The following is a 56637-nucleotide window of genomic DNA, read 5'->3' on the forward strand; positions in this document are numbered from 1 at the left end:
TACGGCTCGCGAGCCGCCGATTGCAATAAGGGCTTCAAATCGTCTCGCAGTTCTGGTACAAAGTGCGCCTGAAAGCGGGTGTCGTATAATGGCATTACTCCAGCTTCCCAAGCTGATAACGAGGGTTCGATTCCCTTCACCCGCTCCAGTCACTTCCCCCTCCCCGTTACAAGCCCCCTCAGCACTCGAACCATCCAACTGAATATGCTCGCAGCCTCACATGACAGTGGCTTGCTTACAGGCAGTTCTGGATAATGCCCTTAATCGATACCCCGCATCCAAGACGGATAGCAAGAGGGTGAAAATTTCAGTTGGGTAAATCCATGGGGGATGAGTTGTCCAAGCAAAAGGATCTTAGCCAGTTGCAGATCGACGGAGTTTTCTGCATCAGCCTGCGGGAGCGGACTGACCGTCGAGACCTTTTGACCCGGGAGTTCGAAGGCAGCGGGTTGAACATCGAATTTCTCATCGTGGACCGCGATAGCGAGAATCCCGAGCGGGGCTGCTTCGACTCCCACGTGACCTGCGCAAAAATGGCTCTGGAGCGTAAATATCGGCGGGTACTGGTGCTCGAGGATGACGCCACCCTGCTGACCTTCGACCCACGCCAGGTGCACCAGATCAACACCTTCCTGAACGGGAAGGAACCCGAACTGTTTTATCTTGGAGCGAATCTGGGGAGGGTATGGCTCACCTGGCACAGGGGAATAGCCCGTGTACGGGCCAAAGGTACCCATGCTTACATTCTGTCCAGCAAAGGCTGCGAGCGCCTGGTCAGCCATTCACCCTATACGGGTACGGCGATCGACAAGGTCTATTCAAAGCGATTCCGGGCGTACATGGCCTTCCCCATGCTGAGCCAGCAACAACCCGAGGAGGTCGTTGCAAGCGACGTGCTGGCCGCTCGCTCCACGGACGGCACCTTCCCTGACGCCGCGTACTGGCGCGCAAACTGGCGCAGGCAATATGCAGAGGCGCTCAGAAACATCGGTAAGACGATGCTGTGCAGAGACCTCTGACAGCCGGTCCTGCGCCTCACCCTAAACCCGCCATATGGCGGGTTTTTTGTGGTCACGCCAGCCCCGGCAAGCAATTTGCTGCCCATGCACTCGGTAGGCGGGCAACGCAGGGCACGGTATTCTGCGATAAATCTGCGCCCGCCTGATTCAGATCAACACCGCCCCCAAAGACCTTGGTAAAACCCACCGCTGCTCCGAAACATCACAAGGATCGGTCCATGTTTCTCTCCCGCTGGCTCCCCGGCCTCGCCAACCTGCTGCGTTACCGTGCCGAATGGTTTCGCCCTGACCTCCAGGCCGGCCTGTCGGTTGCCGCCATCCAGATCCCCATCGCCATCGCTTACGCGCAGATCGTCGGCCTGCCGCCGCAGGTCGGGCTGTACGCGTGCATCCTGCCCATGATGGTGTACGCCCTGGTGGGCAGCTCGCGCCAGTTGATGGTCGGGCCCGACGCTGCCACCTGCGCCATGGTCGCCGGTGCCGTGGCGCCGCTGGCCATGGGCGACCCGGCGCGCGTGGCACAGTTGTCGGTGATCGTCACGGTGCTGGTGGGGCTGATGCTGATCGCCGCAGGCCTGGCACGGGCCGGCTTCATTGCCAGTTTCTTCTCCCGACCGATTCTGATCGGCTACCTCAACGGTATCGGCCTGAGCCTGCTGGCCGGCCAGCTGGGCAAGGTGCTGGGGTTCAAGATCGAGGGCAACGGCTTCGTGCTCAGCCTGATCAACCTGCTCGAGCGCCTGAACGAAATCCATTGGCTGACGCTGTTCATTGGCCTGGCCGGCCTGGCTCTGCTGATCTGGCTGCCCCGGCGCTACCCCAAGCTGCCGGCAGCGCTGGTGACCGTGGCCATCGCCACCCTGGTGGCCGGCCTGTTCGGCCTGGACCGCTTCGGCGTGGCAGTCCTCGGTCATGTGCCCTCGGGCATGCCCACCCTCGCCTGGCCGCAGACCAACCTCGAAGAGATGAAAAGCCTGCTGCGTGACGCCCTGGGTATCGCTACGGTCAGTTTCTGCAGCGCCATGCTGACCGCACGCAGCTTCGCCGCACGCCATGGCTATGCGATCAACGCCAACCATGAATTCCTCGCCCTGGGCGTGTCGAACCTGGCCGCCGGCGCCTCGCAGGGGTTTGCCATCAGCGGCGCCGACTCGCGTACCGCAGTCAACGACATGGTGGGCGGCAAGAGCCAGCTGGTGGGCATCATCGCGGCGCTGGTGATCGCGCTGTGCCTGCTGCTGTTCACCGTACCCATGGCGTGGATCCCGCAGGCAGCCCTGGGCGCCGTGCTGCTGATGGCCGGCTGGGGGCTGATCGACGTCAAGTCGCTGAGCAAGATCTACACCCTCAGCCGCTTCGAGTTCTGGCTGTGCATCCTGACCACGGTCGGCGTGCTGGGCGTGGGCGTGCTGCCGGGCATCATCATCGCGGTGACCCTGGCGATCCTGCGCCTGCTCTACACCATCTACCAGCCCACCGATGCAGTGCTGGGCTGGGCGCCCGGCATCGAGGGCCAGGTGGACATCCGCCGCCACAAGGACGCGCGCACGGTGCCAGGGTTGGTGGTGTACCGCTTCGACGACGCGATCCTGTTCTTCAACGCCGACTACTTCAAGATGCGCCTGCTCGACGCGGTGCAGAAGGAGGTGGAAGCCCGCGCCGTGCTGTTCGACGCCGAGGCGGTCAGCTCGATCGACGTGAGCGGCATCGCGGCGCTGCGCGAAGTGCGTGAAACCCTGATGGCCCAGGGCATCGTGATGGGCATCGCCCGGGCCCGCGGCAGCTTCCTGCGGATGCTGGTGCGCTCGGGGCTGGCGCGGGAGATGGGCAGCGAGCTGCTGTACGGCTCGGTGCGGGCAGGCATTCGCGCCTACCGACTGTGGCGCAACAAGGTCAGGCGCGAGGCGGCTGTCGCACAGTAAACCTTTCGCCGGCAAGGCCGCTCCTGGCGATATTGCAGGAGCCCGCCTTGCCGGCGAAGCGGCAGGGTCAGCGCGGCTCACAGGCCTGCGGCGTCCCCTGCCCGCTACCGATCAGGGCGATCAACCCACACGGCAATGACCCACGCCATTGCAGGTAGTCATGCCCGGCCGGGTATTCCACCTGCACCACCGGATACCCCTTGGCCTGCAGCACGTCGCGCAACTGGCGATTGGTGTCGAGAATCTTCGGCCCCTCGAACAACCCCGACTGCAGGTAGAAGCGCAGCGGCGCACGCGGTGCACGCACGTACTCGCGGGTCAGCCAACCAGGCTCCATTCCTTCCGGCGCCCACCAGTACGACCCCGACAGGCTCAGCACATTGCCGAACAGCTCCGGATGCTGCAGCCCCAGGTAGGCCGAGGCCAGCCCGCCGTAGCTGGAACCTGCCACCACCGTGCGGTCGGCTGGGGCCGACAGCCCGCGCGCCTTCGCCCAGGGCATCAGTTCCTCGGCCATGAACCGCGCAAACTGCGGGTTGGGTGGCAGCTCGACCTGGCGCGACAGGTCGGTCGGGTTGGCGATGATCAGCGCAGCAGTGGGGCCGATCAGGCCATCGGCGAACAGGTTGTCGAGCAGCGTCGGGGTGGGCACCTGCCGGGTGTAGGCATGCGCATCGAACAGCACCAGCAGCCCCTGCCCCGCCGCCCCCGGCGTCCAGCCCGGCGGCCGGTACAGGTACACGTCACGCTGGTTGCCCAGCACCTTGCTGGTCAGCACCTGGCGCTCCAGCGTGCCCCGGGCTACCCCGGGGCGCTGCGCCACCCAGGGCTGCGCCGGCGCGTCGGCAAGCTCCAGGCGCGAGCGCGACAGCCAGCGATCGCCACTGCCATCGGCAAAGCCGTTGGGGTTGAGCGGGTCTTGCCGGGAGCTGGCCAGAATCACCCGGCGGTCAGTGGAGGGCGGTACGTCCGGTGCCATCTGGTAGCTCATCCGGGTGCTGGAAGGCACCACATAGCTGCGAAACCACACATCGCTGTCGCCCAGGCGCTGCAGCTCATCATGGTTGCCCGACGGCGCGCCGAACACCCGAACGTTGTGCCGGGCACCTCGCCACAGGAAGGTCACCAGCGATTGCCCGGGCTGCTCCGCCAGCGCTTCGACCAGTGGCGTACCCTGCTGCTCGCGGGCCTTCCAGAAGGCCTGGGTATCGCCCCCCTTGGCCACATGCGCCGCCAGCTCGCGCATCACCGGGCTTTGCAGGCGCGTCTGCTGGGCCTGCTGCTCGGCCACGCTGGTGACACCGGTCAGCTTGAGCGAATAGGCAGCCTGCGGGCGGGTGGCGATGGCTTCTGCGCGCACGCCATACAGGCCGTCGTGGGGGGCGATGAACATGAAGTCGCGCACCATGTCCAGCCCGTCCACCAGCAACCGCACCGGCTGGCCGTCGGCATCGAGCAGGCGCACGCTGACGTCGCCCTCCACGCGCCCCTGCACGAAGTCACCGGCCTTGAGCGGCACGGTCCATACCGGCTGCCGGCCCTGGCCGATGGCGCCGCTGACGCTGTGCCCGGGCACCAGCGAGGCCGCCATTGCGGCGCCTCCGGTCAGGCTGGCCAGCGCAAGGCCGGCGCAAAATGTCTTGAGTCGTTGCATGTACACCTCAGAAGTCGATGCTGGCCGAAAGTTTCAGCGTGCGCGGCTCGCTGACCGTGGCGTAGCCGTCGTTGAACACACCGGCCCAGTAGGCACGGTTCTCGACGTTCTCCAGGCTGGCGCGCAGCACCACGTCCTTGCTCAGGATGCGCGTGCTGTAGCGACCGCCCAGGTCATAGCGGGTCCACTGCGGAATCTTCAGCTCGTTGGCCGAATCCAGGTACTGCGAGCTGCTGTGGATGGCCAGCGCGGTCAGGGTCAGGCCCTCGACCCAGGGCGTGTCCCACTCGCCGCCCAGGTTGGCCGACCACTGCGGCACCCCGCGCGCGGCGTTGCCATCGAGCTTGCCGCCAGCGGTCTTGGTCAGCTCGGCACGGGTATAGGTCACCCCGCCCAGCAGGCGTACGCTCGGCGTCAGCGAACCGAACAGGTTCCACTCCACCCCGCGATTGCGCTGCTGACCATCGTCGGTGTAACGGTTGCTGGCGGTGTCGAGCATCATGCTCGGCTTCTCGATCTGGAACACGCTGACGGTGTGGGTGAAGTCGCCCAGGTCCCACTTGACCCCGGCTTCCACCTGCTTGGACTTGTACGGGGCGAACTGCTCGCCATAGTTGGCAGCCGACAGGTCGCTGACCATGCCGCCCTGGGTCAGGCCCTCGATGTAGTTGGCGTACAGCGAGACATCCGCCTCCCACGGCCTGAGCACCACGCCCAGTGCCGGGGTCAGCGCATGCTCGTCATACGAAGGCGAACTCATCTTCTGGCGCACCCGCTGCGAGCGCACGCCCAGGGTCAGCAACAGCTTGTCGTCGACGAAGCCCAGGGTATCGGCCACGGCAAAGCTCGACAGGGTGTTGTCGCCGGTCTTGTCGCTGGAGCCGATGTTGCCGGCAATGATCGGCTTGCCGGGGTGATAGATGTTGGTCGTGTACTTTGCCCCGGTGACGGTGGCGGCGCGACCGATGTCCTGGTGCAGCAGGGTGGTGCTGAGCACCAGCTGGTGGGTCACCGGACCGGTACTGAAGTTGCCGCGCACACCCGCTTCGGTGGACAGGCTATGGGTATAGCCGCCCTGGTTGTAGGTTTCGGCGGTGGCGTCGCCGTTGCCGGAGGTGATGATCGAGCGCGTGCCGTTGAGGAAGCCCTTGTAGCGGGTACGCGCACCGCCGACGCTGGCGTAGGCCGTCCAGTCGTCCGACAGCTCGTATTCGCCGCGCAGGATCACCGCCTTGCTGATCTGCTTGGCCGAAATACCGTCGAGGATGTTGGAATCCGGCTTGGGCGCCTTGGTCACGTAGCCCAGTTTGCTGAAGCCGGCCATCATCGGGCTGCCGTTCTGCATCTTTTCGTGGCTTTCGTAGGCATCGAGTTCCAGCTTCCAGCCATCGCCACGGTAGTCCATGCCCAGGGACGCCAGGGTGCGGTCCTTGGACTGGTCGTCGACCCCGGTGTCACCGCTGCCGTACACGCCGTTGAAGCGGATGCCCAGGCGGTTCTCCTCGCCCAGGCGCCGGCTCAGGTCCAGGTGCTCGGCCCAGTAGCCGTCGGATACGTAGCTGGTGGTCAGGCGTGTCAGTGGCGCATCCCCGGCCCGCTTGGGCACCAGGTTGATCACCCCGCCCACACCGCCGTTGGGGGCCATGCCGGTGAGCAGTGCGCCAGGACCCTTGAGCACCTCGACGCGCTCCAGGAACTCGGTGGGCACATGCCCATCGGGCGCCAGGCCATACAGACCGTTGACCGCAAGCTCGGTGGAGTCGATGGAGTAGCCGCGGATCATGAAGTTTTCGTAGGTGTGGCCTTCACCGGTGCTGAAGCGCACCGACGGGTCGTTGCGCAGCACCGCGCCCACCGTGCCGCTCTGCTGGTTTTCCATGTGCTGGGCGGTGTAGGCGGTGATGTTGAAAGGGGTTTCCATGATGTCGCGATTGCCCAGCATGCCCACCTTCGCACCGCGTGCCACCTGGCCACCGCTGTAGAGCTCGGGCGGGTTGCTGCTGTTGCCCACCTGCGCATTGACCGTGGTGGCACCCAGGGTCAGCGCGCCGTCGCTCTCGGGGCGACGCAGGATGATCACGCCGTTTTCTTCGCTGGCCACCAGGCCGCTGTTGTCCAGCAGGCGTTGCAGCGCCTGTTGCAGGGTGAAGCGGCCCTGCAGCGCCGGGGCATCGCGCCCGGCCAGCCACTGGCTGTCGGCGGCAATCGCCACCCCCGCCTCGCGGGACAGCGCCTGCACCGCGCTATCCAGCGGCTGGCTGGGCAGGTCGAGCGCCAGCACGCGGGTGCCTGCGCTCAGCTCGGCCGACACGGCCGACAGGCTGGCCGCGCCAAGAGCACAGGCCAGCACCAGGTGGCGAAGGGTGCTGGGGATAACCGAAGAAGGCGACGAACGCGTGGTCCGGGCGAGGAAAAACGACATGATCTGTCCTTTGAGCTAGGGAGTTGCCAGGAAGACGCGCTAGCTGGCCACTACCCCTCAAAAAAATTTCAACGTAGCTGCAGCCAGGTGTACTCACCCTTCTGCATCAGGCTCAGCGGCAGCACCCTGGGCAAGGCGTTCAGCAATATGTCGGGGCGGTCGCTGGGGAAGCTGCCGGTCAGGCGCAGCCCGGCCGCTCCCTCGCCAAGCCGCACCTGACGGTTGCTGTAGGCATTGAATTCGTCGATCACCTCGGCCAGCGGTGCATCGGTGAACGACCACCAGCCCTGGCGCCAGTGCTCGGCGTTCGGGGCCGCCTGCGGGTGATGCTCCACCGGCCCCGGCACACCGGGTTCGCCCAGGCGCACCCGGTCGCCGGCCAGCAGTTCGCGGGTCTCGCCATCCAGGCCGCGCACCTTCACATGACCGCGGGTCACCGCCACCTGGATATCGCCGCCACGGTCGCTGACGCTGAAGGCGGTGCCCAGCACCTGCACCTGCCCCAGCCGGGTGCTGACCAGGAAGCTGCGCAGGCGCTCGTGGGCCACGTCGAAAAACACATTGCCGTGGGCCAGCATGACCTCGCGCTGGCCGTTGCTGTACTTCACCTGCACGTTGCTTTCGGCCGCCAGCACCATCTGGCTGCCGTCGGGCAGCAGTACATTGCGTGCGGGCGCTGCATGTTCGGTCAGCAGTACCTGGTCGAACTGTGGCCGGCGCTGCCACAGCCAACCCAGCCATGCACTGCACCCGACCACCGCCAGCAGGCCGGCACCCTGGCGCAGCAGGCGACGCCGGCCGAGGTTGACCGGCTCGGGGGCCAGCGAGCCGCGCAACTGCGGGGTCAGTCGATGGATCATCTGCCAACGCTGCTCGGCCTCCAGCCAGGCACGCTCATGCTCGCTGCTTTTGTTGCGCCAGCGCTGCAACTGCCCGCTCACCTCGCGCACACGGGAGGGGTCGTCACTGTGCAGCCCCGCCAGGTAGCCCAGCGCCTGCTGTACCTTGCGGGGCGAAACCGGCCGCGCCTCAGACATGACGGCAGGCCTGGCTCAGTTCGGACAGGTCGAACACCGCGCGGCCGATGTGCAGCTCCACGGCCTTGGCCGACAGCTGCAACTCGTCACACACCTGGCGATGGCTCTGGCCATGCAGGCGCACGCGCACGAACACCTCGCGGCGCAGGCGCGGCATGCGCTCGATACGCGCAATCAGTTGCTGCAACTGCTCGCGGGCAATCAGGATCTCTTCCACGCTGGGGGTGAGCCCATCGGCCCGTGTCAGCCAGTCCTCCAGCGCCGCCAGCTCGCGACTGCGCCGGCGAAACTGGTCGATGCACAGGTTGCGCGCCGCCTGGAACAGCAGCGCACGGGCATTGATCACCGGGGCATTGAGGGCATGCGCGTAGGCCTGGGCAAAGCTCGACTGGGCAATATCGGCCGCATCATCGGGGTTGCGCAGTCGGCTGCCGAGGTAGCGACGCAGGTCGGTGTAGTGCGCGAGCAGCTCGTCGGCGACAGCCGCAAACGACGGCGCGCCGGCCGTCCAGGGGGTTGAAAGCGAGGTCATGGGCGTCCGGCGCGTGATAAGGCAGACAAAACATTAATGGGAATTCGTATCATTCTCACACACTCCCTCTGCCTTCGGCCAGCCCTCAGTACCCGGTGGCAGACACCGCAGGTTCCGGAGCGCTGATGACAACGCGCCGGCGTGCTACAGTCGCGCCCTGCCAACGTGCAACAAATCCCTACGAGATCCACATGCCCCTCGCCGACGTCGACGCAACCCTGGCGGCCTGGCCGCACCTCAATACCGCCCACCCGTGCACCAGCCTGCTGCTGGGCAACGGTGCCAGCCGCGCCATCTGGCGCCCGTTCGCCTACTTTTCGTTGTTCGAGCTGGCCCAGCGCGTGCGCCACAAGCCCCTCGGCCTCACCGACCAGGCACTGTTCAAATCGATGAACAGCGAGCTGTTCGCGCCGGTGCTCAGTGCCCTGAACACCACCGTGCAGGTCAATGCCGCGCTGGCGATCAGTTCGTCGGCACCGCTCAACCGCTACTACGCGATCAAGGAAGCGCTGATCCACGCGGTGCGCAGCGTGCACATTCCCTGGAAGCTGCTGCCCACTGCCCACCTGGCCGCGATCAACGCCGAGCTGCGCACCTACCAGCGCGTGTTTTCCAGCAACTACGACCTGCTCTGTCACTGGGCCGTGAACCAGGCGCCGCACGGCTTTGCCGAGCTGTTCGACGAGGAAGGCGATTTCGACGTCAGCCGGGCTCAGGGGCCGGGCACGCGGATGCACTACCTGCATGGCGGCCTGCACCTGCTGCGCACCCAGCACGGCACCACGCGCCAGCGGGCGGCCAGCGGCAGCCAGTTGCTCGACGGCTTTGCCATCAACACCCCGGGCGATGTGCCGCTGTTCGTCAATGAAGACAGCAGTGACAACAAGCTGCGGGCGATTCGCGGGTCCGATTACCTGACCTGGTGCTACGCCGCGCTGGCGACGCAGCGCGAGGGGCTGTGCGTGTTCGGGCATCACCTGGACCGTGCCGACCGGCACCTGGTGGAGGCGATCAGGCAGGCGCAGCCGACACACCTGGCCATTTCGATCCTGCCGGTGAACGAGGCGGCCATCGTGAGCCAGAAGCAGCATTACGCGCGGGTGTTCGAAGCGTGCCCGGGCATCGAACTGCATTTTTTCGATGCCACCACGCACCCGCTGGGCGCGCTGGCGAATGTGCCCGCGCCGCCGCCCAAGGCAGTGGGGCGGCGTCGGCGCTAGGCCGGCCCCCACAGGAGGGCGCGAAGCCTGTAGGAGCCGGCCTTGCCGGCGAAAAGGCCGGCGCGACGCCCAACTGTACGGACACCTTTGTTGCCAACTGTAACCAGATTCCCCACCCCACCTGTGGCTCAATGAGCGGCCCCTCCAGCCCTCAGGCGCGCTCATGTCTACCCGCGAAAACACCGGCCTGGCCCTCGGCCTGCTCGGCGTCATCATCTTCAGCCTGACCCTGCCCATGACCCGCATCGTGGTGCAGGAGATGCACCCGCTGCTCAACGGCCTGGGTCGGGCCCTGGTGGCCGCGATCCCGGCAGCGGCGCTGTTGCTGTGGCGCCGTGAAAAGTGGCCCACCTGGCAGCAGGTCAAGGGCCTGAGCCTGGTGGCGCTGGGGGTGATTCTCGGTTTCCCGGTGCTGTCGGCCTGGGCCATGCAGAGCGTGCCGGCCTCCCACGGCGCACTGGTCAACGGCCTGCAACCCTTGTGCGTGGTGGTGTATGCGGCGTGGCTGTCCCACGAGCGACCTTCCACGGCGTTCTGGGCATGGGCGGCGCTGGGCAGCGCACTGGTGGTGGCCTACGCGATGATCATGGGCGCCGGACACATCCAGGCCGGTGACCTGCTGATGCTGGCGGCGATTGCGGTGGGCGGGCTGGGCTATGCCGAAGGCGGCCGCCTGGCGCGGGAGATGGGCGGTTGGCAGGTGATCTGCTGGGCGCTGGTGCTGTCCAGCCCGCTGCTGCTGGGGCCGGTGGTGTACCTGGCGCTGCAGCATGAAGGCGCGATCAGCCCGCGGGCCTGGTGGGCGTTCGGCTATGTGTCGCTGTTTTCGCAGTTCATCGGCTTTTTTGCCTGGTACGCCGGGCTGGCGCTGGGCGGAATCTCACGGGTGAGCCAGGTGCAACTGCTGCAGATCTTCTTCACCATCGCGCTGTCGGCGCTGTTCTTTGGCGAACAGGTGGCGCCGATCACCTGGGTGTTTGCCGGTGGGGTGATTCTGACGGTGGTGCTGGGGCGCAAAGCGCGGGTGCATCCGGCGCCGGTCAAGGTCTGAGGTGCCGCCATCGCGGGTCAAGCCCGCTCCCACAGGTAAGGGTGATCCTTGTGGGAGCGGGCTTGACTCGCGATGACGGTGGTGAGGTTCAGACAGGAATCAAGCCATCGGCCCGCAGCAGCGTCTCCAGACAATGCTCCTTGACCCCATAGAACGCCTTGAGCGCCTGGATCTTCTCCAGCAACGCCTGCGCCGCCACCGGCTCGCGCCGCCGGGTGGCCAGGATCATCTTGTTCTTGTTGGTGTGCTCCAGCGAGATGAACTCGAACACCTTGGTCTCGTAGCCACAGGCCTCCAGGTACAACGCACGCAGGCTGTCGGTGAGCATCTCGGCCTGCTGCCCCAGGTGCAGGCCGTACTGCAGCATCGGCTTGAGCAACCCCGGGCTGTGCAGCTGCGGGCGAATCTGCTTGTGGCAGCACGGCGAGCACATGATGATCGCCGCGCCACAGCGAATACCGGTATGAATCGCGTAGTCGGTGGCAATGTCACAGGCATGCAGGGCGATCATCACCTCGATGGCGCTGGGCACCACGCTGCGCACATCGCCACACTCGAACTTCAGCCCCGGATGCTCCAGGCGCGCGGCGGCGGCATTGCACAGCTCGACCATGTCCGGGCGCAACTCCACGCCCGTCACCTGCGCCTCGCGCTGCAGGGTGTTGCGCAGGTAGTCATGGATCGCGAAGGTCAGGTAGCCCTTGCCCGAGCCGAAGTCCGCCACCCGCACCGGCTGATCTGCCGCCAGTGGCGCGCTGCTCAGCGCATGGGAGAACACCTCGATGAACTTGTTGATCTGCTTCCATTTGCGCGACATCGCCGGAATCAGCGCCTGCTGCTTGTCGGTCACGCCCAGATCGTGCAGAAACGGCCGGCTCAGCTCCAGGTAGCGCTTCTTCTCGCGATCATGCTCGCCGGTCACCACCTCGCGCGCCTGCTGCACGGCGTTGCGATGCAGCATCGGCTTACCCTTCTTGGTGAACTCCAGCTGCACCTCGTCGTTCAGGCTGAGCAGGTGCGCGTTGCGAAACGAAGCCGGCAACAGCTCACCGATCAACGTCAGCGCCTCGTCCAGCGCCAGGTTGCGGGTGATGTCGCGGGTCTTGTAGCGGTACACGAACGACAGGCTGGCCTGCCCCTTGATCGTCAGCGGCTTGGCCGTTACCCGCTGCAGGTCGACCTCGGCGCCGACATGGCGCGCCAGCACCAGTTTGATGAAGGTGTGCTGGTGCAGGCTGGTGGCGAGCAGCGCCAGAAACTGCGCACGCGCATCCGGCGCGGCCTGGACGGTGGGGGTTGCGGACATGGGGAGTGGGTGCCTCGGGTTGCGGGGGGCGCCCGCAGGCGCGCAATGGCGCGCATTTTACGTGGATGACCGCCCCAGGCACAGCACTTGTCGATCAGCGCGCATGCCTCAGCCCAGCAGCACCAGCCGGTTGGGCAGCTCGTTGCGCGCCTGGGTCACCGGCACATGGGCCGCCAGCAGCTCGCCACAGGCCTCGATGCAGGTGACAAAGCCCTGCAGGGTCTGGCCCTGCTGCACCTGGGCGGTGAAGGTGCGCACGATGGCGTCCCAGGCCTGGTTGTCGAGGCGACTGGAGATGCCCTCGTCCACCAGGATCTCCACATACCGCTCGGCCTCGCTGACGAAGATCAGCACCCCGGTGCGGCCCACGGTGTGATGCAGGTTCTGCTCCAGAAACTGGCGCCGCGCCAGGTTCGACGCACGCCAGTGGCGCACCCTGCGCGGCACCAGCCAACTGGTCAGGCGCGGCAGGCGAAACACCAGGCACAGCACGATGAAGGTCAGCCACTGCGCCAGCAGCAAGCCATGCACGCTCAGCCAGCCGCTCAGGTAATAGAGGACGCCCGGCACCACCAGCGCCAGCAGGCTGGCCCACAGCAACGGGATATAGGCATAGTCGTCGGCACGCGCCGCCAGCACCGTCACCAGCTCGGCATCGGTACGCTGTTCTACCTGGGCGATGGCCTGGGCCACCTGACGCTGTTCGTATTCACTGAGCAATGCCATGTACGTGTGTGTCTCTTGTCGTGTAGTTACCAGCCGCCGGAGGACCCGCCCCCGCCGAAACTGCCGCCGCCGCCACTGAAGCCACCGCCGCCACCGCCCAGGCCGCCCCCGAAACCGCCGCCAAGACCACCGCCAAAGCCCCCGCGCCCACCGCGGCCACCCCCGCCAAGGCCCTGCAGGGCGAACACGATGATGATCATCAGTATGAACAGGCCCACCGCCCAGACCGGCGCACCTTGCTGCTGCGCCTCGTCTGCCAGAGGTCGCGCCGGCTCGTCCAGCGGTGCGCCGCCCAGCACCTGCAGGATGGCCGCCGTGCCAAGCACGATGCCCTGGCTGAAGTCGCCACGGCGAAACGCCGGGGTGATCACGCTGTTGATGATGACCGAGGCCTGGGCATCGGTCAGGCGGCCCTCCAGGCCATAGCCGACTTCGATGCGCAGCTTGCGCTCCTGGGGGGCGACGATCAACAGCGCACCGTTGTCCTTGCCCTGCTGGCCGATGCCCCAGTGGCGCCCCAGCTGGTAGCCATAGTCCTCGATGGCCTGCCCGTGCAGGCTGGCCAGGGTCACCACCACGACCTGCTCGCCGGTGGCCTGCTCGTGGGCCTTGAGCATCTGCTCAAGCTGGCTGCGGGTGGCGCCGTCGAGCAGCTCGGCCTGGTCCACCACCCGTGCACTGAGCGCCGGGAACTGGGGCGCGGCCCACAGCCAGCCGCTCGCCGCCAGCAGCACCAGCAGCAGCGCCGCCTTGAGCGCACGCATCAGAATTTCACTTCAGGCGCTTTGTCGGCATCGGCGCTGGTGGCCTCGAAGTTCTCGCGCAGCGGCATGTCGCTGTACATCACGCTGTGCCACAGGCGCCCGGGGAAGGTACGGATCTCGGTGTTGTAGCGCTGCACGGCGGCGATGAAGTCCTTGCGCGCCACCGCGATACGGTTTTCCGTACCCTCGAGCTGGGACTGCAGGGCCAGGAAGTTCTGGTTCGACTTCAGGTCCGGGTAACGCTCCGAGACCACCATCAGGCGCCCCAGCGCACCGCCCAGCTGGGCCTGTGCGGCCTGGAACTGGCGCAGTTTTTCAGGATCGTCCAGGGTGCTGGCATCGACCTTGATCGAGGTGGCCTTGGCCCGCGCTTCGATGACCGCGGTCAAGGTGGCCTGCTCCTGCCTGGCGTAGCCTTTGACCGTTTCGACCAGGTTGGGAATCAGGTCGGCACGGCGCTGGTACTGGTTCTGCACCTGGGCCCAGGCCGCCTTGACCTGTTCGTCGTATTGGGGAATGTTGTTGATGCCGCAACCGGCCAGCAGGCTGGCCAGTGCCAGCACCAGCCACAACCGTGCTCTGTTCGATACCTGCATTGTCGCTACGCTCCGTGAGTGCTCGAAATGCGCCGGACTTGAGGCATAATCCGACGCCGCCGCTGGATCGTAATGGCCCAATCGGCTAAAAGATGCCCCAGCAAACTACAACAATAGCCGCTTCCCCAACTTCGGCTTGCCAGTCTGCACCGTGACGACTGCCGCAGCCTTGAGAACAGAATTCATGAACAAGCTGTGTTTGCTGGGCCTGCTCGTCAGCCTGGCCAGCCAGTCGGCCTTCGCTGACTCGCCTGCCGCCGCGCCATTGCAAGACAAACAGGCGTTCATCGCCAACCTGCTCAAGCAGATGAGCGTCGAGGAAAAGATCGGCCAGTTGCGCCTGATCAGCATCGGCCCGGAAATGCCGCGCGAGAAAATCCGCGAGGAAATCGCCGCCGGGCGCATCGGCGGTACCTTCAACTCGATCACCCGTGACGAGAACCGGCCCATGCAGGACGCCGCCATGCGCGGGCGCCTGAAGATCCCGATGTTCTTCGCCTATGACGTGATCCACGGCCACCGCACCATCTTCCCGATCAGCCTGGGCCTGGCCGCCAGCTGGGACATGCAGGCCATCGCCCAGGTCGGCCGTACCTCGGCCCTGGAAGCGGCCGCCGACGGCATCGACATGACCTTCGCGCCCATGGTCGACATTGCCCGCGACCCGCGCTGGGGCCGTACCAGCGAAGGCTTTGGCGAAGACACCTACCTGGTGTCGCGTATCTCCAGGGTGATGGTCGAATCGTTCCAGGGCCGCAGCCCGGCCAACGCCGACAGCATCATGGCCAGCGTCAAGCACTTTGCCCTGTACGGCGCGGTGGAAGGCGGGCGCGACTACAACACGGTCGATATGAGCCCCACGCGCATGTACAACGAGTACCTGCCGCCCTACCGCGCCGCCATCGATGCCGGTGCCGGCGGCGTGATGGTGGCGCTGAACTCGATCAACGGTGTGCCCGCCACCTCCAACACCTGGCTGATGAACGACCTGCTGCGCCGCGACTGGGGCTTCAAGGGCGTGACCGTCAGCGACCATGGGGCGATCACCGAGCTGGTGCGCCACGGCGTGGCCGCCGATGGCAAGCAGGCAGCGCAGCTGGCGATCAAGGCCGGCATCGACATGAGCATGAACGACACGCTGTATGGCCAGGAACTGCCGGGGCTGCTCAAGTCCGGCGCGGTCAGCCCGGCCGAGCTGGACAACGCGGTGCGCGAGATTCTCGGCGCCAAGTACGACATGGGCCTGTTCGCCGACCCGTACCGGCGCATCGGCCAGGCCAAGGACGACCCGGCCGACACCTATGCCGACAGCCGCCTGCACCGCGACATCGCACGGGACGTGGCGCGTCGCAGCCTGGTGCTGCTGGAGAACCGCCAGCAGACCCTGCCGCTGAAAAAGTCCGGCACCATTGCCCTGGTCGGCCCGCTGGCCGATGCCCCGATCGACATGATGGGCAGCTGGGCCGCCGCCGGTCGCCCGCACCAGTCGGTGACCGTGCGCGAGGGCCTGCGCCGTGCCCTGGGCGACAAGGCCAGGGTGCTCTACGCCAAAGGCTCGAACGTGACCGGCGACAAGGCCGTGCTCGACTACCTCAACTTCCTCAACTTCGACGCCCCGGAAATCGTCGATGACCCGCGCCCGGCTGCCGTGCTGATCGATGAAGCGGTCAAGGCCGCCAGGCAGTCGGACGTTGTGGTGGCCGTGGTCGGCGAATCGCGGGGCATGTCCCACGAATCGTCCAGCCGCACTACCCTGGAGATCCCGGCGGTGCAGCGCGAGCTGATCAAGGCCCTCAAGGCCACCGGCAAACCGCTGGTGCTGGTGCTGATGAACGGTCGCCCGCTGTCGCTGGCGTGGGAGCGCGAGCAGGCCGACGCCATTCTGGAAACCTGGTTCAGCGGCACCGAGGGCGGCAACGCCATCGCCGACGTGCTGCTGGGCGACTACAACCCCTCGGGCAAGCTGGCCATCACCTTCCCGCGCTCGGTGGGGCAGATCCCGATGTACTACAACCACCTGCGCATCGGCCGCCCGTTCACCCCCGGCAAGCCCGGCAACTACACCTCGCAGTACTTCGAGGAGCCCAACGGCCCGCTGTACCCCTTCGGCTACGGCCTGAGCTACAGCACCTTCAGTGTGTCGGCACCGAGCCTGTCGAGCACGACACTGAAACAGGGCCAGAGCCTGGAGGTCAGCGTGCGCGTGAAGAACACCGGCCAGCGTGACGGCGAAACCGTGGTGCAGCTGTACCTGCAGGATGTGGCCGCCTCGATGAGCCGCCCGGTCAAGGAACTGAAGAACTTCCAGAAGCTCATGCTCAAGGCCGGCGAGGAGCGCACCCTGCACTTCACCGTGCAGCCGGACGACCTGAAGTTCTACAACAGCCAGTTGCAGTGGGTTGCCGAACCTGGCGAGTTCAACGTCCAGGTCGGCCTGGACTCCGAAACCGTGCAACAGCAACGCTTCGAGCTGCTGTAAGTCGCTGTGACGTTCACGGGGAAGTGCCTGGCAGCCTTCCCCCCTGCCAGGGTACTGCTTGCCATGCCGTTCACTTACCGCGCCGTGCGACTGGGCCTGATTCTGCTGCTGATCACCGCCGGCACCCTGCTGGCCGCCGGCTGGGCGATGAATCAGGCCAAGCGTCAGGCCATGCTCGACGATACCCAGCGGGCCAGCCAGCAACTGGCGCTGTACGCCAACTCGCTGCACACCCTGATCGAACGCTACCGCGCCCTGCCCGCTGTGCTGGCGCTGGACTCCGAACTCATCGCAGCCCTCGGTGGCCCGGTGGGCGAAGCGACCCAGGACGCGTTGAACCGCAAGCTCGAACGCATCAACGGCGCCGCCAGGTCGTCCACCCTCGAACTGCTCGACCACACCGGCCTGGCCGTGGCGGCCAGCAACTGGCGCCTGCCTACCACCTACGTGGGGCAGAACTACGGCTTTCGACCGTACTTCAAGCAGACCCGCACCCAGGGCAGCGGGCGCTTCTATGCAGTGGGGGTGACCAGCGGCATTCCCGGCTACTTTCTGTCCAGCGCGGTGCTGGGCGACCAGGGGCGGTTTCTCGGGGCCATGGTGGTCAAGCTGGAGTTTCCCGAGCTTGAGCGCGAATGGCGCCAGGGCAGCGACGTGCTGCTGGTCAGCGACGCCCGAGGGATCATCTTCCTGGCCAACCAGGACGGCTGGCGCTACCGCGAGCTGAACCCGCTATCGGCGGCCGACTTCAATGAGCTGGACGCCACCCGCCAGTACGACAAGAAGTCGCTCTTGCCCCTGCAGCGCCAGGTGCTGACCCGCTTTGACGACAACAGCCACCTGGTGCGCGTTCAGCGCCCCGAAGGCGACACCGACTACCTGTGGGAAAGCCTGCCGCTGGAAGCCGAGGGCTGGACCCTGCACCTGCTGCGCACACCGCGCACCGGGGATGACGAGCGCAACGCCGGGCTGACGGCCGCCGCCGTCTGGCTGACCCTGGTGTTCGCGGTGCTGTTCATCAGCCAGCGCCTGCGCCTGGCCCGCCTGCGCCAGCGCAGCCGCGACGAGCTCAAGCGCCTGGTGGAGGAACGCACCCATGAACTGCGCATGGCTCAGGAGGGCCTGGTGCAGTCGACCAAGCTGGCGGCGCTGGGGCAGATGTCCGCCGCGCTGGCCCACGAGCTCAACCAGCCGCTGACCACCCAGCGCATGCAGCTGGCCACCCTGCGCCTGCTGCTCGACAGCGAGCGCCTGGACGAAGCACGCCAGGCCCTGCAGCCGCTGGACCAGATGCTCACGCGCATGGCGGCCCTTACCGGACACCTGAAAACCTTTGCCCGCAACAGCCCCAGCGGCCTGCGCGAACGTCTGGACCTGGCCACCGTGGTCGACCAGGCGCTACAGTTGCTCGACCCGCGCATCCGCGCCGAGGGCGTCAGCACCGCGCTGTACCTGGCGCGTCCGGCCTGGGTACGCGGCGACGCCATCCGCCTGGAACAGGTGCTGATCAACCTGTTGCGCAACGCCCTGGACGCCATGGCCGACAAAACCTGGAAACACCTGGAGATCCGTATCGAAAAGCAGCATGACCACTGGCACCTGAGCGTGCTCGACAGCGGCGGCGGCATCAAGCAGGAGCACCTGGGCTGCGTGTTCGACCCATTCTTCACCACCAAGCCGGTGGGCGAAGGGCTGGGCCTTGGGCTGGCGATTTCCTACGGCATCATCCATGAAGCCGGCGGACGCCTGCAGGTCGACAACCAGCCCGGCGGTGCGCGTTTCAGCCTGACCCTGCCCTGCGACCCGGAGCCTGCATGCTGAATGCGGTGATTGTCGTCGACGACGAGGCCAGCATCCGTACCGCGGTGCAGCAGTGGCTGAGCCTGGCCGGCTTCGAGGTGCAGCTGTTCGAACGTGCCGAGGCGTGTCTGGCACAGCTGCCCGAGCACTTTCCCGGGGTGATCCTGAGCGATGTGCGCATGCCCGGCATGGGCGGCCTGCAACTGCTGGAGCAACTGCAGGGGCGTGATGCCGACCTGCCGGTGATTCTGCTTACCGGGCATGGCGACGTGCCGATGGCGGTCGAAGCCATGCGCAATGGCGCCTACGATTTTCTGGAAAAGCCCTTCAGCCCCGACAGCCTGCTCGGCAGCCTGCGCCGCGCCCTGGAGAAACGCCAGCTGGTGCTGGAGAACCGCCGACTGCATGAACAGGCCGACCTCAAGGTGCGCCTGGAAAACACCCTGCTGGGCATGTCGCCTGGCCTGCAGCAACTTCGTCGCCAGGTGCTGGACCTGGCCGGGCTGCCGGTCAATGTGCTGATACGCGGCGAAACCGGTAGCGGCAAGGAGCGCGTCGCGCGGTGCCTGCATGATTTCGGCCCGCGGGCCGACAAGCCGTTCGTGGCGCTCAACTGTGCGGCGATCCCTGAGCAATTGTTCGAGGCCGAGCTGTTCGGACACGAGAGCGGCGCCTTCACCGGCGCCCAGGGCAAGCGCATCGGCAAGCTCGAATATGCCAACGGTGGCACGCTGTTCCTCGACGAGATCGAGAGCATGCCGCTGGCCCAGCAGGCCAAGCTGCTGCGGGTGATCCAGGAGCACAAGCTCGAGCGCCTGGGCGCCAACCAGAGCATCAGCGTGGACCTGCGCATCATTGCCGCCACCAAGCCCGACCTGCTGCTCGAAGCCCGCGCCGGGCGCTTTCGCGAAGACCTGGCGTACCGTCTGAACGTGGCCGAACTGCGCCTGGCGCCGTTGCGCGAGCGGCGCGAAGACATCCCCCTGCTGTTTGCCCATTTTGCCCGCGCCGCCGCCGAGCGCCTGGGCCGCAGCGCCGCCGACCCCAGTGGCGCACAACTGGGCCGGCTACTCAGCCACGACTGGCCGGGCAACGTGCGCGAACTGGCCAACGCCGCCGAGCGCCACGCCCTGGGCCTGGACGATGCGCAATCGGCGGCAGTGGCGCATACCGGGCAATCGCTGGCTGCCCAGCAGGAAGCCTTCGAGGCCCAGTGCCTGCGCGCCGCCCTGAGCCGTCATCAGGGCGACATCAAGGCGGTGCTCGAGGAGCTGCAACTGCCCCGACGCACCCTGAACGAGAAGATGCAACGCCACGCACTGGTGCGCGAAGACTTCCTCGAACGCCCCGGCTCATAGGCGGATTCTTGCCTATCGCTGCGCCGCCAATGAGCGGATTTCCGCTCATTCGACCTGCCAAACCCTTCTAAACCGGGCCTTCGCTGGCTGGCACGGGTCCTGCTATGGCCCTGTCAGGCCGCGTTTACACGCGCACCACAAAAACAACTAGAAGGTTGCTTCAATGGATAACTCCACCTCTCTGCCTGCTGGGGCAGCGGCCGCACCCGCTGAAAAAACCACCTCCAGCCGCCTCAAGTCGATTTTCTCCGGCTCCATCGGCAACATGGTCGAATGGTACGACTGGTACGTCTACGCGGCGTTCTCGCTGTACTTCGCCAAGGCCTTCTTCCCGGCCGGCAACACCACCACCCAACTGCTCAACACCGCCGCGATCTTCGCCGTGGGCTTCCTGATGCGCCCGATCGGTGGCTGGCTGATGGGTATCTATGCCGACCGCAAGGGCCGCAAGGCCGCGCTGATGGCCTCGGTACTGCTGATGTGCGCCGGCTCCCTGGTCATCGCCCTGACACCCAGCTACGAAACCATCGGCGTCGCCGCGCCGGTGCTGCTGGTGATCGCACGCCTGATGCAGGGCCTGTCGGTGGGGGGTGAATACGGCACCTCGGCCACCTACCTCAGCGAGATGGCAACCAAGGAGCGTCGCGGTTTCTTCTCCAGCTTCCAGTACGTCACGCTGATCTCCGGCCAGCTCATCGCGCTGGCGGTGCTGATCATCCTGCAGCAGACGCTGACCACCGAGCAGCTGTACTCGTGGGGCTGGCGCGTACCCTTCGTGATCGGCGCGCTGTGCGCGGTGGTGGCGTTGTACCTGCGTCGCGGCATGGAAGAGACGGCCTCGTTCACCAAGAAGGAAAAGGCCAAGGAAAGCTCGATGCGCACCCTGCTGCGCCACCCCAAGGAACTGGCGACCGTGGTCGGCCTGACCATGGGCGGCACCCTGGCGTTCTACACCTACACCACCTACATGCAGAAGTACCTGGTGAACACGGTGGGCATGAGCATCAGTGACTCGACCATGATCTCGGCGGCCACCCTGTTCCTGTTCATGTGCCTGCAGCCGGTGATCGGCGGCCTGTCGGACAAGATCGGCCGTCGCCCGATCCTGATCGCCTTCGGTGTGTTGGGCACCCTTTTCACCGTTCCGATCCTGACCACGCTGCACACCATCGAGACCTGGTGGGGTGCGTTCTTCCTGATCATGGCAGCACTGATCATCGTCAGCGGCTACACCTCGATCAACGCGGTGGTCAAGGCAGAGCTGTTCCCCACCGAAATCCGTGCGCTGGGCGTGGGCCTGCCGTATGCGCTGACCGTGTCGATCTTCGGTGGCACGGCCGAGTACGTGGCACTGTGGTTCAAGAGCATCAACATGGAGACCGGCTACTACTGGTACGTCACGGCGTGCATTGCCGTCTCGCTGCTGGTGTACGTGTTCATGAAGGACACCCGCAACAACTCGCGGATCGAGACCGACTGATCGGTTTACTGCGGTAGACAAGGGGCCTCCAGCGATGGAGGCCCCTTTTTTGTGGGCTTAATTCGGCATTAATGCGGGTGCGCGATGCTGGGCCCACTCAGAACCGAGTCGTCCTCCTGGCTGGCAAGCCAGCGCCCCTGGGTGCTTCGGCGCTCGCAAAACACTGCGGGCACTGGCTTGCCAGCAGAGGCCAGCCGCTTTCTGATGTATCGATTTAATAGATTCATATAGGCAATATTTTGCGCTTTTTAATCAAATTAACGGGCGTAAAATCAAACCCATAGCAACAGACAACCCCTCACCACCGGAGCAACCCCCATGAAAACCAAACTGATGCTGGCCCTCACCTTCTCTGTCCTGGCCGCCAACGCTTTCGCCGAAGACGGCTTCGACCGCACCAACGCGCACAACTTCGCCGTGGAACACGCCCAGCCCGCTACCGTGGCAGAAGACGGTTTCGATCACACCAACGCGCATCGCTTCGTCGAAGATGGCTTCGACCGCACCCAGGCCCACCGCATCAGCTGACAGCCGATGCAGCGCCCCAGCCCGGCTTCGGCCGGGCTTAGTCATTTTCAGGGCCGGCAACTGTTGGCACACTAGGCGCACCCTCCGCCCACAAGGCCCGATGATGTACTACTACGAACCCGCAAAAGGCCACGGCCTGCCCCACGACCCGTTCAACGCCATCGTCGGCCCGCGCCCGATCGGCTGGATCTCCTCCCAGGACCGCGACGGCCGCCTGAACCTTGCGCCCTACAGTTTTTTCAACGCCTTCAACTACATTCCGCCGATCATCGGGTTCTGCAGCGTCGGGCGCAAAGACAGCCTGAACAACATCGAACAGACCGGCGAGTTCGCCTGGAACCTGGCCACACGCCCGCTGGCCGACGCCATGAACCAGAGCTGCGCCGCCGTGGCGCCAGAGGTCGACGAGTTCGCCCTGAGCCAGCTGACCCCGGCAGCCTCCAGGGTGATTGCGGTGCCCCGGGTGCAGGAAAGCCCGGTGTCGTTCGAATGCAAGGTGACCCAGATCGTGCAACTGCAACGTGCCGACCAGGCGCTGGTGCCAAGCTGGCTGATTCTGGGCGAAGTGGTAGCGGTGCACATTGCCGAGCACCTGCTCAAGGAAGGGATCTACGACACCGCAGCCGCCGAGCCGATTCTGCGCGGCGGCGGCCCGGCGGATTACTTCGAGCTGGGCAACCTGTTCAAGATGGCCCGCCCGCAGGCCTGATCACCAGATCAGTTCGGCGTCGTCACTGACGCCGTTCAGGCGCTGCAGTTCGACCACTGCAGCGTCATCGGCCTCCAGTGCGGTCTTGAATACCTGCCCTGGCAGCACCTTGTGAAAACGCGGTGCGCCGCCAGCGCCCAGGGCCTTGACCGCGATCGCGGCGCTGTAGCCACCCTCGCCCGGCACCACCGCCGAAACAGCCTCGAATACGTCGAATTCTTTACGTGCCATTGCCTCTCACATCCACATCGGTTGCCGGAAAGGCGCCATTCTAACTCGCCGGCTGCTCGGTGAACGTCTGCAGGTCGAGGCTGTCCACCACCCGCGCCTGCACCAGTTCACCAAACAGCTGCAGGCTGGGCGAGGCAAAGTAGTCGTGCAACGCCGAAGTATCGGCCCACACCCCGTTGAGCAACCACAGGTCGGCATCGCAGGTGGAACGCTGCACGCTGAAATGCAGACACCCCGGGGTTTGCCGCGACGGTTCGAGCAGTTGCTGCAGGCGCACGCCCAGCTCGGCCGAACGGCCGACGCTGGCGCGCACGAAGGAAAGATGGCTGACCGGTTGTGATGACGTCATGTGCGGTGCTCCTTGAAGCGGCCAGGGAAGAAAACCCAGGCTGCCAAGGCTACGGCCCAGGCCACGCGCGGCGTTAGGCGATTCCTGTCGACGGCTTGCCTGATTCTGCACCCGTCGCAGGATCAGGCAAGAACCGCGCAGCATTCGGCTAGCGCCCCGGCGTGCGCGAACCTATGCTGCGCCCATCGGCAGAGGAACCCGCACATGTCAGCCCCAGACCCCACCCCACCGTTGCTGGACCCGGCCCTGGAGCTTCTGCGCCAGGAACTGGCTGGGCTGGTCGTTCGCCACTGCCCCAGCGGCACGGTGCCTTCGGCCATCGCCGACCTGCACCTGAGCCGCTACGAGCAGAGCACCCGCTCGATGCCGACCCTGGCGCAGCCGGCGCTGTGCATCCTGGCCCAGGGCCGCAAGGAGATCTGCCTGGGCGACGAGACCTATGTGTACGACCCGCTGCACTACATGGTGGTGTCGGTGGCGATGCCGATCAGCGGTGCACTGCTGGAGGCCAGCCCGCAGAACCCCAGCCTGGGCATTCGCCTGGACATCGACCCGGCCGAGATCAACAGCCTGATCGCCGAGGCCGGGCCGATGGGCGTGCCGTCGCAGCCGTCGTCGCGGGGGGTGTTCATCGAACGCCTGGACACCCAGATGCTCGATGCATTGCTGCGTCTGATCCGCCTGCTGGATACGCCCAAGGACATTGCCGTGCTGGCGCCGCTGATCCGTCGCGAGATTCTCTATCGGCTGCTGCGTGGGCAGCAGGGTGCGCGGCTGTACGAGATCGCCATGGCCAACACCCAGACCCACCGCGTGTGCCAGGCCATCCAGTGGCTCAATGATCATTTTCAGCGCCCGCTGCGCATCGACGACCTGGCACGGGAGGTAAACCTGAGTGCCTCGACCCTGCACCACCGGTTCAAGGCGGTGACCTCGATGAGCCCGTTGCAGTATCAGAAGCAACTGCGCTTGCAGGAAGCGCGGCGGCTGATGCTCAACGATGGGTTGGAGGCGTCGGTGGCGGGGTATCGGGTGGGCTATGAGAGCCCGTCGCAGTTCAGCCGCGAGTACAGCCGGCTGTATGGCGCGCCACCGCTGCGGGACATGGCAAGGTTGCGTAGCGCGCTCTAGATCGCTTTCGCCGGCAAGGCCGGCTCCTACAGGCAGTACGCGGTCGCCTGTAGGAGCCGGCCTTGCCGGCGAAGAACGCTACACCGCCCTCACCACATGCTTGACCTCCTGAAAAGCCGCCAGCCCCCAGGGCCCCAGCTCGCGCCCCAGGCTGCTCTGCTTGTAGCCACCCCACGCTGCCTGCGGGAAGATCACCTGCGGTGCGTTGATCCACACCAGCCCGGCCTGCAACTGGTCGGCCACCCGTTCGGCGGCCGCCGGGTCTGCACCTACCACGCTGGCCACCAGCCCGAACTCGCTGTCGTTGGCCAACGCCACCGCCTCGGCTTCGCTGGCCACCCGACGCACGCACAGCACCGGGCCGAAGATTTCCTCGCGCCACAGCGCACTGTCCAGCGGTACCTCGGCAAACACCGTGGGCTCGATGAAGTACCCAGCGGCGTGTTCGAGCGGCTTGCCACCGCACAGCAAGCGCGCGCCACTGTGCATGCCACGCTCGATGTGCCCCAGCACGCGCTGGTACTGGGCCTGGTTGACCAGCGGCCCCATGTCGCTGTCGCCGGCAAACGGGTCACCCACCCGGATCGCCGCAGCCCGTGCCTTCACCCCGTCGACAAAGGCGTCGTACAGCGCATCGGCCACCAGCACGCGGCTGGTGGCCGAGCACATCTGCCCGGCATTGAAGAAGCCGCCGGCGCAGGCCAGCTCGAGCGCAAGCTCCAGCTCGGCCGACTCCAGCACCAGCAATGACGACTTGCCGCCCAGCTCCAGGCTCACCCCCTTGACCGTCTCGGCCGCGCGCTGCATCACCTGCACGCCGACCGCATTGCTGCCGGTGAACGACACCTTGGCGATACGCGGGTCGCTCGTCAGCGGTGCCCCCACCGCCAGCCCGGTGCCGCACACCAGATTGAACACCCCATCCGGCAGGCCGCAGTCGGCGATGATCCGGGCCAGTTCCAGCTCGGCCAGGGGCGTGACCTCCGACGGCTTGAGCACCACGCAGCACCCTGCCGCCAACGCCGGGGCCAGCTTCCAGGCGGTGGTCACCATCGGGAAGTTCCACGGCACGATCAGGCCGACCACACCGCACGGCTCGCGACGCAGGCGGGCGCTGAAATCCTCGCTGGGCAAGGCCAGCGGCTGGTCCTGCTGCCTGTCCAGGGCCTGCGCCAGGCCCGCGTAGTACTCGAACGTTGCCACCACATCGTCGACGTCCATCGCCGACTCGGCCAGGGGCTTGCCGTTGTTGCGCGATTGCAGTTCGATCAGCCGCTCGCGGCGGGCCTCCACACCCCGCGCGATCCTGTGCAGCAGCTCGCCACGGTGCGCCCCGGTGGTACGCGACCAGCCGGCAAAAGCGGCCTGCGCCGCCGTGGCGGCACAAGCCACTGCATCGCCATCGCCCCCGGCCACCTCGGCCAGGGACTGCCCTGTGCTCGGGTTGATGACCGTGAGCGGCTGCGCGCCGTGATGCCACGCGCCCTCGATGTAGATACCGGGCAGGTTCAGCATGGTTGCACCGCCTGCATCCACGCTGCCTGGTCGACCTCGATCAGGCTCGGGCCACTGCGTTGGCGGGCACGCAACAACGCCTCGCGCAGTTGCGCCACCCCGCTCGCCGCTTCGGCGGCGCAACCGAGGGCCTTGGCCACGCCAATGAAATCGGGGGTGTGGATATCCACGCCCACCGGTTCGATGGCGCGGTTGACCATGTACTTCTTGATCTCCTCGTACCCCTGGTTGTTCCACAGCAACACGATCAGCGGCACCTGCGCCTCCACCGCACTGGCCAGCTCCGGCAGGGTGAACTGCAAGCCGCCGTCGCCGATCAGGCACACCGCAGGCAAGCGTCGATCCGCCTGCTCCGCACTGCCCAGCCACGCGCCCATGGCCGCCGGCAAGGCGTAGCCGAGGGTGCCGTAGCCGGTCGAGGCGTTGAACCAGCGGCGCGGCTGGTCGAGGTCCAGGGTCAGGTTGCCGGTGTACACCGGCTGGGTCGAATCACCGACCAGCACGGCATCGGGCAACGTCTGCAGCACGCTGTCGAGGAACAGCGTCTGCGCCCGCGTGGCCGCATCCCATTCGCTGGCCAGAGTATCGCGCAGGCGCGCTGCCCGCGCCGCGCCCCACTCGCCTTCGCGCGGTGGCGCCGGCTGCTCGGCCAGGGCCAGCAACAGGGCCTGCGCCGCCTGCTCTGCATCGGCTACCAGTGCCACCCTGGGCGGGTAGTTGCGCACGCACTGGTCCGGGTCGATGTCGATGCGCAGCAGGATGCCGGGGATCTCGAAGCCGCCCTTGAAGGTGACGTCATAGTCGGTTTCGGCCAGCTCGGTGCCGATCGCCAGCACCACGTCGGCCTCGCGCACCAGTGCACGGGTCGCCACCAGCGACTGGGTGGAGCCGATCAGCAGCGGGTGCCCGGAGGCCAGCACGCCCTTGGCATTGATGGTGAGTGCAACGGGCGCCTGCAGGTGCTCGGCCAACCGGGCGAGTGCGGCGCCTGCGTCGATGGCACCGCCACCGGCCAGGATCAACGGGCGGCGGGCAGCGGCCAGCAGCGCCGCCATGCTCGCCACCGGCCCTGGCGCGGCACCGGCGCGGGCGATGTGTACCGGCTCGCAGCCAAGCAGGTGATCGGCGTCTTCGACCAGCACGTCCAGCGGGATCTCGATATGCACCGGGCGCGGGCGCGCGCCTTCGAATACCGCAAAGGCGCGGGCCAGCACGGCCGGCAGGTCATCGGCGCTCATCAGTGTGTGCGAGAACGCCGCCACACCGCTGACCAGCGCGCCCTGGTTGGGCAGCTCGTGCAGCTTGCCGCGACCGCCGCCCAGGGCATTGCGCGACTGCACGCTGGAGATCACCAGCATCGGGATCGAGTCGGCATAGGCCTGGCCCATGGCGGTGGTGATGTTGGTCATGCCCGGGCCGGTGATGATGAAGCACACCCCAGGCTTGCCACGGGTACGGGCAAAGCCGTCAGCCATGAAGCCTGCGCCTTGCTCGTGGCGCGGGGTGATATGACGGATGGTCGAGCCGGCAAGGCCGCGGTACAGCTCGACCGTGTGCACGCCGGGAATGCCGAAAACATGGTCCACGCCATAGTTTTCGAGGAGTTTTACCAATACTTCGCCGCAAGTCGCCATGGTGGTCTGCCTGGAATCATTCTGGAACAAGGCCTGATTGGACCCGCCAGGCGCTACCGGCACAATGCAAAAATCCTCATACTAGCCATGTCTACAGCTCATGGCTTACCCCGATGAAACGCCTGCCTCCCTTGCCTGCCCTGCACACCTTCCTGATCACTGCGCAATGCTGCAACTTCACCCGTGCGGCGCAGCAACTGCACCTGACCCAGGGCGCGGTGAGCCGCCAGATCGCCGGCCTGGAAGCACACCTGGGCTACGCGCTGTTCGTGCGCCAGGCACGCGGCCTGAGCCTGACCCGCGAGGGCCAGGACTGGCTGCCGCGGGTGCAGCAGGTATTCGGGCTGATCGAGGAAGGCGTGCAGCAGGTGGGCGCGCAGCGCACCACCTTGCAACTGAAGGCGCCGACCTGCGTGATGCGCTGGTTGCTGCCGCGCCTGATGGAATGGCAGGCGCTGCACCCGGAAGTGCCGGTGGAGCTGACCACCACCGTGCAGCACGGGGTGGATTTTCGCCGGGAAGCGTTCGATGCGGCGGTGGTGTATGGCGCCGAGCCTGATCCGGCCCTGCAGGTGCTGAAGCTGTTCGATGAACAACTGACACCGGTGTGCGCGCCGCAGTTGCCGTTGCGCACGCTGGATGATCTGCAGCAGCACATGCTGCTGCATCCGGCGCGGGACGAGAAGGACTGGGCGACCTGGCTTGGCGCAGCCGGCGTGCCACTGCCCAGGCAAGGCCGGCGCCAGCATTTCGAAACGTTGGACATGGCCATGTCGATGGCGTCCCAGGGCACCGGGGTGGCGATAGGGGATTGGGCGTTGATCGGCGATGACCTGGCCAGCGGACGGCTGGTGATGCCGTTCGACCTGCGGGTCAAGACCGGCAAGGGCTATTACCTGGTGCGGCCTGCGCAGGCGGCGGCGCCGAGGTTGATGGCCTTGCTGGAGTGGTTGGGCGGACAGGCAGGGGCACCGCGTTGATGCATTCGCCGGCAAGGCCGGCTCCTACACCTGTAGGAGCCGGCCTTGCCGGCGAATGCTTTCTAGTACCCCACAGTAAAGCGCTGACGCGAATGCGCTGGCTTCTCTACCTCATCGAGCAACGCAATCGCATAGTCGGCAAAGGTGATCCAGCTCCTGCCCTTCGCGTCGACCAGCAGGTGATCCTTGCCCACCCTGTAGCTACCGGTGCGCTCGCCTTCGACGAACTCCGCCGACGGCGACAGGAAGGTCCAGTCCAGTTGCTGCTCCTGGCGCAAGGCCTGCAGAAAATCGCCACCTGCGCTCGCCTCGGCCTTGTAGGCCTCGGGGAAGTCCGGCGCGTCGATCACGCGCTCCCCTGACGGCAGCAGCAGGCTGCCCGCCCCGCCCACCACCAGCAGGCGCTTGACCCCGGCCTTTTTGACCGGCCCGATGATCGCCTGCGCCGGCACCGTGGCAAAGTGCGCGGCGCTGAGCACCACGTCATGCCCGGCAACGGCCTGCTCCAGCCCCTCGCCCCGGGTCACGTCCAGGGCTACCGTGCTCACCCCTTCGCGCCCCTGCAGGCGCGACGGGTCGCGGGCAATGGCGGTGACGCTGTGGCCACGGCGCAGGGCCTCTTCCAGCAACTGGCTGCCGGCACGTCCGGTAGCACCGATGATTGCGATCTTGCTCATGGAAACCTCCGATCAGGATTGAACGACACTTACCACTTCATTTCGCCCTTGGCGACCTTGGCGCCGAGCTCCAGCGAGCTCTCCTCGCCCAGGCCGGGGTAACGTTTTTTCATTGCAGCGACCAGCTCGGCCGAGTTGGCCGCCCTGGCGGTTTCGGCATCGAAGGCGCGGATGTAATCGGCGGTGAAGCGCACCGCCTCGAGCGACCCCTTGCTCTGCCCCAGGTAATGCCCCGGCACCACCGTCTGCGGCGCCAGCTGCTCGATGCGCGCCAGGGTCGCGAGCCAGTCCTTGTGCGACTGCGCCGACTGGGTGTCGGCCATCCACACGTGCAGGTTCTCGGCCACCACTACCCCGCCGACCACCGCCTTGATCGACGGGACCCATACAAAGCTGCGGTCGGGCTGCGGGCCGTCCAGGCCGATCACTTCAAGACGCTGCCCTTCAAGGGTGAGCACGTTGCCGGGCAGCACGTCAGGCACGATGAGCCGGGCTGGCTTGTCGGCCCCCATCTGCGGGCCCCAGTAGGCAAGCTTGGCAGCCATGGTCTGCTTGATGTGCGCGACCGTCGCCTGCGACGCCAGCACCTTGGCCTTGGGGTAGGCACGGGTCAGGGTGTCGAGGCCGAAGTAATAGTCCGGGTCGCCATGGCTGATGTAGATGGTGGTGAGTTGCTTGCCGCTATCGCGAAGCTTCTTCAGCACCTGCTCGGCCTGGCCCTTGCCGAACTGTGCATCCACCAGAATCGCCTCGTGCTGGCCACTGACGATCACCGAGCTGACCGGAAACAGCGCCTCGCTGCCGGGGTTGTACACGTCCAGTTTCAGCGGTGCGTCGCCGGCAACGGCCTGGGTGATCGCACCGAAAGCGGCACACGCCAGCAGCAGGCGACGCAGGGAAAAGAAAGCAGCCATCAAGCAATACCTGTTCAAGTCATCGATGAGGCACAGCTTAGTTGCACGAACCATCACAAAAAATGCGATGCTCCAATATAGTTTGTTTCTGAAATCGGGCAGATCATGGACCGTCTCACCGCAATGAAAGTGTTCGTCAGCGTAGTCGACCTGGGCAGCCAGTCGGCCGCCGCCGACCAACTGGACCTGTCGCGCCCGGTGGTTTCGCGTTACCTGGCCGAGCTGGAGGACTGGGTGGGGGCGCGCCTGATGCAGCGCACCACGCGCAAGCTGAGCCTGACTGCCGCCGGCCTGGAAACCCTGCCGCGCTGCCGGCAGATGCTGGAACTGGTGGGCGACCTGCACGCGGCAGTGGGCGCCCCGGATGACGCCCCGCGGGGTGAACTGCGCATCAGCGTCAGTACCTCGTTCGGGCATGCGCAACTGGTGGAAGCGGTGGCGGACTACGTCAAGCGCTACCCGCTGGTGAAGGTCGACCTGCAGATGCTCGACCGCACGGTCAACCTGGTGGACGAACGCATCGACCTGGCCATCCGCGTCAGCAACGACCTGGACCCCAACCTCATCGCCCGCCGCCTGAGTGTGTGCCGCTCGGTGGTGTGCGCCTCGCCAGCCTACCTGCGCGAGCACCCCATACCGCGCCAGGTGCAGGACCTGAGCCAGCACAACTGCCTGACCCATTCGTACTTCGGCCACAGCCTCTGGCATTTCGAGGTCGACGGCGAACAGGTGTCGGTGCCGGTGCAAGGCAATATCAGCGCCAACGAGGCCCTCACCCTGGAGCGCGCCACCCTGGCCGGCACCGGTATCGCCATGCTGCCCACCTACCTGGTGTGGCAAGCCCTGCGCAGCGGCACGCTAGTACGCCTGCTGCCCGAGGCCAGGCCCCGCGAACTGGGCCTGAACGCGGTGTACACCTCGCGCAAGCACATGCCCGCAACCCTGCGCAGCATGCTCGACTTTCTGGCGGCACGCTTCACCGACCCGCCCCACTGGGACCACTGCCTGGACTGACCGGCAGGCACCTGGCGCAATGCTGGCCTATGCTTGTAGAAGCATCTGTGTGCGGGATACAGGAGGTTGGTGCCATGACCCTGAAATCCAGAAAGTGCGCTGCCCTGTTGGCCATCACTGCCGTGCTCGGGGTGTACGGGGCAGCGGCGTATCGGGTCGAGCTGCTGCGCCAGCAACCCTATGCGGCGTCCAGCTGCAGCTCCGCCCACTGCCTGCCCCATGCCGGCACGCTGAGCGTGGTCAGGTAGCCAGCGAAGGTTCACGACGACGAAAGTCGCGGGGCGAGAGGCCGGTCATGCGCCGGAAGAAGCGCGAGAAGTACGCCGGGTCGGCAAAACCCAGGCTGTCGGCCAGCTGGTTGATCGTGAGGCTGGTGTAGATCAGGTCGCGCTTGGCTTCCAGCACGATGCGCTGGTGCACGATCTGCAGCGCCGACTGCCCGGCCAATGCCCGGCACAAGGTATTGAGCGTTGCCACCGACACCCCCACCTGATGCGCCAGTTGCTCCACGCTCGGCTGCTGGCGAAACTGCTGCTCCACCAGCCCGTTGAAACGCTGCAGGTACTCGCGCCCACGTTCCGGCACCTGGGCACCGGCACTGCGGCGCAACTGTTGGCGGCTGATCCACACCACCATCAGGTTGATCAGCGAATGCAGCTGCAACTCGCGCCCGGGCAGGTCCTGCTGGTACTCGGCCTGCAGGGTGCTGAACAGGCTGTTGAGGTAATCGGCGTCGGCCCCGGCCAGGTAACTGGCGCCGCGCTGCAGGGCGGCTGGCACACCCGTCAGTTGCCGCTGCAGCACCTCCACCAGCGGCGCCGCCAGGGTCACCACATAACCATCGACGTCTTCGGAAAAGCGAAAGCCGTGCACGCACAGCGCCGGCACCACCTGGATCGCCGCCTGCTCCAGGCGACACACCTGCCCCTCCAGCTCGATCTCGGCCTGGCCCCTGTACAGGAACAGCAACTGCCACAGGTCGGCATGCCGGTGCGGCTCGATCTCCCACTGGTGCAGGCGGCTGCGCGCCGGGATCGACTCGCTGTGCAGCAGGTCGGGCGTCGGCCAGCCCAGCGTCTCGCCGTACAGCTTGAATACCGGAATCGACACCCTGCTCATCACACCCTCGCTTCCCGACCACTGTCCGATAAACGCACCCATTAGCGAAAAGTACCGCTTTGTGCTCGGTTTGTCCCTTCAGAAGGCCAGCCGGCAAGCGAAAAATGCAGGTACTCCAATCATAAAAAGTCCAACAACCATGAAAACCCAAGTCGCGATCATCGGTGCGGGCCCGTCCGGCCTGCTGCTCGGCCAGTTGCTGCACAACGCAGGCATCTCCAACGTCATCCTCGAACGCCAGGGCCCCGACTATGTACTCGGGCGTATCCGCGCCGGCGTGCTCGAACAGGGCATGGTCGAGCTGCTGCGCGAAGCCGGGGTCGGTCAGCGCATGGACGCCGAAGGGCTGCCCCATGCAGGCTTCGAGCTGGCCTTCGACGGGCGCCGCGAGCACATCGACCTCAAGGGCCTGACCGGCGGCCAGGGCGTGATGATCTACGGCCAGACCGAAGTCACCCGCGACCTGATGGCCGCCCGCGCCGACAGCGGTGCGACCACGGTCTACCACGCCGAGAACGTGCGCCCGCACGACATGAAGACTGGGCAGCCCTACGTCACCTACGAAAAGGACGGCCAGCAGCATCGCCTGGACTGCGACTACATTGCCGGCTGCGACGGTTATCACGGGGTGGCACGCCAGTCGATTCCGAGCGAGGCGCTGCAGGTGTTCGAGCGGGTCTACCCGTTCGGCTGGCTGGGCATCCTGGCCGACACCCCGCCGGTCAGCGACGAGCTGGTGTACGCGCGCCACGAACGCGGCTTCGCCCTGTGCAGCATGCGCTCGCCCACCCGCACCCGCTATTACGTGCAGGTGCCGGCCGAAGAGAAGGTCGAGGACTGGTCGGATGAGCGCTTCTGGGAGGAACTCAAGTCGCGCCTGCCCGACGATTTGGCCGAGCGCCTGGTCACCGGCCCGTCGATCGAGAAAAGCATCGCCCCGCTGCGCAGCTTCGTGGTGGAGCCGATGCAGTACGGGCGCCTGTTCCTGGTCGGCGACGCCGCGCACATCGTGCCACCCACCGGGGCCAAGGGCCTGAACCTGGCCGCCAGCGACGTCAGCACGCTGTACAACATCCTGCGCAAGGTCTACGCCGAAGGCCGCACCGACCTGCTGGAACGCTACTCGGCGATCTGCCTGCGGCGCATCTGGAAGGCCGAACGCTTCTCGTGGTGGATGACCTCGATGCTGCACCGCTTCCCCGACAGCGACGCCTTCAGCCAGCGTATCCAGCACACCGAGCTGGACTACTTCGTGGGCTCCGAGGCCGGGCGCAGGACCCTGGCAGAAAACTACGTGGGCCTGCCCTACGAGCCCATCGAAGACGCTTAGCAGGCTATCGAGTACACTGGGCAGCACCCGGTCCACTTGCCCAGAGCTGCCTCGTGACGCAATTGAACACTCCGCAACCCGCCCTGCGCAGCGTGCTCGTCGCGCTGATGCTGGCGATCTTCCTCGGCGCGCTGGACCAGACCATCGTCGCGGTCTCCATGCCGGCGATCTCCGCGCAATTCAACGACGTGACCCTGCTGGCCTGGGTGATTTCCGGATACATGGTGGCCATGACCGTGGCGGTGCCGATCTACGGCAAGCTCGGCGACCTGTACGGCCGGCGGCGCATGATCCTGACCGGTACCGGGCTTTTCACCCTGGCCTCGCTGTTCTGCGCGCTGGCACAGAACATGGAGCAACTGGTGCTGGCGCGGGTGCTGCAGGGCATCGGCGCGGGCGGCATGGTGTCGGTCAGCCAGGCGATCATCGGCGACTTCGTGCCGCCCCGCGAGCGCGGTCGCTACCAGGGTTACTTCAGCAGCATGTACGCCCTGGCCAGCGTCGCCGGCCCGGTGCTGGGCGGGCTGCTGACCGAGTACCTGTCGTGGCGCTGGGTGTTCTGGCTGAACCTGCCACTGGGGCTGACCGCCTGGTGGGTCACCGAGCGTACCCTGCGCGGGCTGGCCACGCCGCAACGCAAGGCGCAGGTGGACTACCCCGGCGCGGTGCTGTTGATCTTGGGCCTGACGGCCCTGCTGCTGGGCATCACCCTGATCGGCCAGGGCCAGCCCGTCGGGTCCGGCCCGGTTGCCGGCCTGCTGCTGGCAGCCCTGTTCGGGCTGGGCGTATTCGTGCTGCACGAACGCCGCGCCGTCGAGCCACTGCTGCCGTTGCAGCTGTTCGGCAACCGGGTGGCGGTGCTGTGCTGGTGCACGATCTTCTTCACCAGTTTCCAGGCCATCTCGCTGACCATGCTGATGCCGCTGCGCTTTCAGAGCATCACCGGGGCGGGCGCCGACAGCGCCGCCCTGCACCTGCTGCCCCTGGCCATGGGCCTGCCGATCGGCGCCTATTGCGGCGGCCGCCTGACCAGCCTGACCGGACGCTACAAGCCGCAGATTCTGGGCGGTGCACTGTTGATGCCGGTGGCGATCATCGGCATGGCCCTGAGCCCGATCGACGGCGTGCTTCTCAGTGGCGCGTTCATGCTGCTGACCGGCATCGCCTCGGGCCTGCAGTTCCCCACCTCGCTGGTGGCAACCCAGAGCGCAGTGGAGCCGCGGGACATCGGCGTGGCGACCAGCACCACCAACCTGTTCCGCTCGCTGGGCGGGGCGATGGGCGTGGCCTGCATGTCGGCACTGCTGCTCAGCCTGCTGCACGACAGCGTCTTCAGCCTGGCCGGCGAGGCGTTGATCGGCAGCCTCAAGGACGGCCAGGCCAGTGCGGCGGTGCAGGCGCAGTTGCTGCAGACCTTTCGCAACCTGTTGCTGGGTAGCGCCGCCGTCTCCCTGCTGGGATTGTCGGCGGCGCTGGCATTGCCCAACCGCGAGCTGCGCGGCCGGCAGTAGTCAGTTGCGCCGCTGCGCCCAGGCCACCGCCAGGCCGCTCAGGCAAATGACCGCAATGCCGACCACGCCGTAGGCGTCCGGGGTGTGATTGAAAATGAGGTAGCCGTACAGGCCGGCGAACAGGATCTGCCCGTAGCTGAAGGGCGCCAGCATGGCCGGCGCGGCATGCCGGAAGGCCTGGGTCAGCAGCATGTGCCCGAGCATCCCGCAGGTGCCCAGGCCGATCATGAACAGGCCATGCCCCAGGGTCGGCATGCTCCAGAAGAATGGCACCAGCGCGGTCATGATCAGGCTGTTGAAGATGCCGGTGAGAAAGTTGCTGGTGGTCGGGCTGTCGATGCCGCTGAGCTTGCGCGTGAGCAACTGGTAGCAGCCGAAGCAGAAGGCCGAACACAACGGCAGCAGGATTGCGGGGGTGAACAGCGCCCCGCCCGGGCGCACCACGATCAGCACGCCGACAAACCCGGCCAGCACCGCCAGCCACTGGGCGCGGCTGACCCGTTCACCCAGCAGCGGTACCGACAATGCGGTTACCAGCAGAGGCGCAAGGAAGTTCACGGCGGTGGCTTCGGCCAGGGGGATGTAACGCAGGCCGGTGGTGAAGAACAGGCTGGTGCCGATCAGGCACAGCGCCCTGGCCAGTTGCAGGCCGGGGCGGCGTGTACGCACCACCGCCGAGAAGCCGCTGCGCGGCACGAACACCACCAGCATCAGCAGGGTGTGCACCACATAGCGTGCCCACACCACCATGACGATGGCATAGAAGCCGGAAAGGTATTTGGACAGGGCATCGTGGCTGGCGAACAACAGCACCGCCATGCACATCAGGGCGATTGCCTTGAGCGGCTGCTCGGCACCTTTGAGGGTCGGGTTGTGCGCACTCATGCCAGGGCTCTATGAAAAGTTGATGGTCCTTGGGGGCAGACTACCCGGTCACCGACTACCGTTCCAAGCAGCGCCGGTGTTTTTTGTTGACCGGGCACGGGGCACGACAGGGAAACGTCCTATGCCAACCTTCACAAATGCTCACAAATGCTCAATTGCGCAGCGACGGGCTCAAGCGCAGCATATCCAGCCCGGTATCCACCCACCGCTCGGCATCCCCGGCAATATCGAAACTGTCCGGCAGCAGCAGCCAGCTGCCAATGATGCCGTCGATGTAAGCGAATATTGCAATAGCGGCACGCTGCGGGTCCATGTCCGCAGGCAATTGCCCACGCCTGACTGCATTGGTCAACGTCAGCGCTATACGCTCGTAGCAGTCGCGGGTCGTGGCCTGGCGCTGCTGACGGATCTCACACATGTCATCGGTGAATTCACACTTATGATGCAGGATCTCATTGATGCGCCGGGTACGCGGCTCGTGCAGCATCTGCTGCATCAGTTGAATCAGCAACTTGCGCATGCAGCCCAGCGGATCCGGCTCGTCTTCGCTCTCGCCGGCCTGGGCCAGCGCCTCGATCGGCTCACGCAAGCTGTCGAGCAGGGCCTGCACCAGTTCGCCCTTGTCCTGAAAGTGCCAGTAGATGGCACCCCGGGTCACCCCGGCCAGCTTGGCGATATCCGCCAGGGTGGTACGCGCCACCCCACGGGCATGGAAAGCTTTTTCGGCGGCCTCGAGTATCTGTTGGCGGGTTTCCTGAGCTTCCTCTTTGGTGCGACGGACCATGGCAGTACAACCTCATCAAGGAGCCGGACGCGCGCTGCGGGCGTCCGGGTTCTGAGCCGGTATGGCCACTGTCGGGCCCTCTACCGGGTGTCTTAATCAAGCCTGTGGTCACCTCGACAAGGTGCGCCACGGGTATTTACAAACAAGCATGAATGTAAGTATATTCCTTAGCATCCTACTTATCCACCCGGAATTAATTTTCCCTTCATCCCGTTTCCATTACTCTTGAGCGTCTTCAGCTCTTTCGACCCGAGGATCTTCATGCAATTCAAGCCAGCTGTTTCCGCTCTGGTTTCCGCCGTCGCCCTGGCAACACTGCTCAGCGGCTGTAAAAAGGAAGAAGCGGCGCCTGCGGCGCAAGCTCCTCAGGTCGGCGTCGTGACCCTTCAATCCCAGGCCTATACCCTGACTTCCGACCTGCCGGGGCGCACCATCGCCTACCGCGTGGCCGAAGTGCGTCCACAGGTCAACGGCATCATTCTCAAGCGTCTGTTCAAGGAAGGCAGCGAGGTCAAGGAAGGCCAGCAGCTGTACCAGATCGACCCGTCGGTGTACGAGGCGACCCTGGCCAGCGCCCAGGCCAACCTGCAATCGACCCGCTCGCTGTCGGACCGCTACAAGCAACTGGTGGCCGAGCAGGCCGTGAGCCGTCAGGAATACGACGACGCACAAGCCAAACGTTTGCAGGCTGAAGCCTCGCTGCGCAGCGCACAGATCGACCTGCGCTACACCAAGGTGCTGGCGCCACTGAGCGGCCGTATCGGACGCTCGATGTTCACCGAAGGTGCGCTGGTCAACAACGGCCAGGCCGATGCCATGGCGGTGATCCAGCAGCTGGACCCGATCTACGTCGACGTCACCCAGTCTTCGGCCGAGCTGCTCAAGCTGCGCCGCGAGCTCGAAAGCGGTCAACTGCAGAAGGCCGGCGCCAACGCCGCCAAGGTCTCGCTGAACCTGGAAGACGGCACCACCTACACCCACGAAGGCCGCCTGGAGTTCTCCGAAGTCTCGGTCGACCAGACCACCGGCTCGGTAACCCTGCGCGCCGTGTTCCCCAACCCCGAGCACAACCTGCTGCCAGGGATGTTCGTGCATGCACGCCTGGCCGCCGGCGTGAACGCCAACGCGATCCTCGCCCCGCAACAAGGCGTGACCCGTGACCTCAAGGGCCAGCCCACCGCGTTGATCGTGGACAAGGACAACAAGGTCGAACTGCGCCAGCTCAAGGCCAGCCGTACCGTTGGCAGCGACTGGCTGATCGAGGAAGGCCTGAAGCCGGGCGACCGCCTGATCACCGAAGGCCTGCAGTTCGTCAAGCCGGGCGTCGAGGTCAAGGTCAGCGAAGCCACCAACGTCAAGCCTGCCCAACCGTCCCAGGCCAATGCAGCGTCAGCAGGGGCCAAAGGGGAATAAACCATGTCGAGATTCTTTATCGATCGCCCCATCTTTGCCTGGGTAATCGCCCTGGTGATCATGCTGGTCGGGGCCTTGTCGATCGTCAAGTTGCCGATCAACCAGTACCCGAGCATCGCGCCGCCGGCCATCGCCATCGCCGTGACCTACCCGGGCGCCTCGGCGCAGACCGTGCAGGACACCGTGGTCCAGGTGATCGAGCAGCAGCTCAACGGTATCGACAACCTGCGTTATGTGCAGTCCGAGAGCAACTCGGACGGCAGCATGACCATTACCGCCACCTTCGAGCAGGGTACCAACCCTGACACCGCGCAGGTCCAGGTGCAGAACAAGCTGAACCTGGCCACCCCGCTGTTGCCGCAAGAAGTGCAGCAGCAGGGTATCCGCGTGACCAAGGCAGTGAAGAACTTCCTGCTGGTGATCGGCCTGGTGTCCGAAGACGGCAGCATGACCAAGGACGACCTGTCGAACTACATCGTCTCCAACATGCAGGACCCGATCTCGCGTACCGCCGGTGTGGGTGACTTCCAGGTGTTCGGTGCCCAATACGCCATGCGTATCTGGCTCGATCCGGCCAAGCTGAACAAGTTCCAGCTGACCCCGGTGGACGTCAAGACCGCCGTGGCCGCGCAGAACGTGCAGGTGTCCTCCGGTCAGCTGGGCGGCCTGCCTGCCCTGCCCGGCACGCAGCTCAACGCCACCATCATCGGCAAGACCCGCCTGCAGACCGCCGAGCAGTTCGAGAAGATCCTGCTCAAGGTCAACCGTGACGGTTCCCAGGTCCGCCTGGGCGATGTCGCCGACGTCAGCCTGGGGGGCGAGAACTACAGCGTCAGCGCACAGTTCAATGGCAAGCCGGCCTCCGGCCTTGCGATCAAGCTGGCAACCGGGGCCAACGCCCTGGACACCGCCAAGGCACTGCGCAACACCATCGCCGAGCTGGAGCCGTTCTTCCCGCCTGGCATGAAGGCGGTGTTCCCGTATGACACCACGCCTGTGGTCACCGAATCGATCAGTGGGGTGATCCACACCCTGATCGAGGCGATCGTGCTGGTGTTCCTGGTGATGTACCTGTTCCTGCAGAACTTCCGCGCCACCGTGATCACCACCATGACCGTACCGGTGGTATTGCTCGGCACCTTCGGCATCCTTGCCGCAGCAGGCTTCAGCATCAACACCCTGACCATGTTCGCCATGGTCCTGGCCATCGGCCTGCTGGTGGACGACGCCATCGTGGTGGTGGAAAACGTCGAGCGGGTGATGTCCGAAGAGGGGTTGTCACCCAAGGAGGCGACCAAGAAGTCCATGGGCCAGATCCAGGGTGCCCTGGTCGGTATCGCCCTGGTACTGTCGGCGGTACTGCTGCCGATGGCGTTCTTCGGCGGCTCCACGGGCGTGATCTACCGGCAGTTCTCGATCACCATCGTGTCGGCCATGGGCCTGTCGGTGCTGGTCGCGCTGATCTTCACCCCGGCGCTGTGCGCCACCATGCTCAAGCCGGTCAAGAAAGGCGAGCACCATACCGCCAAGCGTGGCTTCTTCGGCTGGTTCAACCGCAACTTCGACCGCAGCGTGCAGAGCTACGAGCGCGGCGTGGGCAACATCCTGCGTCACAAGGCCCCGTACTTCCTGGCCTACATCCTGATCGTGGTGGGCATGGTGTGGCTGTTCATGCGCATCCCTACCGCGTTCCTGCCCGAGGAAGACCAGGGCGTACTGTTCGCCCAGGTGCAGACCCCGGCCGGCTCCAGTGCCGAACGCACCCAGGCGGTGGTCGACGAAATGCGCGCCTACCTGCTGGACAAGGAGTCCGACACAGTGGCCTCGGTGTTCACCGTGAACGGCTTCAACTTCGCCGGCCGCGGCCAGAGCTCGGGCATGGCCTTCATCATGCTCAAGCCGTGGGGTGAACGTTCTGCCGAAAACAGCGTGTTCAACCTGGCAACCCGTGCCCAACAGCACTTCTTCAGCTTCCGCGACGCGATGGTGTTCGCCTTCGCCCCGCCGGCCGTACTGGAGTTGGGTAACGCCACCGGTTTCGACGTGTTCCTGCAGGACCGCGCCGGCGTCGGCCACGACAAGCTGATGGAAGCGCGCAACCAGTTCCTGGGCATGGCCGCGCAGAGCAAGATCCTCACCCAGGTACGTCCGAACGGCCTGAACGATGAGCCGCAATACCAGCTGACCATCGACGACGAACGCGCCAGTGCCCTGGGCGTGACCATCGCCGATATCAACAACACCCTGTCGATCGCCCTGGGTGCCAGCTATGTGAACGACTTCATCGACCGTGGTCGGGTCAAGAAGGTCTACCTGCAAGGCACTGCCGATTCGCGCATGAGCCCTGAAGACCTGCAGAAGTGGTACGTGCGCAACGCCGCCGGCGAGATGGTGCCGTTCTCTTCCTTCGCCAGCGGCGAGTGGAGCTACGGTGCACCCAAGCTGTCGCGTTACAACGGTGTCGAGGCAATGGAAGTACTCGGTGCGCCAGCCCCTGGCTACAGTACCGGTGAGGCCATGGCCGAGGTCGAGCGCCTGGCGGCGCAATTGCCAGCCGGTGTCGGCTTCGCCTGGACCGGCATGTCGTACGAAGAGAAGCTGTCGGGCTCGCAGATGCCGGCACTGTTCGCGCTGTCGCTGCTGATGGTGTTCCTGTGCCTGGCGGCACTGTACGAGAGCTGGTCGATCCCGATCGCGGTAGTGCTGGTGGTGCCGCTGGGTATCATCGGTGCACTGATGGCGGCCAGCATGCGCGGGCTGTCCAACGACGTGTACTTCCTGGTGGGGCTGCTGACCACCATCGGCCTGGCGGCGAAGAACGCGATCCTGATCGTCGAGTTCGCCAAGGAACTGCACGAGCAGGGCCGCAGCCTGGTCGATGCGGCGATCGAGGCGTGCCGCATGCGTCTGCGTCCGATCATCATGACCTCGCTGGCGTTCATCCTGGGCGTGGTGCCGCTGACCATCGCCACCGGCGCAGGCTCCGGCAGCCAGCACGCCATCGGTACCGGTGTGATCGGCGGCATGATCACCGCAACGGTACTGGCGATCTTCTGGGTACCACTGTTCTTCGTAAGCGTGTCGTCGCTGTTCGGTAGCAAGAAGCCCGAAGAAGAGGACGCCAAACCTGAAACCCCACGCTATGAGGCCGGGCAATGAGTAAGTCCCTGTTGTCCCTGGCAGTCACCGCCTTCATTCTCGGTGGCTGCTCGCTGATCCCTGATTACCAGACCCCCGAGTCGCCGGTGGCGGCCCAGTGGCCGCAAGGGCCGGCCTACTCGCCGACCCAGTCGGCCGACGTGGCTGCGGCCGAACAGGGCTGGCGCCAGTTCTTCCATGACCCGGCGCTGCAGCAACTGATCCAGACCTCGCTGGTCAACAACCGCGACCTGCGGGTCGCCGCGCTGAACATCGATGCCTACCGGGCGCAGTACCGCATCCAGCGGGCCGACCTGTTCCCGGCGGTCTCGGCCACCGGCAGCGGCAGCCGCCAGCGGGTGCCGGCCAACGTTTCGCAGACCGGCGAGTCGAGCATCAACAGCCAGTACTCGGCCACCCTGGGCGTGAGTGCCTACGAACTCGACCTGTTCGGTCGGGTGCGCAGCCTCAGCGAGCAGGCCCTGGAAACCTACCTGTCGAGTGAACAGGCGCGTCGTTCCACGCAGATCAGCCTGGTGGCCAGCGTGGCCAACGCCTACTTCACCTGGCAGGCCGACAAGGAGCTGCTGACGCTCACCGAAGACACGCTCAAGACCTACGAGCAGAGCTATGCCCTGACCCGTCGCAGCAGCGAAGTCGGCGTGGCCTCGGCTCTGGACCTGAGCCAGGCGCGTACCTCGGTCGAGGGCGCACGGGTCAAGCTGGCCCAGTACCAGCGCCTGGTGGCGCAGGACCTGAACAGCCTGGCCGTGCTGGTCGGCACCGGCGTGCCGGCGAACCTGCCCAACGGCATGAAACTCGACAGCGACCTGCTGGCCGACGTGCCGGCCGGCCTGCCGTCGGACGTGCTGCAGCGTCGTCCCGACATCCAGGAGGCCGAGCACCTGCTCAAGGCCGCCAACGCCAACATCGGCGCGGCGCGCGCAGCGTTCTTCCCGAGCATCAGCCTGACCGCCAACGCCGGGACCCTGAGCCCCGACATGGGCGGGCTGTTCAAGGGCGGCTCGGGCACCTGGCTGTTCCAGCCGCAGATCAACCTGCCGATCTTCAACGCCGGCAGCCTGCGTGCAAGCCTGGACTACTCGAAGATCCAGAAGGACATCAACGTCGCCAAGTACGAAAAGACCATCCAGACTGCCTTCCAGGAAGTCTCCGATGGGCTGGCGGCGCGTCAGACCTTCAACGAGCAGTTGCAGGCCCAGCGTGATCTGGTCGAAGCCAACCAGGACTACTACCGCCTCGCCGAGCGTCGCTACCGTATCGGTATCGACAGCAACCTGACGTTCCTGGATGCCCAGCGCAACCTGTTCAGTGCCCAACAGGCCCTGATCAGCGACCGGCTGTCGCAGCTGGTCAGCGAGGTCAACCTGTACAAGGCCCTCGGTGGCGGCTGGTACGAGCGCACCGGTGATGCCCGCCAGCAAGCGTCGATCGAGTCGCCCAAGGGTTGATTCGATAGCGTGGCGACACAACAGCCCACCCTTCGCGGTGGGCTTTTTTGTGCCTGCAAGCCTGCCCCTACCAAAAGTAACCAGACAGTTAGTGTTCGGTTATCGCCCAATTCCGCCTGTAACGAATTGATTCCCTCCTGCCTGCCACAGCACCATCCATCCGCCATCGCCCCAACATAAAAACAAGAGACGCCCTAACGATGAACACTTTCCAGCCCGCACGTCACCTGTTCCCCGGCCTGCTTGCCATAAGCTGCGCCCTGCCCGCCCTGGCCGACGAAGGGGGCTTTGTCGAAGACGCCAAGGTTGGCCTCAACCTGCGCAACTTCTACATCAACCGCAACTTCGTCGACCCGGCCAACCCCCAGGGCAAGGGCGAGGAATGGACCCAGAGTTTCATCCTCGACGCCAAGTCCGGCTTCACCCAGGGCACCGTCGGCTTCGGCGTCGACGTGCTGGGCCTGTACTCGGTCAAGCTCGACGGCGGCAAGGGTACCGCCGGCACGCACCTGTTGCCGGTACACGATGACGGCCGCCCGGCCGATGACTTCGGACGCCTGGGCGTGGCGCTCAAGGCCAAGGTCTCGAAGACCGAGCTGAAGGTCGGCGAATGGATGCCGGTACTGCCGATCCTGCGTTCGGACGACGGCCGCTCGCTGCCGCAGACCTTTCGCGGCGGCCAGCTGACCTCCCAGGAAATCGACGGCCTGACCCTGTATGCCGGGCAATTTCGCGGCAACAGCCCGCGCAACGACGCGAGCATGGACGACATGTCCATGAACGGCCGCGCCGGTATCACCTCCGACCGCTTCAACTTTGCCGGTGGCGAGTACACCTTCAACGACAAGCGCACTCTGGTCGGGGTGTGGAACGCCCAGCTCAAGGACATCTACAACCAGCAATACATCAACCTGGTGCACAGCCAGCCGCTGGGCGACTGGACCCTGGGCGCCAACCTGGGCTACTTCATCGGCAAGGAAGACGGCGCCGAGCGTGCCGGCAAGCTCGACAACCGCACCGCCTCGGCGCTGCTTTCGGCACGCTATGGCAGCAACACCTTCTACGTGGGGCTGCAGAAAGTCAGCGGCGACGACCTGTGGATGCGGGTCAACGGCACCAGTGGCGGCACCCTGGCCAACGACAGCTACAACGCCAGCTTCGACAATGCCAAGGAGCGCTCCTGGCAGCTGCGTCACGACTTCAACTTCGCCGGGCTTGGCGTGCCGGGGCTGACCCTGATGAACCGCTACATCAAGGGCGACAACGTGCACACCGCCGTGGTCAGCAACGGCAAGGAATGGGCGCGGGAATCGGAGCTGGCGTACGTGATCCAGTCCGGCAGCCTGAAGAACCTGTCGTTCAAATGGCGCAACTCGACCATGCGCCGCGACTTCAGCACCAATGCATTCGACGAGAACCGCCTGATCGTCAGCTACCCGATCAGCTTTCTCTGACCTTCGGGCCTGCGTTGCAGCCCATCGCGGGTCAAGCCCGCTCCCACAAGGATCACCGAACTCCTGTGGGAGCGGGCTTGACCCGCAATGAGGCCAGCCCCATCAGCCCACATCCTGCCCCTTGATGGTGCGGCTACGCTGCCCCTGCACCCCCACCGGCACATCCCCCTGCAGCGTCACCCGGCGCACCACGCGCCCCTGGGTACCGTAGTCATCCACCGCATAATGCTGGGTCGCGCGGTTGTCCCAGATCGCCACGTCCCCGGCCTGCCAGCGCCAGCGCACGGTGTTCTCCAGGCGCGTCACATGGCTCTGCAGCAGGTTGAACAGGTGATCCGAATCGGCCTTCGAATAGCCCTTGATGCGCTTCACGAAATGCCCCAGCAGCAGGTGCTTCTCACCGCTCACCGGGTGCACTCGCACCACCGGATGCTCGGTCTCGTACACCGTCGAAGTGAACACCTTGCGGTAGTTCTCCAACTGCTCGAGGCTCACGTTCGGCTTGGTCGCGGCATAGTCGTACTCGTTGCTGTGCACCGCCCACAACTGCTCGGCCAGCGCCTGCAAGGCCGGTGACAGGTCGGCGTACGCGCTGGCGGTATTGGCCCACACCGTATCGCCCCCCGACGCCGGCGCCACCACCGAACGCAGGATCGACGCCTTGGGGTACGCTTCGACGAAGGTCACGTCGGTGTGCCAGGAGTTGGCCCGACGCCCTTGCCCGCCATCGAGTTCCAGCAGGTAGCGGGTGCCGTCGCGCACCGGCACAGTCGGGTGCGCGATGGGCTCGCCCAGCAGGTGCGCGAAGGCTTCCTGGGACTGGTCGTCCAGCTGCGTCTGGCCCCTGAAGAAGATCACCTTGTGCTGCACCAGCGCGGCCTGGATCGCCTCCACCACCGCCGGGGCCAGGTCGGCGCCCAGTGTCACCCCACGAATTTCGGCACCGATGCGCCCGGCCACCGGATGAATCTCCAGCGCATGGCTGACAGGTGCTGCGGCAAATGCGGCGTTGCTCATGGTTCGTCCCTCATCGGTTGCGTCACGGTAAGTGCCGATGAAACTCTGGCGCTATCTATATGCAAATAAGATCTAACAGATATGCAAGTGCTTCATTGACGGAATAAGAGCTTGCATTTAAAACCCAGACTCCCGGGGCGGCAAATACCTTCGCCCTATTTTTGGAATGCCGGAAAAGCATATGGATCTTCGCCAACTGCGCTACTTCATCGCCCTCACCGAACACCGCAGTTTCGTGCGCGCCGCCGACGCCATGGGCATCACCCAGCCCGCCTTCAGCCGCAGTATCCAGGGCCTGGAGCAGGAGTTCGGCTGTGTGCTGGTGGACCGCGCCAACAAGGATCTGCGCCCCACGCCCGAAGGCCAGGTGGTGCTGCAGCACGCCCTGCGCCTGGTGCAGGGCGCGGCGCAGCTGAGCAGCGAGGTGCAGCAGATGACCAAGCTCGATGCCGGCGAGCTGCGCTTTGGCTGCGGCCCCGCACCGGCGGTGAACCTGGTGCCGCAGGCGGTGGCGCAGTTCATCAACGCCCACCCCAAGGTGCGCACGCATTTCGAGGTTTCAAACTGGGAAACGCTCAGCCGGGCGCTGAGCCGCGAAGAGATCGAGTTCTTCGTCGCCGACATCCGCCACTTCGAAGCCGACCCCAACTTCCAGACCCTGGCCCTGACCCCGCGCCGCGGCCTGTTCTTCTGCCGCCCCGGGCACCCGCTGCTGGCCAAGGACAGCCTGTCGACCAACGACATGTTCGACTACCCGCTGGCCTGTTCGCTGATTCCGCCGGGGGTGCGCAAGCTGCTGGCCAACCTCAGCGGCAAGACCGACTTTTCGCCGCAGATCCAGAGCGAGCACCAACCCACCCTGCTCAAGATCGTGCTCGGCACCAATGCCATCGGCATTGGCAGCGAAGAGGCCTACGGCGCGGCGGTGCAGGCCGGCGAACTGGTGCGCCTGCACTGGCGCAACCTGCCGGCCAACCTCGACAGCTTCAATGCCCGCTGCGGCATCGTCAGCCGCAGCGGCTACCGCCTGTCCCCTGCGGCGCGGGCGATGATCGAGACCCTGATCAACCTTGACCGCCAGCCTGCGCCACAGGCGCTGGTCGGGTAGCCTGCGGCGCCAGCCACTGGTCGACCTTGAACGGTTTGCGAATCAGGCGTTGCTGCGCGGCGAGGTCCACCGAGGCTTGCAGGCGGGCGAGAAAGTCCGGGTCCAGGGTCGAGTCGAACACCGCGCTCAGGCGCTCCTGGCTGAGGTCACGCTGCAGGATCGCCGGCGGGTAGCTGGCACGCTCCGACACCAGCTGGATGTAGGCGTCCTTGTTGGCATCGTCGGTCAGCCATTGCACCGCCGGCTGCTGCGCGGCGACGAACTTCTCGACCACTGCCGGGTACGCATCGACGAAGGCACCGGCGGCCACCAGCACCGCCTGCACATTGCCCGCCCCGCCCAGATCGCGGGTATTGAGCGGCAGTTCGGCCAGGCCGCGATCGGCCAGCGCACTGATGCCGGTGGAGCCCCAGGTGGCGTCGATCTGCCTGGCCGCCAGGGCGGCGATGGCCGCGCTGAAATCCAGGTTGATGACCTTGAGGTCCTTCTCGCTCAGGCCCTGGCTGGCCAGCGCGGCATCGAACGAAAGCTGCGTGGCGGTGCCACGGAACACGGCCACGCGCTTGCCCTTGAGGTCCTGCAGGGTCTTGATGCCGCTGCCCGGCACCACCCCAAGGTAGTGTTTGACCCCGCGCGCGGTGGCGGCCACCAGGCGGGTGTCGACGCCATTGGCCTTGCCGATGATCGCCGCCAGGTCGCCCAGGTAGGCGAAGTCCACCTGGCCATTGGCGAACGCCTCGTTGATGACCGGCCCCGCACCCTTGAAGTAGTTCCACTGGATGCTGATGCCGTCGGCGGCGAAGGCTTTCTCCAGCAACTGTTGCTGTTGCAGCACGTCGGTGATGCCACCGCCCGAATGCTGGGTGCCGGCACTCAGGTCGGGCACCGCGATGCGGATCTGCTTGAGCTCGGCGCCCTGCGCCAGTGTCGGCATCCAGCCGATCACGGCGGCCAGTGCGGGGGTGGCGAACAGGCTGAAAACACGATTGATCGACAGGTTCATGGCACACAGCTCCTTGTAATGGTGCGGCCACGCTACCCATAGCGAATGCCAATCTTTAAATACTATTAAATTACATTTTAATAACCAGATTACATATAAGGCCTGTCAGGCCCGGCCCTGCGGGGTATGCATTGCACACAACCAAAATATGCTTCGAATGCATTGGCTGCGCGGCGAGTCAGCGGCTTTAAATGCAGTTCTTATCGCTCAATCGAATGTAATTTCTTCTGCATATACCCATAAGAAATATACAAATAGCGAGGCCTGCATGACCCGTACCGCCCTTTCCTCACTGGCCCCCGCCCCTGGCCTGCCGCGTCTGCGCAGCCTGCCCTGGCAGCGCCTGCAAGCCTGGTATCTGCCCCTGCTGCTGGCGGCGGTGTGGTGGCTGGCCAGCCGCAACCACTGGATGAGCGAGCAGATACTGCCACCGCCTGCGCTGGTATGGGACAGCGCCGTGGAACTGGGTCGCGGCGAGGTGTGGGCGCACCTGGCCATCAGCCTGCAACGCCTGCTGCTGGGGCTGGTGGCCGGGGTCGGGGCCGGTGCGGTGCTCGGCGCCTGGCTAGGCTTCAGCCAGCGCGCCGAACGCCTGGTACTGCCGACTTTCAACGCCCTGGCGCAGATCCCCACGCTGGCCTGGGTGCCGCTGTTCATGGTGCTGTTCGGCATCGGCGAAGTGCTCAAGCTGGTGGTGCTGGTCAAGGCGGTGATCGTGCCGGTGACCCTGCACACCCTGGTGGGCGTGCGCGATGCCCAACCGCGCCTGCGCGAAGCGGCGGCGGTACTGCGCCTGCCCACGCACCTGCTGGTTCGCCGGCTGATCCTGCCCGCTGCGTTGCCGGCGTTTCTGGCCGGTGTGCGCCTGGCCCTGGCGGCCGGCTGGACCTCGCTGCTGGCGGTCGAGCTGTTGGCCTCCAGCGAAGGCCTGGGCTACCTGATGGTGTGGGCACGGCAACTGTTCATGCTCGACATCGTGTTCGTGTGCATCGCCGTGATCGGCGTGCTCGGGCTGCTGATGGACCGCGGCCTGGGCTGGCTCGACCGGCGCCTGCTGCACTGGCCGCATCCGGCCACCGCACAACTGCGGGTGCGCCCGCTGCGTGGCTGGCAGCGCCTGCATGCCCTGGGCCTGCCGCTGGCGCTGCTGGTGCTGTGGCAACTGGCAAGCCAGTACGGTTGGGTCGATGCGAACATTCTGGTGGCGCCGCTGGAGGTGGTGCACAGCACCTGGGCCGGCGTGCTCGACGGCACCTTGAGCGGCGCGCTGGCCGTCAGCGTCGGGCGAGCGCTGGGCGGCCTGCTGCTGGGCGGCAGCCTGGGCTTTGCCTTCGGCCTGTTGCTGGGCCTGTCGCGCCGCGCCGAGCGCCTGCTGGGCCCGAGCCTGGCCGGGCTGCGCCAGATCGCGATCTTCGCCTGGGTACCGCTGCTGACCGCCTGGTTCGGCCTGGGCGAACTGGCCAAATGGGTATTCGTCGGCCTGGCGGCATTCTTCCCGCTGTTCATCGCCACCCAGCGCGCGGTTGCCAGCCTGCCTGCGCAGCTCGACGAAGCCGCCCGCGTGCTGCGCCTGAGCGGTGCCCAGCGCCTGCGCAGGCTGGTGCTGCCGGGCGCCGCACCGGGCATCTTCGCCGGGTTGCGGGTCGGCCTGATCTACGCCTGGCTGGGCACCATCGGCGCCGAGTACTTCATGCCGTCCGGCGGCGGCATCGGCAGCCTGATGATCGGCGCCCAGCAACTGCTGCGCATGGACCTGATCATGGCCGGCATGCTGCTGGTCGGCCTCACCGGCGCCCTGCTCGGCGCCGTCGGACAACACATCGAACTGCGCGCCACGCGCTGGAGACGGGCATGAACGCACTCACTCACCCACGGGTCAGCTTCAACCAGGTCGGCAAGCGCTTCAGCGTGGCCGACGGCGAACTGGAAGCGATCCGCGATTTCAACCTGCAGATCACCGACGGCGAATTCGTCGCCATCGTCGGCGCCAGCGGCTGCGGCAAGTCCACCCTGCTGCGCCTGCTGGTGGGCCTGGACGCCGAGTACCAGGGGCAGATCCTGATCGACGGCCAGCCGGTGCACGGCATCGGCAGCGAGCGCGGCATCGTGTTCCAGGAGCACCGCCTGTTCCCCTGGCTGACGGTGGCCGAGAACATCGACCTGGGCCTGGTCAACGAGGGCCTGGAGCGCACCCGGCGCGCCCGGCGGGTGGCCGACTTCATCAGCCTGGTGGGCCTCGAAGACTTTGCCCAGGCCTACCCGCACCAGCTCTCGGGCGGCATGGCCCAGCGCGTGGCGATTGCCCGCGGGCTGGTGGCCAGCCCGCGCATCCTGCTGCTGGACGAACCCTTCGGCGCCCTCGACGCCCTTACCCGCCAGCAGATGCAGGACGAACTGCTGGCCATTCGCGAACGGGCGCGCATCACCACCCTGCTGGTAACCCACGATGTCGAGGAAGCGATATTCCTGGCCGACCGCGTGGTGGTGCTCGAACCGCGCCCGGGGCGGATCAAGCGCATCGTCGAGGTCGACCTGCCGCACCCGCGCCAGCGCGCCAGCCTGGCGTTCCACCGCCTGCGCGAAACCCTGCTGCACGAACTGACCCACGATAAGCGCTACCTGCCGCCCGCCGTGGAGCAGATCCGCGACCTGCCCCTGACCTACCTTGCCTGCTGAGTGCCGACCATGAGCCAACGCCCCAACTTCCTGATCATCGTTGCCGACGACCTGGGCTTTTCCGACCTGGGTGCCTTCGGCGGCGAAATTGCCACGCCGCACCTGGATGCCCTGGCCACTGCCGGCCTGCGCCTGACCGACTTCCATACCGCGCCCACCTGCTCGCCGACCCGCTCGATGCTGCTGACCGGTACCGACCACCACATCGCCGGCATCGGCACCATGGCCGAGGCGCTGACCCCGGAGCTGATCGGCAAGCCGGGCTACGAGGGTTACCTCAATGACCGCGTGGTGGCGCTGCCCGAGCTGCTGCGCGAGGCCGGCTACCAGACGCTGATGAGCGGCAAGTGGCACCTGGGCCTGAAGGCCGAGCTGGCGCCACATGCGCGTGGCTTCGAACGTTCGTTCGCGCTGCTGCCGGGCGCGGCCAACCACTATGGCTTCGAACCCACCTACGACGAACACACCCCCGGCCTGCTCAAGTCGACCCCGGCGCTGTACATCGAGGACGACACCTTCGTCGAAGCGCTACCCGAAGGCTTCTATTCCTCCGACGCCTTTGGCGACAAGTTGCTGCAGTACCTCAAGGAGCGCGACCAGAGCCGGCCGTTCTTCGCCTACCTGCCGTTCTCCGCGCCGCACTGGCCGTTGCAGGCGCCGGCCGAGGTGGTGGCGCGCTACAAGGGGCGCTACGACGCCGGGCCCGAGGTGCTGCGCCAGGAGCGCCTGGAAAAACTGCGCGCCCTGGGCCTGATCGGCGCCGAGGTGCAGGCGCACCCGGTGGATGAACAATGGCAGGCGCTGAGCGACGAACAGCGCCAGCGCTCGGCACGCGCCATGGAGGTGTACGCGGCGATGGTCGAGCGCATGGACTGGAACATCGGCCGGGTGCTCGGCTACCTGCGCAACCAGGGCCTGCTGGACAACACCCTGGTGCTGTTCATGTCCGACAACGGTGCCGAGGGCGCGCTGCTCGAAGCCTTCCCCAAGTTCGGCCCGCACCTGGCCAGCTACCTGGACCAGCACTACGACAACAGCCTGGACAACATCGGCCGCGCCAACTCCTACGTGTGGTACGGCCCGCACTGGGCCCAGGCGGCCACCGCACCGTCGCGGCTGTTCAAGGCCTTCACCACCGAGGGCGGCATTCGCGTACCGGCCCTGCTGCACTACCCGGCACTGGCGCGCCAGGGGCAGATCAGCCATCAGTTCAGCACCGTGATGGACATCACCCCGACCCTGCTGGACCTGGCCGGCATCCGCCACCCGGGCAAACGCTGGCGCGGGCGTGACGTGGCGCCGCTGCGCGGCAAGTCGTGGCTGGGCTACCTGTCGGGCGAGACCGAGCAGGTACACGACGAGCACACCGTCACCGGCTGGGAGCTGTTCGGGCGCCGGGCGATTCGCCAGGGGCACTGGAAGGCGGTGTACATTCCGGGCCCGGTGGGGCCGGCCACCTGGCAGCTGTACGACCTGAGCATCGACCCCGGCGAGGTCCACGACCTGGCGCAGGCGCAGCCGGCAAAGCTGCAGGCCCTGCTCAGCGAATGGCAGAAGTACGTCGAGGAAACCGGGGTGATCCTCAGCCAGTCGCCGTTCCAGCCGGATTAGCCATCAGTGCCAGGCGCGCGGGGTCGAGAATCTCGATCTCGCCGTAGCTCAGGCGCAGCACGCCATCCTGCTCCAGCGCCTTGAGAATCTGGTTGGTGGTCTGGCGCGACAGCGCGAGCATCAGGGCCAGTTGCTCCTGGGACAATTGCAACACCCTCCTGGCCCCCTCCACTTCGCCGTAACCGGCGGCGATCTGCAGCAGCCGGTAGGCCACCCGCGGCGCGGCACTCATCAGGCTCTGCTGCTCCAGCGCGACAAAGGCCAGGCGCAGCTTGTGGCTCATCAGCAAGGCGAATTCACGCCAGTAACGCGGTTGCGCATCCAGCAATTTCACCAGCGCGCCCTGGGGCACCCGCAGCAGGTGGGTGGCACCTTCGGCATAGGCGTCGTGGGTACGTGGCTGGTCGTCGAACAGGCAGATCTCGCCGAACCAGTGCGGGGCCTCGATCAGGGTCAGCACCGCCTCCTTGCCCTGGGCGCTGACCGCACCGATGCGGATGGCGCCATCGAGCACCGCGTACAGTCCGCAAGGCGGGTCGCCGCGCTGGAACAGGCAGGCGCCGGCCTCCAGGCTCACGGGCCGGGCCAGGTGCAGCAGGCTATCCTGCAGGGTAGCGGGCAACTGTTTGAACCAGTGACCCTGGCGCAAGGTTGAAGCGTTCATCGGGGGCCTCGTGGTGACACTGTCGGCTAGCCGACAGACGACGGTGCCTGCGCAGGGCAAGCTCGGGCAATCCTACAGGAGGAACAACAATGAAAAGCCTCGTCGAGCACCTGAGTCAATACGCGGCCTACCACCGCGACCCACGCAACATCGCCACGCACTTCGTGGGTATCCCGCTGATCGTGGTGGCAGTCACGGTGCTGCTGTCGCGTCCGGGCATGGCATTGGGCGGGGTGTGGCTGTCGCCTGCATTGCTGGTGGCGCTGTGGTCGGCGTGGTTCTACCTGCGCCTGGACACCCGCTTCGGGTTGCTGATGAGCGTGTTGCTGGGCTTGTGCCTGTGGGCCGGGCAGGTACTGGCGGTTCAGAGCACGCTGGTGTGGCTGGGTGCGGGGCTGGGGCTGTTCGTGGTGGGCTGGGTGATCCAGTTCGTCGGCCACTATTACGAGGGGCGCAAGCCGGCGTTTGTGGACGACATCAGCGGGCTGATCGTGGGGCCGTTGTTCGTGGTGGCGGAGATGGCGTTCGTGCTGGGGTTGCGCGGGGAGTTGAAGCGGTCGATCGAGGCGAATGCGGGGCCGGTGGGTAGTCGCTCGAAAAAGGCGGCAATCTGAAGGCCCATTCGCCGGCAAGGCCGGCTCCTACAACGGCACGCACACACTGTAGGAGCCAGCCTTGCTGGCGAAGAGGCCCTGAAGATCAGGCGCGGGATTCGACGCCCAGTTCATCCCACACCGACTCCGCCAGGTGGAACGTGGCATTGGCCGCCGGGATCCCGCAATAGATCGCGCTCTGCATCAGCACTTCCTTGATCTCTTCGCGGGTCACGCCATTGTTCGCCGCCGCCCGCAAGTGCAGCTTCAGCTCTTCATTGCGGTTCATGCCGATCAGCATCGCGATGGTGATCAGGCTGCGGGTATGGCGTGGCAACCCCGGCCGCGTCCAGATATCGCCCCACGCGTGCCGGGTGATCATTTCCTGGAACTCGCCGTTGAACTCGGTGAGGTTGCTCAGGCTGCGGTCCACATGGGCATCGCCCAGTACCGCACGCCGCACCTGCATGCCGGCCTCGTAACGTTCTTTTTCGTCCACAACCTACTCCTCAGCGGGCCAGCAGAAAATCGATCACGCGGCGGCTGAACGGCGCGCCGACTTCAACGTTGGACAGGTGCGCCGCCTGGAACTCGGCATACTCGGCACCCACCACATGCTCCTGGATGAAGCGCCCGCCAGCCGGCGGCGTGACCGCATCGGCACTGCCGGAAATCACCAGCAGCGGCACCTTGATCTCACCCAGCTGGTCCCGGAAGTCCGCATCGCGCACCGCGCCGCAGTTGGCCGCATAGCCATCGGGCGAAGTGCCCGCCAGCATGTCGGTGATGCGCTTGGCCTGGTCCGGGTTGGCCTGCGCATAGGCCTTGGTGAACCAGCGCTCGATGGAGGCGTCGCGCAGCCCCACCATCGCCGCCTCGCGGTCGCGCAGCACCATGTCGATGCGCGGGTTCCATACCTCGTCGTTGCCGATCTTGGCTGCGGTGTTGCACACGATCAGGCGGTTCAGGCGCTCGCCGGCATGGATGCCCAGCCACTGCCCGATCAGCCCGCCCATGGACAGGCCGCAGAAATGCGCCCGCTCGATCTTCAGCGCGTCCAGCAGTGCCAGCACGTCACGCCCCAGTTGCTCGATGCTGTACGGCCCCTCGGTCACCAGCGACTGGCCATGCCCGCGGGTGTCGTAGCGCAGTACCCGAAAATGCGCGGCAAATGCTGGCAGTTGCGGGTCCCACATGGTGTGGTCGGTGCCCAGCGAGTTGGACAGCACCAGCACCGGTGCGCCCTCGGGCCCGTCGAGCCGGTAGTTCAGTACGCCATCAGCGAGTTGTACGCTAGCCACAACGGCCTCCTTCAACGCTTGAATTGTTGGTGTTCAGCCACCGCCCGCGCCACCCACACGCGGGCCTGGCCCAGGTAATGAGCAGGGTCGAGCAGGCGGTCGAGTTCGTCCGCCGACAGCTCGGCAGTCACCTGCGGATCGTCGCCCAGCACGTCGCGCAGTTGACGCTGTTCGGCCACCGCACGCTTGCAGCAGGCTTCCAGCAGGTGGTGTGCGGTGTCCCGGCCCAGTCGCTGGGCCAGCACGATGCTGACCGCCTCGGCCAGCACCAGGCCCTGGGTCAGGTCGAGGTTGCGGCGCATGCGCGCAGCATCCACTTCCAGGCCCTCGGCAATCACCTGGGCCTGGCGCAGGGCGCCGGACACCAGGCAGCAGATCTCGGGCAGGGTTTCCCATTCGGCATGCCACAGGCCCATGCTGCGCTCGTGCTCCTGGGGCATTGCCGCGAACAGCGTGGACACCAGCCCCGGTACACGGGTAGCGGCGCCGATCAGCACCGCCGCGCCCACCGGGTTGCGCTTGTGCGGCATGGTCGACGAGCCGCCCTTGCCCGGCGCAGCAGGCTCGAACACCTCCGCCGCCTCGGTCTGCATCAGCAGGCTCACATCGCGTCCCAGCTTGCCCAGGCTGCCGGCGATCATGCCCAGCACCGAGGCGAACTCCACCAGGCGGTCACGCTGGGTATGCCAGGGCTGCTCGGGCAGGCTCAGCCTGAGCTGCCCGGCCAGCGCCTCGGCCACCGGCAATGCCTTGTTGCCCAGTGCCGCCAGGGTGCCGGAGGCGCCGCCGAACTGCAGGCTCAGCAGGCGCGGCTTGAGCTCCTGCAGGCGCTGACGGTGACGGGTGAGTGCACCGAGCCAGCCGGCGACCTTCATGCCCAGGGTCACGGGCGTTGCATGTTGCAGCCAGGTGCGCCCGGCCAGCGGCGTGTCGGCATGCTGCAGCGCCTGGTGCGCCAGGCTGTCGGCCAGGCGCGCCAGGTCGGCTTCGATCAGGCCCAGGGCATCGCGCAATTGCAGCACCAGCCCGGTGTCCATCGCATCCTGGCTGGTAGCGCCCAGGTGCACGAAGCGCTCGGCTTCGGGCACGCCGCTGGCAATCACCTTGCCCAGCGCCTTGACCAGCGGGATGGCCGAGTTGCCGGCCACCGCGATGGCCTCGGCCAGGGCCGCGAAGTCATAGCGCTCGGCCTGGCAGGCCGCTTCGATCGGTGCCACCGCCACCTGCGGGATCAGCCCCACCGCCGCCTCGGCGCGGGCCAACGCGGCTTCGAAATCGAGCATGCCCTGCACCCGGCCACGGTCGGAAAACACGGCGCGCATGGCCGGCGCGGTGAAGTAGGCATCGAACAGCTGATTGCCCGGACGTTGGTTCATCGGTGGTCCTTCTCAATGATCGTGGTGCAGGTACGCCGCCTGCTTGGGCAGGCGCAGGCTGAACAGGAAGGCAATCGCCATCATCACCGTAACGTACCAGTAAAAGGCGTTTTCCATGTTCAGCGACTTGAGCCCCAGTGCCACATATTCGGCCGAGCCGCCGAAGATCGCGTTGGCCACCGCGTAGGCCAGGCCCACGCCCAGCGCACGTACCTGCGGCGGGAACATCTCGGCTTTGACCAGCCCGCTGATCGAGGTGTAGAAGCTCACGATGGCCAGCGCCAGGGTGATCAGCACAAAGGCCAGGAACGGGCTGGTGACGGTTTTCAGGGTAAGCAGGATCGGCACCGTGCACAGGGTGCCCAGGGCGCCGAACCAGAGCATCGAGGTGCGCCGGCCGATGCGGTCCGAGAGCATGCCGAACAGCGGCTGCATGCACATGTACAGGAACAGTGCACCGGTCATGATGAAGCTGGCGGTCTTGGCGCTCATGCCCGCAGTGTTCACCAGGTACTTCTGCATGTAGGTGGTAAAGGTGTAGAAGATCAGCGAGCCGCCGGCGGTGTAGCCAAGCACGGTGATGAACGCCGCCTTGTGGTTGCGGAACAGGCCGCCGAGGCTGCCGGCGTCCTTGTCGTTGCGGGTTTCGGCGCTGCTGGTCTCTTCCAGCGAGCGACGCAGGAACAGCGAGATCACCGCCGCGATGGCACCCACCACGAACGGGATGCGCCAGCCCCAGGCGCGCAGCTCATCTTCGGTGAGCAGTTGCTGCAGGATCACCACCACCAGCACCGCCAGCAGTTGCCCGCCGATCAGGGTCACGTACTGGAACGAAGCAAAGAAGCCGCGTTGGCCGCGCAGGGCCACCTCGCTCATGTAGGTGGCGGTGGTGCCGTATTCGCCGCCCACCGACAGGCCCTGGAACAGCCGCGCCAGCAACAGCAGCGCCGGTGCCCAGGCACCGATGCTGGCGTAGGTCGGCAGGCAGGCGATCACCAGCGAGCCGGCGCACATCATCAGCACCGAGATCATCATCGAATTCTTGCGCCCGTGGCGGTCGGCCACACGGCCGAACAGCCAGCCGCCGATGGGCCGCATCAGGAACCCGGCGGCGAACACGCCGGCGGTGTTGAG

General features: G+C 66.0%; 48 protein-coding genes, 1 tRNA gene and 1 pseudogene (1 of these 50 cut by a window edge). 26 read left to right on the forward strand and 24 right to left on the reverse strand.

Annotated elements, in window-relative coordinates:
• The first annotated feature begins 74 nt into the window (after positions 1-74).
• The 3 genes from DN388_RS02350 (at position 75) to DN388_RS02360 (ending at position 2941) form a co-directional block, all read left to right on the forward strand.
• A tRNA-Gly gene (locus DN388_RS02350) sits at positions 75-148 on the forward strand.
• A gap of 187 nt (positions 149-335) precedes the next feature.
• Entirely contained in the window at positions 336-1019 is a 684-nt protein-coding gene (locus DN388_RS02355; RefSeq protein ID WP_146094981.1) for a hypothetical protein, read from the forward strand.
• Positions 1020-1237: 218 nt separating this feature from the next.
• Entirely contained in the window at positions 1238-2941 is a 1704-nt protein-coding gene (locus tag DN388_RS02360) for a SulP family inorganic anion transporter (RefSeq protein WP_043860081.1), read from the forward strand.
• Positions 2942-3008: 67 nt separating this feature from the next.
• On the opposite strand, the gene DN388_RS02365 is transcribed toward DN388_RS02360, so the two are convergent.
• The 4 genes from DN388_RS02365 to DN388_RS02380 form a co-directional block, all read right to left on the reverse strand.
• On the reverse strand, positions 3009-4595 hold the full coding sequence (locus DN388_RS02365) for an alpha/beta hydrolase-fold protein (protein WP_254996579.1): 1587 nt from the start codon (positions 4593-4595) through the stop codon (positions 3009-3011).
• Between the two features lie 7 nt (positions 4596-4602).
• Positions 4603-7017, reverse strand: a complete 2415-nt coding sequence (locus tag DN388_RS02370) for a TonB-dependent receptor (protein ID WP_054914783.1) — start codon at positions 7015-7017, stop codon at positions 4603-4605.
• Positions 7018-7085: 68 nt separating this feature from the next.
• Positions 7086-8054, reverse strand: a complete 969-nt coding sequence (locus tag DN388_RS02375) for a FecR domain-containing protein (protein WP_043859743.1) — start codon at positions 8052-8054, stop codon at positions 7086-7088.
• On the reverse strand, positions 8047-8586 hold the full coding sequence (locus DN388_RS02380; protein WP_043859744.1) for an RNA polymerase sigma factor: 540 nt from the start codon (positions 8584-8586) through the stop codon (positions 8047-8049). Before DN388_RS02380 ends, DN388_RS02375 begins: the two co-directional genes overlap by 8 nt.
• A gap of 191 nt (positions 8587-8777) precedes the next feature.
• Between DN388_RS02380 and DN388_RS02385 the strand changes: the two genes are divergently transcribed.
• Both DN388_RS02385 and DN388_RS02390 read left to right on the forward strand, forming a co-directional pair.
• Positions 8778-9806 carry a DUF4917 family protein gene (locus DN388_RS02385; protein WP_088515505.1) on the forward strand — a complete coding sequence of 343 codons (1029 nt, stop codon included), beginning with the start codon at positions 8778-8780 and terminating at the stop codon, positions 9804-9806.
• A gap of 163 nt (positions 9807-9969) precedes the next feature.
• Positions 9970-10857: a DMT family transporter gene (locus DN388_RS02390; RefSeq protein ID WP_043859746.1), complete on the forward strand. Its 888-nt coding sequence runs from the start codon at positions 9970-9972 to the stop codon at positions 10855-10857.
• A gap of 88 nt (positions 10858-10945) precedes the next feature.
• Here DN388_RS02390 and DN388_RS02395 read toward each other — a convergent pair whose 3' ends face one another.
• The 4 genes from DN388_RS02395 to DN388_RS02410 all read right to left on the reverse strand — a co-directional run bounded on the left by DN388_RS02395 (position 10946) and on the right by DN388_RS02410 (position 14249).
• Entirely contained in the window at positions 10946-12163 is a 1218-nt protein-coding gene (locus DN388_RS02395; protein ID WP_254996580.1) for an SAM-dependent methyltransferase, read from the reverse strand.
• Positions 12164-12271: 108 nt separating this feature from the next.
• Complete coding sequence (locus DN388_RS02400) at positions 12272-12889, reverse strand: TPM domain-containing protein (protein ID WP_043859748.1); 618 nt, start codon at positions 12887-12889, stop codon at positions 12272-12274.
• A gap of 26 nt (positions 12890-12915) precedes the next feature.
• The gene (locus DN388_RS02405; RefSeq protein ID WP_254996581.1) at positions 12916-13653 is read right to left on the reverse strand and encodes a YgcG family protein; all 738 of its coding nucleotides are present in this window, start codon (positions 13651-13653) and stop codon (positions 12916-12918) included.
• Entirely contained in the window at positions 13653-14249 is a 597-nt protein-coding gene (locus DN388_RS02410) for a LemA family protein (protein ID WP_043860787.1), read from the reverse strand. Before DN388_RS02410 ends, DN388_RS02405 begins: the two co-directional genes overlap by 1 nt.
• Before the next feature lie 184 nt (positions 14250-14433).
• On the opposite strand from DN388_RS02410, the gene bglX reads away from it, so the two are divergent.
• From bglX to DN388_RS02440, 6 genes and pseudogenes are all read left to right on the forward strand, one after another.
• Positions 14434-16728, forward strand: coding sequence for a beta-glucosidase BglX (gene bglX / locus DN388_RS02415; protein WP_088515508.1), 2295 nt, complete (start codon positions 14434-14436; stop codon positions 16726-16728).
• 63 nt (positions 16729-16791) lie between these two features.
• Positions 16792-18549, forward strand: a complete 1758-nt coding sequence (locus tag DN388_RS02420; protein WP_043860785.1) for an ATP-binding protein — start codon at positions 16792-16794, stop codon at positions 18547-18549.
• A complete protein-coding gene (locus tag DN388_RS02425; RefSeq protein ID WP_078479560.1) occupies positions 18543-19886 on the forward strand; it encodes a sigma-54 dependent transcriptional regulator in 1344 nt (447 codons plus the stop codon). The genes DN388_RS02420 and DN388_RS02425 overlap by 7 nt, the downstream gene beginning before the upstream one ends.
• A 163-nt stretch (positions 19887-20049) precedes the next feature.
• Positions 20050-21366, forward strand: a complete 1317-nt coding sequence (locus tag DN388_RS02430; protein ID WP_043860783.1) for an MFS transporter — start codon at positions 20050-20052, stop codon at positions 21364-21366.
• A gap of 318 nt (positions 21367-21684) precedes the next feature.
• Positions 21685-21873: pseudogene (locus DN388_RS02435) on the forward strand (heme utilization protein); the annotation flags it as partial.
• Positions 21874-21997: 124 nt separating this feature from the next.
• A complete protein-coding gene (locus DN388_RS02440; protein WP_058540920.1) occupies positions 21998-22603 on the forward strand; it encodes a flavin reductase family protein in 606 nt (201 codons plus the stop codon).
• Here the strand turns inward: DN388_RS02440 and DN388_RS02445 are convergent, their stop codons facing one another.
• Both DN388_RS02445 and DN388_RS02450 read right to left on the reverse strand, forming a co-directional pair.
• Complete coding sequence (locus tag DN388_RS02445) at positions 22604-22834, reverse strand: hypothetical protein (protein WP_054914791.1); 231 nt, start codon at positions 22832-22834, stop codon at positions 22604-22606. It abuts the gene before it with no gap.
• A gap of 40 nt (positions 22835-22874) precedes the next feature.
• Positions 22875-23183 carry a putative quinol monooxygenase gene (locus DN388_RS02450; RefSeq protein WP_043860779.1) on the reverse strand — a complete coding sequence of 103 codons (309 nt, stop codon included), beginning with the start codon at positions 23181-23183 and terminating at the stop codon, positions 22875-22877.
• A 204-nt stretch (positions 23184-23387) separates the two neighbouring features.
• On the opposite strand from DN388_RS02450, the gene DN388_RS02455 reads away from it, so the two are divergent.
• Complete coding sequence (locus DN388_RS02455; RefSeq protein WP_054914792.1) at positions 23388-24314, forward strand: AraC family transcriptional regulator; 927 nt, start codon at positions 23388-23390, stop codon at positions 24312-24314.
• A gap of 78 nt (positions 24315-24392) precedes the next feature.
• On the opposite strand, the gene DN388_RS02460 is transcribed toward DN388_RS02455, so the two are convergent.
• Positions 24393-25829, reverse strand: a complete 1437-nt coding sequence (locus DN388_RS02460; protein WP_254996582.1) for an aldehyde dehydrogenase family protein — start codon at positions 25827-25829, stop codon at positions 24393-24395.
• Positions 25823-27463, reverse strand: a complete 1641-nt coding sequence (locus DN388_RS02465) for a 5-guanidino-2-oxopentanoate decarboxylase (RefSeq protein ID WP_254996583.1) — start codon at positions 27461-27463, stop codon at positions 25823-25825. The genes DN388_RS02460 and DN388_RS02465 overlap by 7 nt, the downstream gene beginning before the upstream one ends.
• Positions 27464-27576: 113 nt before the next feature.
• Between DN388_RS02465 and DN388_RS02470 the strand changes: the two genes are divergently transcribed.
• Entirely contained in the window at positions 27577-28443 is an 867-nt protein-coding gene (locus DN388_RS02470) for a LysR substrate-binding domain-containing protein (protein WP_254996584.1), read from the forward strand.
• Positions 28444-28505: 62 nt separating this feature from the next.
• Here the strand turns inward: DN388_RS02470 and DN388_RS02475 are convergent, their stop codons facing one another.
• Together DN388_RS02475 and DN388_RS02480 are read right to left on the reverse strand one after the other, a co-directional pair.
• Positions 28506-29120, reverse strand: coding sequence for an NAD(P)-dependent oxidoreductase (locus DN388_RS02475; protein WP_043860774.1), 615 nt, complete (start codon positions 29118-29120; stop codon positions 28506-28508).
• A 29-nt stretch (positions 29121-29149) separates the two neighbouring features.
• A complete protein-coding gene (locus tag DN388_RS02480) occupies positions 29150-30034 on the reverse strand; it encodes an MBL fold metallo-hydrolase (RefSeq protein WP_254996585.1) in 885 nt (294 codons plus the stop codon).
• Positions 30035-30139: 105 nt separating this feature from the next.
• Here DN388_RS02480 and DN388_RS02485 point away from each other — a divergent pair, with 105 nt between their 5' ends.
• The gene (locus DN388_RS02485) at positions 30140-31048 is read left to right on the forward strand and encodes a LysR family transcriptional regulator (RefSeq protein WP_254996586.1); all 909 of its coding nucleotides are present in this window, start codon (positions 30140-30142) and stop codon (positions 31046-31048) included.
• Between the two features lie 74 nt (positions 31049-31122).
• Complete coding sequence (locus tag DN388_RS02490) at positions 31123-31296, forward strand: hypothetical protein (RefSeq protein WP_167400210.1); 174 nt, start codon at positions 31123-31125, stop codon at positions 31294-31296.
• On the opposite strand, the gene DN388_RS02495 is transcribed toward DN388_RS02490, so the two are convergent.
• Positions 31289-32167 (reverse strand): helix-turn-helix domain-containing protein, encoded by an 879-nt coding sequence (locus tag DN388_RS02495; RefSeq protein WP_078479554.1) that lies wholly within the window; start codon positions 32165-32167, stop codon positions 31289-31291. The two genes, DN388_RS02490 and DN388_RS02495, sit on opposite strands and share 8 nt — an antisense overlap.
• Before the next feature lie 139 nt (positions 32168-32306).
• Between DN388_RS02495 and pobA the strand changes: the two genes are divergently transcribed.
• Together pobA and DN388_RS02505 are read left to right on the forward strand one after the other, a co-directional pair.
• A complete protein-coding gene (gene pobA / locus DN388_RS02500) occupies positions 32307-33497 on the forward strand; it encodes a 4-hydroxybenzoate 3-monooxygenase (RefSeq protein ID WP_043860770.1) in 1191 nt (396 codons plus the stop codon).
• Between the two features lie 107 nt (positions 33498-33604).
• Positions 33605-35008: an MDR family MFS transporter gene (locus tag DN388_RS02505; protein WP_254996800.1), complete on the forward strand. Its 1404-nt coding sequence runs from the start codon at positions 33605-33607 to the stop codon at positions 35006-35008.
• Here DN388_RS02505 and DN388_RS02510 read toward each other — a convergent pair whose 3' ends face one another.
• Positions 35009-35893 (reverse strand): DMT family transporter, encoded by an 885-nt coding sequence (locus DN388_RS02510; protein WP_043860769.1) that lies wholly within the window; start codon positions 35891-35893, stop codon positions 35009-35011.
• Between the two features lie 151 nt (positions 35894-36044).
• Positions 36045-36677 carry a TetR family transcriptional regulator gene (locus DN388_RS02515; RefSeq protein WP_043860768.1) on the reverse strand — a complete coding sequence of 211 codons (633 nt, stop codon included), beginning with the start codon at positions 36675-36677 and terminating at the stop codon, positions 36045-36047.
• Between the two features lie 261 nt (positions 36678-36938).
• Between DN388_RS02515 and DN388_RS02520 the strand changes: the two genes are divergently transcribed.
• The 4 genes from DN388_RS02520 to DN388_RS02535 all read left to right on the forward strand — a co-directional run bounded on the left by DN388_RS02520 (position 36939) and on the right by DN388_RS02535 (position 44154).
• Positions 36939-38090 carry an efflux RND transporter periplasmic adaptor subunit gene (locus tag DN388_RS02520; protein WP_054914799.1) on the forward strand — a complete coding sequence of 384 codons (1152 nt, stop codon included), beginning with the start codon at positions 36939-36941 and terminating at the stop codon, positions 38088-38090.
• Between the two features lie 3 nt (positions 38091-38093).
• Positions 38094-41249 (forward strand): multidrug efflux RND transporter permease subunit TtgB, encoded by a 3156-nt coding sequence (gene ttgB, locus DN388_RS02525; RefSeq protein ID WP_043860766.1) that lies wholly within the window; start codon positions 38094-38096, stop codon positions 41247-41249.
• The gene (locus DN388_RS02530) at positions 41246-42700 is read left to right on the forward strand and encodes an AdeC/AdeK/OprM family multidrug efflux complex outer membrane factor (protein ID WP_043860765.1); all 1455 of its coding nucleotides are present in this window, start codon (positions 41246-41248) and stop codon (positions 42698-42700) included. Before ttgB ends, DN388_RS02530 begins: the two co-directional genes overlap by 4 nt.
• Before the next feature lie 200 nt (positions 42701-42900).
• The gene (locus tag DN388_RS02535) at positions 42901-44154 is read left to right on the forward strand and encodes an OprD family porin (RefSeq protein ID WP_043860764.1); all 1254 of its coding nucleotides are present in this window, start codon (positions 42901-42903) and stop codon (positions 44152-44154) included.
• A 102-nt stretch (positions 44155-44256) separates the two neighbouring features.
• Here DN388_RS02535 and DN388_RS02540 read toward each other — a convergent pair whose 3' ends face one another.
• On the reverse strand, positions 44257-45171 hold the full coding sequence (locus DN388_RS02540; RefSeq protein ID WP_254996587.1) for a TauD/TfdA family dioxygenase: 915 nt from the start codon (positions 45169-45171) through the stop codon (positions 44257-44259).
• A gap of 181 nt (positions 45172-45352) precedes the next feature.
• Here DN388_RS02540 and DN388_RS02545 point away from each other — a divergent pair, with 181 nt between their 5' ends.
• Positions 45353-46279, forward strand: a complete 927-nt coding sequence (locus DN388_RS02545) for a LysR family transcriptional regulator (RefSeq protein ID WP_088515518.1) — start codon at positions 45353-45355, stop codon at positions 46277-46279.
• Here DN388_RS02545 and DN388_RS02550 read toward each other — a convergent pair.
• On the reverse strand, positions 46236-47282 hold the full coding sequence (locus tag DN388_RS02550; protein WP_043860761.1) for an ABC transporter substrate-binding protein: 1047 nt from the start codon (positions 47280-47282) through the stop codon (positions 46236-46238). The genes DN388_RS02545 and DN388_RS02550 overlap by 44 nt on opposite strands.
• Positions 47283-47550: 268 nt before the next feature.
• Between DN388_RS02550 and DN388_RS02555 the strand changes: the two genes are divergently transcribed.
• The 3 genes from DN388_RS02555 to DN388_RS02565 are packed head-to-tail and all read left to right on the forward strand — an operon-like array spanning position 47551 to position 51569.
• Positions 47551-49137: an ABC transporter permease gene (locus tag DN388_RS02555; protein WP_210014877.1), complete on the forward strand. Its 1587-nt coding sequence runs from the start codon at positions 47551-47553 to the stop codon at positions 49135-49137.
• Positions 49134-49958, forward strand: a complete 825-nt coding sequence (locus DN388_RS02560; RefSeq protein WP_254996588.1) for an ABC transporter ATP-binding protein — start codon at positions 49134-49136, stop codon at positions 49956-49958. The genes DN388_RS02555 and DN388_RS02560 overlap by 4 nt, the downstream gene beginning before the upstream one ends.
• A gap of 9 nt (positions 49959-49967) precedes the next feature.
• Entirely contained in the window at positions 49968-51569 is a 1602-nt protein-coding gene (locus tag DN388_RS02565; protein WP_254996589.1) for an arylsulfatase, read from the forward strand.
• Here DN388_RS02565 and DN388_RS02570 read toward each other — a convergent pair.
• On the reverse strand, positions 51541-52233 hold the full coding sequence (locus DN388_RS02570; RefSeq protein ID WP_058540908.1) for a Crp/Fnr family transcriptional regulator: 693 nt from the start codon (positions 52231-52233) through the stop codon (positions 51541-51543). The two genes, DN388_RS02565 and DN388_RS02570, sit on opposite strands and share 29 nt — an antisense overlap.
• Before the next feature lie 89 nt (positions 52234-52322).
• On the opposite strand from DN388_RS02570, the gene DN388_RS02575 reads away from it, so the two are divergent.
• Positions 52323-52847, forward strand: a complete 525-nt coding sequence (locus DN388_RS02575) for a DUF962 domain-containing protein (protein ID WP_196932600.1) — start codon at positions 52323-52325, stop codon at positions 52845-52847.
• An 85-nt stretch (positions 52848-52932) separates the two neighbouring features.
• Here the strand turns inward: DN388_RS02575 and pcaC are convergent, their stop codons facing one another.
• The 4 genes in view from pcaC to DN388_RS02595 are tightly spaced (at most 12 nt apart) and all read right to left on the reverse strand, a layout consistent with a single transcriptional unit that may run on beyond the window.
• Entirely contained in the window at positions 52933-53325 is a 393-nt protein-coding gene (pcaC, locus tag DN388_RS02580; protein ID WP_043860755.1) for a 4-carboxymuconolactone decarboxylase, read from the reverse strand.
• A 10-nt stretch (positions 53326-53335) separates the two neighbouring features.
• Positions 53336-54127: a 3-oxoadipate enol-lactonase gene (gene pcaD, locus DN388_RS02585; protein WP_054914805.1), complete on the reverse strand. Its 792-nt coding sequence runs from the start codon at positions 54125-54127 to the stop codon at positions 53336-53338.
• A gap of 11 nt (positions 54128-54138) precedes the next feature.
• The gene (locus DN388_RS02590; protein ID WP_254996590.1) at positions 54139-55503 is read right to left on the reverse strand and encodes a 3-carboxy-cis,cis-muconate cycloisomerase; all 1365 of its coding nucleotides are present in this window, start codon (positions 55501-55503) and stop codon (positions 54139-54141) included.
• 12 nt (positions 55504-55515) lie between these two features.
• A protein-coding gene (locus DN388_RS02595) for an MFS family transporter (protein WP_054914806.1) crosses the window boundary here: on the reverse strand, positions 55516-56637 show its 3' portion. 168 nt of this gene lie beyond the right edge of the window; only the last 1122 of its 1290 coding nucleotides appear in the window; its start codon lies off the right edge, out of view — the gene reads right to left on this strand; its stop codon occupies positions 55516-55518.

The sequence above is a fragment of the Pseudomonas sp. S12(2018) genome (assembly GCF_024355235.1).
GTDB classification, from domain to species: Bacteria; Pseudomonadota; Gammaproteobacteria; order Pseudomonadales; family Pseudomonadaceae; genus Aquipseudomonas; species Aquipseudomonas palmensis.

Excerpts from the sequence above, each read along its gene's own strand:
- DN388_RS02360 (WP_043860081.1), top strand. The coding sequence starts at position 1,238 with ATGTTTCTCTCCCGCTGGCTCCCCGGCCTCGCCAACCTGCTGCGTTAC.
- DN388_RS02365 (WP_254996579.1), bottom strand. The coding sequence starts at position 4,595 with ATGCAACGACTCAAGACATTTTGCGCCGGCCTTGCGCTGGCCAGCCTG.
- DN388_RS02370 (WP_054914783.1), bottom strand. The coding sequence starts at position 7,017 with ATGTCGTTTTTCCTCGCCCGGACCACGCGTTCGTCGCCTTCTTCGGTT.
- DN388_RS02375 (WP_043859743.1), bottom strand. The coding sequence starts at position 8,054 with ATGTCTGAGGCGCGGCCGGTTTCGCCCCGCAAGGTACAGCAGGCGCTG.
- DN388_RS02380 (WP_043859744.1), bottom strand. The coding sequence starts at position 8,586 with ATGACCTCGCTTTCAACCCCCTGGACGGCCGGCGCGCCGTCGTTTGCG.
- DN388_RS02385 (WP_088515505.1), top strand. The coding sequence starts at position 8,778 with ATGCCCCTCGCCGACGTCGACGCAACCCTGGCGGCCTGGCCGCACCTC.
- DN388_RS02390 (WP_043859746.1), top strand. The coding sequence starts at position 9,970 with ATGTCTACCCGCGAAAACACCGGCCTGGCCCTCGGCCTGCTCGGCGTC.
- DN388_RS02395 (WP_254996580.1), bottom strand. The coding sequence starts at position 12,163 with ATGTCCGCAACCCCCACCGTCCAGGCCGCGCCGGATGCGCGTGCGCAG.
- DN388_RS02400 (WP_043859748.1), bottom strand. The coding sequence starts at position 12,889 with ATGGCATTGCTCAGTGAATACGAACAGCGTCAGGTGGCCCAGGCCATC.
- DN388_RS02405 (WP_254996581.1), bottom strand. The coding sequence starts at position 13,653 with ATGCGTGCGCTCAAGGCGGCGCTGCTGCTGGTGCTGCTGGCGGCGAGC.
- DN388_RS02410 (WP_043860787.1), bottom strand. The coding sequence starts at position 14,249 with ATGCAGGTATCGAACAGAGCACGGTTGTGGCTGGTGCTGGCACTGGCC.
- bglX (WP_088515508.1), top strand. The coding sequence starts at position 14,434 with ATGAACAAGCTGTGTTTGCTGGGCCTGCTCGTCAGCCTGGCCAGCCAG.
- DN388_RS02420 (WP_043860785.1), top strand. The coding sequence starts at position 16,792 with ATGCCGTTCACTTACCGCGCCGTGCGACTGGGCCTGATTCTGCTGCTG.
- DN388_RS02425 (WP_078479560.1), top strand. The coding sequence starts at position 18,543 with ATGCTGAATGCGGTGATTGTCGTCGACGACGAGGCCAGCATCCGTACC.
- DN388_RS02430 (WP_043860783.1), top strand. The coding sequence starts at position 20,050 with ATGGATAACTCCACCTCTCTGCCTGCTGGGGCAGCGGCCGCACCCGCT.
- DN388_RS02440 (WP_058540920.1), top strand. The coding sequence starts at position 21,998 with ATGTACTACTACGAACCCGCAAAAGGCCACGGCCTGCCCCACGACCCG.
- DN388_RS02445 (WP_054914791.1), bottom strand. The coding sequence starts at position 22,834 with ATGGCACGTAAAGAATTCGACGTATTCGAGGCTGTTTCGGCGGTGGTG.
- DN388_RS02450 (WP_043860779.1), bottom strand. The coding sequence starts at position 23,183 with ATGACGTCATCACAACCGGTCAGCCATCTTTCCTTCGTGCGCGCCAGC.
- DN388_RS02455 (WP_054914792.1), top strand. The coding sequence starts at position 23,388 with ATGTCAGCCCCAGACCCCACCCCACCGTTGCTGGACCCGGCCCTGGAG.
- DN388_RS02460 (WP_254996582.1), bottom strand. The coding sequence starts at position 25,829 with ATGCTGAACCTGCCCGGTATCTACATCGAGGGCGCGTGGCATCACGGC.
- DN388_RS02465 (WP_254996583.1), bottom strand. The coding sequence starts at position 27,463 with ATGGCGACTTGCGGCGAAGTATTGGTAAAACTCCTCGAAAACTATGGC.
- DN388_RS02470 (WP_254996584.1), top strand. The coding sequence starts at position 27,577 with ATGAAACGCCTGCCTCCCTTGCCTGCCCTGCACACCTTCCTGATCACT.
- DN388_RS02475 (WP_043860774.1), bottom strand. The coding sequence starts at position 29,120 with ATGAGCAAGATCGCAATCATCGGTGCTACCGGACGTGCCGGCAGCCAG.
- DN388_RS02480 (WP_254996585.1), bottom strand. The coding sequence starts at position 30,034 with ATGGCTGCTTTCTTTTCCCTGCGTCGCCTGCTGCTGGCGTGTGCCGCT.
- DN388_RS02485 (WP_254996586.1), top strand. The coding sequence starts at position 30,140 with ATGGACCGTCTCACCGCAATGAAAGTGTTCGTCAGCGTAGTCGACCTG.
- DN388_RS02490 (WP_167400210.1), top strand. The coding sequence starts at position 31,123 with ATGACCCTGAAATCCAGAAAGTGCGCTGCCCTGTTGGCCATCACTGCC.
- DN388_RS02495 (WP_078479554.1), bottom strand. The coding sequence starts at position 32,167 with ATGAGCAGGGTGTCGATTCCGGTATTCAAGCTGTACGGCGAGACGCTG.
- pobA (WP_043860770.1), top strand. The coding sequence starts at position 32,307 with ATGAAAACCCAAGTCGCGATCATCGGTGCGGGCCCGTCCGGCCTGCTG.
- DN388_RS02505 (WP_254996800.1), top strand. The coding sequence starts at position 33,605 with ATGCTGGCGATCTTCCTCGGCGCGCTGGACCAGACCATCGTCGCGGTC.
- DN388_RS02510 (WP_043860769.1), bottom strand. The coding sequence starts at position 35,893 with ATGAGTGCGCACAACCCGACCCTCAAAGGTGCCGAGCAGCCGCTCAAG.
- DN388_RS02515 (WP_043860768.1), bottom strand. The coding sequence starts at position 36,677 with ATGGTCCGTCGCACCAAAGAGGAAGCTCAGGAAACCCGCCAACAGATA.
- DN388_RS02520 (WP_054914799.1), top strand. The coding sequence starts at position 36,939 with ATGCAATTCAAGCCAGCTGTTTCCGCTCTGGTTTCCGCCGTCGCCCTG.
- ttgB (WP_043860766.1), top strand. The coding sequence starts at position 38,094 with ATGTCGAGATTCTTTATCGATCGCCCCATCTTTGCCTGGGTAATCGCC.
- DN388_RS02530 (WP_043860765.1), top strand. The coding sequence starts at position 41,246 with ATGAGTAAGTCCCTGTTGTCCCTGGCAGTCACCGCCTTCATTCTCGGT.
- DN388_RS02535 (WP_043860764.1), top strand. The coding sequence starts at position 42,901 with ATGAACACTTTCCAGCCCGCACGTCACCTGTTCCCCGGCCTGCTTGCC.
- DN388_RS02540 (WP_254996587.1), bottom strand. The coding sequence starts at position 45,171 with ATGAGCAACGCCGCATTTGCCGCAGCACCTGTCAGCCATGCGCTGGAG.
- DN388_RS02545 (WP_088515518.1), top strand. The coding sequence starts at position 45,353 with ATGGATCTTCGCCAACTGCGCTACTTCATCGCCCTCACCGAACACCGC.
- DN388_RS02550 (WP_043860761.1), bottom strand. The coding sequence starts at position 47,282 with ATGAACCTGTCGATCAATCGTGTTTTCAGCCTGTTCGCCACCCCCGCA.
- DN388_RS02555 (WP_210014877.1), top strand. The coding sequence starts at position 47,551 with ATGACCCGTACCGCCCTTTCCTCACTGGCCCCCGCCCCTGGCCTGCCG.
- DN388_RS02560 (WP_254996588.1), top strand. The coding sequence starts at position 49,134 with ATGAACGCACTCACTCACCCACGGGTCAGCTTCAACCAGGTCGGCAAG.
- DN388_RS02565 (WP_254996589.1), top strand. The coding sequence starts at position 49,968 with ATGAGCCAACGCCCCAACTTCCTGATCATCGTTGCCGACGACCTGGGC.
- DN388_RS02570 (WP_058540908.1), bottom strand. The coding sequence starts at position 52,233 with ATGAACGCTTCAACCTTGCGCCAGGGTCACTGGTTCAAACAGTTGCCC.
- DN388_RS02575 (WP_196932600.1), top strand. The coding sequence starts at position 52,323 with ATGAAAAGCCTCGTCGAGCACCTGAGTCAATACGCGGCCTACCACCGC.
- DN388_RS02590 (WP_254996590.1), bottom strand. The coding sequence starts at position 55,503 with ATGAACCAACGTCCGGGCAATCAGCTGTTCGATGCCTACTTCACCGCG.